The following is a 43,341-nucleotide window of genomic DNA, read 5'->3' as shown; positions in this document are numbered from 1 at the left end:
GCCATGTCCTGCTTTCCCATAACGCAACAGACCCTCCCCAGCCCTTGCCGCGATCTTGCGGCCGGTCCTGGTGGAGCCCGTGAAGGCGACCATGTCGACTTCCTCCACGACCGCCGCTCCGGTCTCGGGTCCACCTGTGATAGTCGCGAGGATCGGGGGGGCATGTACCTCCTCGAGCCAGCCGCGGGTTGCTTCCGCCCAGGTCAGAGGCGTGAACTCCGATGGCTTGAACAAGACTGCGCAACCGGCCATGAGCGCGGGTACGCCGTCGAGCATGGGGCCACCCAGTGGCCCGTTCCAAGGGGTGAGCATTCCGACGAGCTGGTACGGACGGGCGAAGAGCCTCAGCTTCTTCGTCATACCGGCAGCACCCCAGGACTTCACCTTGCGGTCGGCGAGGAATTCCTTGGCGTGCTTGCCGTAGTAGTTGATGAGGTCCACCGCCATGGCGACCTCGAGGCCCGCGTCACCCCAGGACTTGCCAGTCTCCTCCTGCATGAGGCCGACGAGGTGCTTCTCGTTGTCAAGGATCCAGTCGAGGAAGCGAAACATGTGCTTGGCGCGACCATCAGGACCCAGGTCCTCCCATGCCGGCTGCGCCTCCCGTAACCTTCTTGCGGCTGCGGCTACGCCTTCCGGACCCTCATCGGGGACCGACGCGATGAGCCGCCCGTCTGCGGGGCAGCGCACCTCGATCAGGGCAGGTCCCGTCGTGGCCTGCTCTTGTGCCTGCTCTTGTGCCTGCGCTGTCATGACAGTCCTTCTCCGTGAGGCCACTGACGTGACCCCAGCACGTTTCTCGGGCGAGAACCTAAGTTGCATTCAACGACTAGTGCAACGGTTGACCTGGTCATGCAGGTGGGTCCGGTCTCCAGGCGACCGCCAGCAGCACAGCGGCGCCGGCCAGCCCGAGCCCAGCCGACACGAGCAGGCCGAGCGCGCCGTCCAGCTCGTCAGCAAACCCCAGCAGCTGGTCCACCGACACCTCACCGGGCCCCAAGGCTCCCAGCGCCGCTGTGACGACGGCGAGCACCGCGACGTACTCCCAGCCCTGGCCTGGCCTGAAGATGAAGAACCCGTTGCGCCGGTGTGCGGTTACGAATGCCACCGTCATCACGCCGATCACCGCTGCGCACGAGAGCGTCGTCAACAGGCCCAGAAGGAGCGCTGCACCTGACGCCAACTCGATCGAGCCGCTGGCCAGCGCATGCACCCGTGGAGGGCGCAGGCCCATGCTGCCGAACCAGCGAGCAGTGCCGTCAACACCACCAGGCCCGAACAGGTGATTCCACCCGTGCGCGAGCATCACCCCTCCCAGAGTTGTCCGGAACAGCAGTGCCGCAAGGTCGACTCCGTCCACCAGACCTTCTTTCCGTCTCGTCCGCGAGACTCAGACGACGTCAGCCGAATGTGCCGCCACCAGCAGTTCCGCCCATGTGGCGATCTTCGCGCGCGGCCGCTCACGCTCGGCCCCCCGGGCGACCTCGGCCGCATCGATCGCACCCCATCCGGAGCAGTCGACGAACGCCACCTTGCGCCCGCGAAGCAGTGTCGTGACGTCGGAGAGCTGGGACGACCCGGCTGTCAGAAAGGCTGCGTCGCTGAGCAACCGCTGTACGACCACCTCGGCATCGGACTTGTTCGTGCCGAGGACACCGACGGGGCCGCGCCCGATCCAGCCGGCAACGTACTCACCGGGAGGCGACGCGCCGTCGCGCGACACCCGCCCGTCGACGGAAGGAACCGTGCCGCGCTCCTCGTCGAACGGGACACCCGCGACAGCCACACCGCGATAGCCAATCGAGCGGAGAAGCAGTTGGACCGGGATCTCGGTGCGCCGCCCGGTCGAGACGACGGCACCAGCGCCGGAGAGAGTCGTCTCCTCCAGCACGACCGCCTGCAAGGCGCCCTCGCCCCTGAGCTCGACAGGGCGCGTCCAGAACCGAATGTGCAGCGACCGGGCCGCTGCGGACCTCGGGCGGCCGGACCACTCCCGGAGGATCGTGAGGTTGCGCTGCACGTCGGGGTTGTCGGCGCAGCGTGCAGCGGTGACATCGTCGAGCTCGAGCTGTGCCGGGTCGACGACGACGTCGACACCCTCGAGGTTGCCGAGTTCCCTGAGCTCCTTGCTCGTGAAGCTCGCGTGGGCCGGACCGCGACGACCGAGCAGATGCACCTCGCGGACCTTGCTCGCTGCCAAAACGTCCAACACCGGGTCGGGGATGTCAGTACGGCGAAGGGCCCCGGCGTCCTTCAGGAGCATTCGCGTGACATCAATGGCCACGTTCCCGACGCCGACGACGGCCACAGCCTCCGCGTCGAGGCGGAAGGTGTCGGCGGGAACGTCAGGGTGCCCCGAGTACCAGTGCACGAAGTGCGTGGCGGAGGCCGAGCCTGGGAGGGCTTCACCTGGGACGCCGAGCCCGCGGTCCGTGGATGCTCCGAACGCATAGACCACGGCGTGGTAGCGGGCGCGGAGTTCCTCCACCGTGAGGTCCTTGCCGATAACGACACTGCCGAAGAAGCGGACCCGGTCGTCGTCGAGGGTGCGTTGTAGCACCTTCGTGAGCGACTTCATCTTGAGGTGATCAGGAGCCACGCCATAGCGCAGCAGGCCGAAGGGGGTGGGTAGGCGATCGAAGACGTCGACCTCGACCGGCACGTCCCGCTGGAACAGGAGGGCGTCCGCGGTGTAGAGGCCGGCAGGCCCTGCGCCGACGACGGCCACCCTGAGCACCTTGCCCATCACCTCAGCTCCTTTCCGCTGCCCAAAGACCCTTGCAGCATCGATTCAACTATGGTTTAGATTTGTCTCTAGAACAAGCCCCGCAGCCGAGGGGCCGTGCCGCAAGGAGCCGTATGCGAGACGCCGTCGTCGTCGAAGCCGTCCGTACGCCGCTGGGCAAGCGCGGAGGGGGGCTGGCCGATGTGCACCCGGCGGACCTCAGCGCCACGGTGCTGCGCGAGCTCGCCGGACGCGCCGATCTCGACCCCGCACTCGTCGACGACGTGGTCTGGGGATGCGTCGGGCAGGTCGGCGAGCAAACCGGAGACATCGCCCGCACAGCCGCGTTGTCGGCAGGTTGGCCCGAGCACGTGCCAGGTGTGACGGTCGACCGTGCCTGCGGGAGTTCGCAACAGGCGCTCAGCTTCGCCGCGGCCGGGGTGATCGCCGGGCACTACGACGTGGCCGTCGCCGGTGGCGTGGAGTCCATGTCGCGCATCCCCATGGGCCTGGCGTTCACCATCGGGGGAGATCCGTACGGCGGTACGGGTTGGCAGGAGCGCTTCGGCACCACGCCGCATCAGGGCCTCGGGGCGGAGCTCATCGCCGAGCGATGGGGGCTCAGCCGCAATGACCTCGACCGATACGCGCTCGAGTCCCACGCCCGGGCCGCCGCCGCCTTGGACGCCGGGGCGTTCGACGGGGAGATCGTGGCGGTAGGTGGCTTGGAGCGGGATGAGGGCGTCCGGCGCGGTGGAACGCTCGATGCTCTGGCAGCACTCAGGACGGCGTTCAAGGAGGAGGGCGTGGTCACAGCAGGCAACTCGTCCCAGATCACCGACGGTGCGGCCGCCCTGCTCGTGACCACCAGCGAGATCGCTCGCCACCACGGCTGGGAGCCACTGGCGCGCGTTCACACGTCGGTCGTGATCGGTGACGACCCGGTCGTCATGCTGACGGGGCCGATCCCTGCCACCCGCAAGGCGCTGAAGCGTGCGCACCTCAAGGTGGATGACATCGGTGCTTTCGAGGTCAACGAAGCCTTCGCTTCGGTGCCGTTGGCCTGGCTGGCCGAGATCGGAACGGACGCCGCGATCGTGAACCCCCGCGGAGGCGCGATCGCGCTCGGGCACCCGGTCGGCGGGTCCGGCGCCCGGATCGCGACCACACTGCTGCACCACATGCGCGACAACCGCATCCGCTACGGCTTGCAGACCATGTGCGAGGGCGGCGGTCAAGCCAATGCGACCATCTTCGAACTGCTGTGAGGAGCGCGATGCCCGAGGTGAGCGACCCCGGCAAAGTGCTGGTCTCCAGCCACGACCATGTCGTCGTGATCACGCTCAACCGCCCCGACGCCCGCAACGCGGTCGACCACGATGTCTGCCTGCTGGTGGGGAACGCGGTGGCGGCTGCAGACAGTGATCCGGACGTCCGCGTGATCGTGCTCACCGGAGCGGGCGACCAGGCCTTCAGCGCGGGCGCCGACCTCAAGGCGATCATGCGTGGCGAGCGCATCCTGCCGGTCGGTAGGGAGCACTGGAGCATCGCCGGTTTCGCCAACCACTTCACGTCCAAACCCACCATCGCCGCGGTCAACGGCGCCGCACTCGGTGGCGGGACCGAACTCGCGCTGTCATGCGACCTCGTCGTCGCTGTCGAGACGGCGACGATCGGGCTCCCCGAAGTGAAGCGGGGGTTGGTCGCCGGAGCGGGAGGTGCGTTCCGCCTGACACGACAGCTCCCTCACCGCGTCGCCCTCGAGCTGCTCCTCACAGGTGAACCGATGAGTGCCACAGACGCGTTGCGCTGGGGTCTGATCAACCGCGTAGTGCCGGCCGGAGGGGCCCTTGGCGCCGCGATGGGCCTAGCGGCGCAGATCGCCGCCAACGCCCCGCTCGCTGTCCAGGCCAGCAAGAGGATCGCCTACGGCGCCGAGGACGGCACCCGGCACGACGAGGACAGCCTCTGGGCGCTCACCGAGCGGGAGTTCGCGGTACTGGCGCTGTCGGAAGACGCCAAGGAAGGTCCACGAGCCTTCGCAGAGAAGCGCTCGCCGATCTGGCTGGCCCGCTAGACCACCATCGACGAGAGGACATCAGTGGAGATCCGTGGCAAGGCAGCGCTCGTTTCCGGGGGGGCCGGCGGCCTCGGCGAGGCGACGGTACGCCGGCTGGTAGCCGACGGCGCGCGGGTGGTGATCGCCGACCTTGCGGAAGAGCGAGGGAAGGCACTCGCTCAGGACCTTGGCGAGGCCGCTGTCTTCGTGCGAACCGACGTCACGGACGAAGAGTCCGTGACGTCGGCCATCGCGGCTGCGTCGGAGCTTGGGGAACTGCGCGTCTCCGTTTGCGCACACGCCGGACCCGTTGCTCAGCAGCGCATCCTGGACCGGAGTGGCGCACCCATACCACAGGAGCTTTTCGATCGGACGATCCGTATCTACCTGTCAGGGACGTTCAACCTTCTCCGGCAGGTCGCAGCGGCCATGGCGGCACTCGAGCCGCTCGACTCCGGTGCGCGGGGTCTCGTCGTCAACACGGCCAGCATCGCAGCATTCGAAGGCCAGATCGGGCAGAGCGACTACAGCGCGGCCAAGGGCGGCGTTGTCGGGCTGGGGCTGGTCGCGGCACGTGACCTCGCTGCCGTGGGGATCCGAGTGGTGACCATCGCTCCCGGCACCTTCTTCACGCCCGCCTTTCAGCTGGACGAGGGGACCGCCCACGAGACCTGGGGAAAGTCCGTTCCCTTCCCCAAACGCATGGGACGCGCCGACGAGTACGCGGATTTGGTGTCGTTCCTCGTCGGCAACGATTACATCAACGGCGAGACCATCCGCATTGATGGGGCCCAGCGCTTCGGGCCGAAGTGACCGGGTAACCTCACCGACCGGCTGCCTCGCCTGCCTGCCTCCGCTGTTGTCCCAGTGGGGTCAGCACCCCTGTTCGGGGCGCGCAGCCGGTCGCTGACTGATCGGCGCTCATGGCGCGCAGCCCTGTCCCCGGTCGGCATGCCCCAGGCCGTCGGGCTCGCAACATCATGGCGATGTACCGACGGCGCCGTGTACCACGGAAGACTGTCGCCAGCACGACCGCTCGACCAGCATCATCAAGCAGTGCGGGTCAAGAGCGGCCAAGCAGGAAATCTGCCCCGCGCTCACCGATCATCATGGACGGTGCGTTGGTGTTGCCCGTGGTCACCTTCGGCATGACCGAGGCGTCGATCACGCGCAGCCCACCGATGCCGTGCACTCGTAGCTCGGGGTCGACCACCGCGTCGCCATCGGCACCCATCTTGCAGCTGCCTACCGGGTGGTAGGACGGGACGACATTGCCACGCGCGTACGCCTCCCAGTCCGCATCCGTTCGACACTCCGACTCGGGGGCGAAGCGCCCGGCGGTGATCTCCCTCATGGCAGGCTGCTCCATCACCTCCTCAACCAGTCGTAGACCCCGCAGCGTGTCGCGAAGGTCATCGGGATGCCCGAGGAGCTGCATCTCGATCCGAGGCGGCTCCATCGGGTCCGCGCTGCGCAGGCTGATTCGGCCGCGGTAGCGGGTGTGAGTAAAGGTCGAAGAGGCGAGGAAACCCTCCTGCTTGGCCGGCTGAACGTTGAACATGCCGTTGTCGTCGACGTCACGCGTGATGGCGATGGGGGTGAACTGCAGCTGCACGTCCGGCGCCGACAGCGAGGGGTCTGTCTTGGCCATGACCTGCACCTGGACCATCGTGAGCGCGAGCACGCCGGTGCCGTGCAGGACGTAATCCTTGAGGCCTCCGAGTATGTCGCCGACCCTCGGCTTGTTGAAAGTATGGATCTTCGCGTGATAACGCTGCATGAGATAGGCATGCTCGTGCAGGTTCGAGCCGACGCCGGGGAGGTTGTGCACGAGGTTGATGCCGTGCTCATGCAGGTGCGCAGAGGGTCCGATGCCTGAGAGCATGAGTAACTTCGGCGTTGCCATGGTGCCAGCGCTGAGTACGACCTCCTGCCGGGCTCGGGCCCGCCTCACGTCACCCTTGTGCTTGTACTCCACGCCGACGGCGACCTTGCCCTCGAGCAGAACGCGCGCCACCGTGGCCTGCGTGCGCACAGTCAGCCGATCCTTCGGAGCGATGCGCTTGACGTACTCACGCGAGGACGAGGATCGGGTGCCGCGGCGGTGGTTGACCTGCGCCAGAGCTACGCCGTCCTGCGTTTCACCGTTGTAGTCCGCGGTCTCGGGGTACCCGGCCTGCTTGGCCGCCTCGACAAAGGCCATGTTGGCCTGGCCTCGGTTGCATTGCGTGGTTACGGAGACGGGACCGCTGCCGCCGCGGAAGGAATTCTCGCCCCCTTCCCAGGTCTCGATGCGCTTGAAGGCCGGCAGCACGGACTCGTAGTCCCACCCCTTGCAGCCCAGCTCAGCCCAGCCGTCGTAGTCGGCTCGGTTGCCGCGGACGTAGACGCAGGAGTTGATCGACCCGCCTCCGCCCATCACCTTGCCCGCCATCCATGCCTCTGGGCGGTTGCCGCGGGAAGGGTCTGGCTCGGCAGGGTATTTCCAGTTGTGCTTCTCGTAGGCGACCGCGACGCCGGCGGGGACCAGGATCTCCAAACGACGACGATCGTTCTTGCCGGCTTCGAGGAGCAGGACGTGGGCGCCCACTTCCGCGAGGCGACTGGCGACGACGGCGCCAGCAGAACCGCCACCGACAACGACGTAGTCGTAGGTCTCGTCCGTCATGCCTGCTCCCAGCCCCTGATGCCTCGGCCGCGAGCGGCCAACAACGTCTCGGTGACGCTCGCATACATAATCTGTCTCAGATTCGAATGCGTCAACGCGTCTGGCCGTGGCTCTCACCAGTGGGCGCCGCCAGCATGAGTGCCACGCGACGGGCACGACAGACGAGCTCGCCTCTGTGGTTGAGACCCCGGTGTTCGAACTCGACGACACCCTGCCCCTGGCGAGAGGACGACTCCCGGACGGAGACGACCTCGGTCTCCGCGAACAGCGTGTCCCCGACGAATACCGGGGCCGGAAAGACGATCTCGCTGAAGCCGAGGTTGGCCACTGTCGTGCCCTCCGTGAGGTCGCCGACGCTCAGACCGACGACGGTGGACATCGTGAAGAGGCTGTTCACGAGAACCTTGCCGAATTCGGTGCGCGAAGCATAGTCGGCATCCAGGTGGAGGCTCTGAGTATTCATGGTGAGGGTCGTGAAGAGTACGTTGTCGGTGTCGGTGACGGTGCGTCCCGGACGATGCGCATAGACGTCGCCGACCACAAGCTCATCGAGGTAGCGCCCTCGCCGCGTGTGGGTGGTCACCAGAGGGCCGCCTCTCGGAGTGCATCGCGGTGGTCAGGGTGTGCGATTGCGATGAGGGCCTCTCCCCGCTCGCGCGTGGTCCGGCCGTCCAGTCGAGCCACCCCGTGCTCGGTCACGATCACGTCGACCATCGTGCGTGGGATGGTGACCGTCCGAACCGACGCTGCGATCCGGGACACCTTTCCTCCGGAGGAGGCAGACGGGAGAGCAATGATACGCATGCCGCCAGGCGACCGCGTGGCAGTGTCCACATAGTCCAGACTTCCTCCGGTACCGGAGATCTGACGGCCATTAACGGTCTCGCTGTTGACGTTCCCGGCCAGGTCCACTTCGACCGCCGTGTTGATGGACACGAAGCGCTCGATCTCTCCCAGCCGGGTGGCGTCATGCGAGACCGACGACGGATACATTCCGATGGCAGGGTTGTCGTCACTGAACCGGAGCAGCTTCTGCGTGCCCATCATGTCGGGGCTCAGCACAGCAGGGGTGGGCAGCACGTCGCCGGCACTGAGCACCCCCGCCGCAAAGAGGTCCACCATCTCGTCTGTCGCCATGCCGACGAAACGCACGCCGCCCAGGTCAGCCGACGCCAGGGAGCGCACGAGCGTCTCGGGGATGGCGCCGATACCTATCTGGAGCGTGGGGTTTCCGGGAAGCAGCCGCAGGACGTTCCTCGCGATCGCCGTGGAGATCTCGTCCGGCTTCGCGGATGTGTAGGTCGGCAGCGGCGTCACGGACTCGACAAGCGAGTCGAAGATCGACACGTGCACACATGACTCACCACGGGTCCGGGGCACGCTGGCATCGACCTCAGCGATCAAGGTCTGTGCTGTACGCAGCGCCGCCAGCCCGTAGCTGACAGATGGCCCGAGTGAGCAATGACCTCGAGCGTCCGGCGGGCTTACCCGCACGAGGGCAGCCCCGACGCGCCAGCGCTCGAACAGGGCTGCAAGACGCGAGGCCCGAGCGGGGACGTAGCCGATGACCCCTTCGGCGACCAGGTCGCGGATCGGAGGCATGACGTGCCAGGTGCGGTAGATCATCTCCCCCGCTGTCACGGCGGCGACGAACGGGTAGCCGCTGAGGAGCAGTCCCGATGACAGCGTCCAGTCGCGTCCAGGCGCTACCTCACCCAAGGCGTCGAGCAGCGTCGTCGGGGCGCCCATGCCAGGAGCCGACACCAGGTGGCTCCCGTTGGGTACCCGCGCGAGGGCCTCGCGGGGGGTGCGGTGCGGAAGGGTCTTCACGTGGGACCGCTCCCCGCAGTCAGGCCGACGGCGAAGGTGGCGTCGAAGGCCGCCTGGTCGTATTGGAACTCGTCCACCTCGACGATCAAGTCCGCTTCGAAACGGTAGATGAGGCACTCCTTCATGCGCAGGACGCGATCGCCGATCGTGATGACGCCGTACTGGAAGACGATCGCCCGGTCGTCGCTCGTCGCAATGTCAATCACTTCGAAGGCGGCCGGCTGGGCCAGGATCCGCCGCACCATGCCGAACAGGCCCATGACTTCCGCACGTCCGACGTACTCGCCGGCGAGCGCGTTGTTCCCGGGGACCCGCCACACGCAGCCAGGCGCCAAGAGTGCCTCGATCGTGAGACGGTCGCGTTCGGTGAAGGCCCGCATGAGGTTACGAACTGCTGCGGCGTGCGGATGTTCCCAGGGTGCGGCCACCTCTTTTTTCTACTTTAGTTTTGAATTAGAGTCAACCGTCACAACGGCGTCGCCGTGCAGCACCGGCAGGCCATCGTCATTGGTCGTCTTCAGGGTGATCCGTACCCGAACGCAGGAACCGTGAGTGTCGACCGCGGCAATGGTGGCCGTGGTGGTCAGCCGGTCCCCCGGCCACACGGGCGCCGTGAATCGGACGCCGAATGTGCGCAGCGAGTCGGCGCCAAACCATGAGGTGACAATTTGGCTACTCAAAGCCATCGTCATCATCCCGTGCGCCATGATCGACGCGTTACCCGCGGCCCTGGCCGCCGGTTCGTCGGTGTGCAACGGGCTGAAGTCGCCGGACGCCCCGGCGTACTGCACGATCTGCGTTCTGGTCACTTCGGCGCACACGACCATGCTGCGGACCTGGCCGACCTCAGGCAGGACGTTCATCGACGCTCGCTGACGTCGGCGGAGTTTCGACCAGCACCATCCGCGACCGCACGACAACCGCGCCGTGCTGGTTGCGCAGCTCCTTCACGAGCTCGGTGAACAGCAGCTTGCCTCCGCGCTTGCTGTTCTTGGTCCAGCGCCTGCCGTACTCCTCCGTCACATCGAGAACGTCACCGAGATGAACGGGCAGCAAGTACTCAAAGTGCTGCTCGGCGTGGAGCAGCTCACCACCGCCCACAGGAGCGACAGCCAGCGCACCCGTGGGGCGCATGCCCCGCATGTGCTCGGGATCATGCTGGATCGAGGTCGCCGTGAAAGTGGGAGGCACGACCCGCTCAGGCGAGGGCATGGGCTCCCCAACCGCGCGGGCGAAGGCCATGACATGACCCTCCTCCACCGGGAAGCGCTGTCCCACCGTCAAACCGCCGGACGAAAGCGTGGCAACGCCGAACCAGCTCCCGTGTCGTGAAACACCACCTGCACGGGCTGTCCGATGGCGAGCATCTCGGGGTCACACTCCACGATGTTGGTGAGCATCTTCGGGCCCTCCTCGAGCTCGACGAGGGCGAGCACGTAGGGACCGCAATCCTTGTACTCGAGGATCCCTCGGGCCGTCAGCGTGAAGCTGTACACCGTTCCGCGCCCGGAAGCCTCGACCTGCTCCAACTCGCCACTGTGACAGTTCGAACACAGGAAACGCGGGTACCACACGGACGTGCTACAGGCCGTACAGCGCTGGACGAGCAGCACGCCGCGAGAGGTCGCCTCCCAGAACGCTGCTGTCTCCGGCTGCACTTCCGGTATCGGGGCCGGCAGCCCCGCGCCCGTTGTCATACGTCCTCCCTGCTGAGGATGACGGTGGCATTGCCCATCCGCGTGGACAGCCAGCCACCCGTACCGTGTGCCAGGGCGATCTCGCAGTCAGGCACCTGCACGGCAGCGTGTGCCTCCCCGCGCAGCTGGCGGACCGCCTCGATCATCTTCGTCATGCCGCCTCGGTTGGCGGGGTGGTTATTGCAGAGCGAACCACCGTCGGTGTTGAACGGCAGCTTGCCGAACGGCGCCTGCAGGGTTCCGCCGAGCACGAACTTGCCGCCCTCGCCCTTGTCGCAGAAACCGAGGTCCTCGAGCGCCAGCAGAACCGTGATCGTGAACGAGTCGTACAGCCCGACGTAGTCGATGTCGCTGCGGCTGACGCCCGCCTCTTCGAAGGCATCGCGGCCGGACCGGACTCCTCCGGTAACCGTCACGTCCTGCCAGCCGCCCTTCGTGTGCTCGATGGCCTCCCCGTGCCCCAGGACCGCGATGCAGTGACGGTCCAGGCTCTTCGCGATGTCCTCGTTGACGAGAACGAGGGCGCCGCCCCCGTCGGTGACGACGCAGCAGTCGAGCCGGTGCAGCGGGCTGCTCACCATCGGGCTGTTCACGACGTCCTCGACGGTGACGACCTTGCGTAGCAGTGCACGCTCGTTGTGCTGCGCATGAAACGAGGCGGCCACCTTGATCTCGGCCAGCTGCTCGCTGGTCGTGCCGTACTCGTGGATGTGGCGCGCCGCAGCGAGCGCGTAGACCGCGCTGACGTTCATGCCGAAGACGGGCTCGAAGGCCGCCTCGGGCGGAGCGCCCATCAGCTGACCGGGTGCGCGCAACGCCGTGGTGCGCGGTCGGCCGCCGAGGGTGATGAGGGCGACGCTGCACTTCCCGGTGGCGATCGCGGCAGCAGCATGCCCGACGTGGCTGAGGTAAACCGAGCCCCCCATGTCGGAGGAGTCCATGTAGCGCACCGAGAGGCCGAGATAGTCCGCCATGGCGAGGCCACCCAGTCCCGGCGCGTCCCCTCCGGTGAAGTAGCCGTCGACATCGGCCAACGTCAGACCGGCGTCAGAGAGTGCCCCGAGAGCCACCTCCGCATGGATCTGCGCGATGGACCTGTCGGGCAGCTCTCGTCCAGGATGCTCGTAGGCCCCAGCGATGAAGGCCTTGCGTCGGATGGTCACAACCGGTCAGACGAAGGGATTCGCCGGCGCGGCGTCCGTGATTGGTCGGAACGCCTGTTCCACCTGCTTGCCGATCGTGGACAGATCCCAGGCCTCGCCCTCTGCGCTTACGGTGACCAGTGGCTGTGGGTCGCTGTACAGGGACACCTCAAGACCTCGCGCGTGAATGACGTGACCGTTGCACCACGCCGACTGCTCCGAAGCCAGCCAAGCAGCAATGGGAGCGATGTTGTCCGGGGACAGCTTGTCGGCTCCCGGTCCGTCGACCCCCGACTTCTTGGCCGTGTCCGTCATGCGCGTCGCAGCCGCCGGCGAGATGGCGTTCGTCGTGACGCCGTACTTCTTCAGGGCCACTGCGCACGAGTAGGTGAGTCCCACGATGCCCATCTTCGCGGCTGAGTAGTTGGGCTGGCCCGGAGCGCCGTGCAGGCCCGCCCGAGAGGTGTAGTTGATGATTCGGTGGTTGGCCGCCGCGTCACCGAGCCCTCGCCAGTAGGAAGCGGCCGGGCGGATCGTGTTGAAGTGTCCCTTAAGGTGGACCCGGATGACGGCGTCCCACTCTTCCTCGGCCATGTTAAAGATCATCCGGTCGCGCAGGATGCCCGCCACGTTCACGAGCACGTCGAGCTTGCCGAACTCCTCGATGGTCGACTCGACGAGGTCACGGGCGGCCTCGTGGTCCGAGATGTTCGCGCCATTCACCTTGGCGGTGCCTCCGCTGTCCTGGATCTCCCTGACGAGGTCCTCACCCGGACTCCCGTCCTTCTCCAAGCCGTTCAGAGAAGCACCGATGTCATTCACCACGACAGCCGCGCCCTCCCGCGCGAACAGTCGTGCGACGGAGCCGCCGATCCCGCCGCCGGCACCCGTCACAATCGCCACCCGCCCGTCGAGTGTTCCCATCAGCTGTCCCTCCGAAGGTCGTCCCAGCAATCCGAATCTAACATTGGTTAGACATCAGGACAAGACACATCAAGATTCATTTATGGTCTGCCAGGCATCGAGGCGTTTGAGAACCTTCACGCGCCCCGACGCGCCGTCCACCCGCACGAGGTCGCCTGTCCGCAGGACCTGGGACCCGATCCTGGTGTTGACCACGCACGGAATACCCAGCTCTCGCGCGACGATCGCGGCGTGGCTGAGGGCTCCGCCGATGTCCACGACCAAGGCCCCGGACACGAACATGATCGAGGCCCAGCTGGGATCGGTCGTCGGAGAGACCAGGATCTCCCCCAGCTCGACGTCAGCGTCATCGGGGTCGCTCACGACGCGCACCGTCCCCTCGACGGTGCCGGGGCTGGCGCCGACGCCCTCAAGTACGTCGACGATCGGCGCGGTGTCCCCCGCTTCGGGTTCGTCGAGGGCGGTCGGCTGCCCCAGCCACGCGGGCGGGATTTGCAGGGTCTCGTAGTAGGCCCGGCGCTCACGCCGTCGGACGACCAGCTCACGGGCATCGCGCGGAAGCGTGACGATCTCGTCTGTCGTCAGGTAGAAGACGTCCTCGACATCGTCGAGCAGGCTCTCGTCGACGAGGTGCTCCCCGATGCGTCGCGCAGCTGCACGTGCCATGTCGAGGGACTGCAGGAACGCGGCCTTGCCGACTCCCCGCAGCGGGATGACATTGGCCGCCAGGCGGAGGATGAGACGCGCGCCCGGGCGGCGGTGTCGTGGCAACGATGCCAGGAGCTTGCGCTCGAGCGCCTCGCGAGCCTGTCGCTTCCGCCCTTCGATGCGCGCAGGGTCGGCGGTCTCGTCCAGCGCGCGGTAGCCCTCCAGGAGCTTGCGCAATGCGGTGTCGTCCTCCCGCCACACACGGCCCGAGATCTCACCTTCGCGGGGCCCATGGAAGCCGTGTCGCCGCACGACCTCCTCGATGGTCAGGCGGTCCCGGGATGCGGCCCACATGTCGGTCACAATCGCGCTCTCCGCGTGTGCGCCGTACCCGCTCATAAACGACGTCACCTCCCCGACAGCAGCGCCTTCGACAAGTCGTCGGAGCTGCTCGTAGACCGGCTGTGTAGCGCACAGGACGTGGATGCCCTGCACGGTCACGTTGTGCTCGAAACGCCGCGCGGCCTCGTGAAACTGCCGGGTGGCCTCGGCACGGGAGAGGTCCTTCGTCTTGCCGACGTTCTCCAGCCACCACTGCTGCGTCTCAGCGTTCGCCCTGCGCACCTTGCGCCCGATGGTCGCGAAGCTGTAGGGAAAGCGTAGGGCGATGACCGGCCACCGACGACGGCTCGGGCTGCTCGTCAGCTCCGGCGGCATAGCACCCACCACCTGCTCGGCCACTGCCGCGCCTGAAGTGCCGGGGAGGCGATCTCCGATCCCGACCAGGAAGTCCACCCGGCCCGCCACCCGGCCGTAGAAGACGCTGCAAACACGGTCCTGCTCGTCGGCGGGGAAACCGCTCTCCTTCCGTGTCAGCGCACCCATGCTTCCGAACGCCGCCCGGGTGGCGCGCTCCGCCGTCGGACCCCAGAACGTCCATCCCAGAGGCGTCATCACACCCGGCATCGCCTCACCGAAGTTTGAGGTACTCCAGAAAGCCTGGGGCGCGCTGCGGCTGTGGAGCGGATCCCACTGCTCGACAGCCAGCTCCATGATCATGGCCGTATTCCTCTCGTCGCCGCTCTCCCGGTGCTGTCCTGGCACCAGTCACGCGAACAGCTAGCGCACGGCCGCAGGCTGCTGACCGGACGCCGGAGTCACGCCTCCAACATCCATTTCCGCACTTCCCGTTCCCTTGCTCCGTTGGGAGGCTGCCGCGTCCCGCCTCGGGCGCGCCTTCCTCTGGCGCCACACCGCAAAGGCGACAGCCGTGATGACGGCCACACCGTTGAAGAGGTCTGCCAGCCACTGCACGCCGGTGACGAGCTGGAGACCCTTGATGCCCGTGGCCAGGACGTAGAGGGCGATGAGCGTCCCCCACACGTTGAAGCGACCCGGATGCAGCTGCGTCGACCCCAGGAAGACTGCGGCGAACGCTGGCAGCAGCAGCGCTCCGCCGAACGTCAGCGACGGTCCTGACAGGGATGCGTACAGAACACCCGCAACCCCGCACAGCATCGCGCTCGTCGTGAGGGAGATCCATGTCCAGGTCCCCGTCCGCACGCCGGCCAGACGAGCCGCCTCAGCGTTCCCGCCGACGGCGTAGATGTAGCGTCCCACCGGGGTTTGCGACAGCACCCACCATAGGAGGACGGCCACCACGAGCATGTACAGGACGACGATCTGGAAGCCGAACACCTCGCGTTGGGTGAGGTCACTCCAGGCTCGGCTCGTGGGCGGGAGCGGTTGTGTCTGACCAGAGACGATCGACTGAAGTGCCGTGATGATTGAAGCTGCCCCCAGGGTGGCGATGAAGGAGTTGACGCGCAGCACCACGACCACGAAGCCGTTGACGGCGCCGATGACGAAGCAGGTGGCGACCGTGACAGCGATGGCCGGCCACATGGACCAGCCCTTGTCCGACTGCAGGACGGTCACGATGATGGCCGCGAGGTTGACGGTCGCACCGACGGAGAGGTCGTAGGCCCCTGTGGCGAGCGGCACCAGGACGGCGAGAGCCACGATGGCCGCGATCGCCTGCTGCGCAGCCACCGAGTGCAGAGTGCCCGTTGTGAGAAACAGGTCCGGCACCCAGATTCCGAAGACGATGACGATGAGCGCCCACAGGTACAGGCCGGAGAAGCGGTCGAAGCCCAGGCTCGGCCGAGGACGCGCGGTCGGCGAGGTGCTCATGCTGCCCGGTCCTCGGAGCCCAACGCCTCGCGGGCCACTTCGGCCACGGTCAGCGCGCCATTCGACAACTCGGCCACAAGCCGTCCGTCGCGGAGCACCAGGACGCGATGGCACAGGGCAACCAGCTCGTCGTAGTCCGAGGAGCTCACAACAGCCGCCGCCCCCGCCTCCACGGCCGAGAGGATCTGACGGTGGATCTCGGCCTTCGCGCCGATGTCGACACCCTGTGTGGGCTCGTCGAGTAAGAGAACCCGAGGGGCGCATCTGAGCCACTTGCCGAACAGCACCTTCTGCTGGTTGCCACCGCTGAACGACCCGAGAGGAGCGTCCACTGCGCCGGGCGGCCGGACGTCGAGCCGCTCGAACCACGTTCGGGTTTGAGCGACCTCGAGTCGCCGTCTCAAGCGCGGGGCGCGCCAGAGGGCCCGGAGGGCTGGCAGGGTCAGGTTTTCGCGCGCCGACATCGACATGACACCGCCTAGCCGAACACGATCAGCCGGTAGCAGCGTGAGCCCCGCAGCGATCGCACGGTCTGGTCGTCCGGGAGCCAAGCTCTCGTCGCCGACCTGGACCCGACCGCTGCTTCGCGGGACGGCACCGAAGATTGCCGGGAGCAGCGTCTCCCGTCCAGAGCCTGTGAGACCGGCGACACCGACCACCTCTCCCGGACGGACGGTGAAGTTCGCGGTCACCAGCGGGCCTGCCGACAGCCCCTGAACGTGCAGCACGGGAGCTCCGTGCACCGCGGACAACGAGTCCGACGCCGCGCTCACCTCCTGGAGCTCGCCGCCCACCAGGTGTTCCACCAGCTCGCGCCTGGTGAGGGCCCCTGCTTTGGTGGTCACGACCTTGCGGCCGTCGCGCAGGACGCTGACGTCTTCGGCGACCTCGAACACCTCGTCCAAGTGGTGAGTGACGTACAGGACACCGACGCCGCTCGCAGCCACTGCCCGCACCACCGCCAGCAGCTGTTTGACCTCGGTGTCCGGCAAGGTGGCCGTTGGTTCGTCGAGGACCAGCAGGCGCACGCCGGTCACGTCGGCGTCTGCGAGGGCCCTCGCGACAGCCACACCGGTGCGCTCGGCGGCAGCCAGGCCGCCCACGAGTGCATCGGGGTCCAGCGCCAGGCCCAGACGCTGAAGCGCCTCGTCCGTGCGCCGCCGCAGGGTCTTGCGATGCACTGCACCGCAGCGCGTAGGGAACCCCGCGGTCAGTGCGACGTTGTCCGCCACGCTGCAGGTGTCCACGAGGCCGAGGTCCTGGTGCACGAAGCGGCAGCCGAGGTTGTAGGCAGAGGAGGCTACGCCAACCTGCAGCGGCTGACCGCCGACTTCCACGCTGCCGCCCGGATCGGGATGGTGGTAGCCGGAGAGCGTCTTGATGAGCGTGGACTTCCCCGAGCCGTTCTCCCCCAGCAAGGCGTGCACGGTGCCGGCGTCGACCCGTAGGTCGACGTCAGCGAGCGCGCGTGTCGGGCCGAAGCTCTTGCTGAGGCCGCGTACGAGGAGGCTGGGTGGGAGCGGGCCAGCTCCGTTGGCCCGCTCCACCACCTCGCGAGGGGTCACCCTACCTTCCACAGCTTCTTGAACTGCTGCTCGTAGTCCTCGGGCCGGTCGATCGAGTCCTGCGGGCTCCCGACCGTCTCCTTGGTGAGCAGCTGCAGCGGAAGTGCACCGTCACCCGGTTCCACGGACATGCCCTGCGCATAGCGCAATGCAACGTCCACGGCCTTCCACGCCATGATGTTGAAGGGCAGGAGTGTGAACGCCTTCGCCTCGCCGGTCTGCACCTGCTGCTGGTTGAACTTGGCCGGGTTGATGCCGAGCAGCTGGACGTCGGGAAGACCCGCCGCCTTCACCGCCGCTTGCAGGCCCTGCGTGAATTCGCCCTGCACCGTGACCACATACTTCACGTCCCGGTTGCGCTGCAGCGCAGACACGACCGCCGGCACCACCTGTCCGCCGCCCACCTGGGCCAGCGTTACGTCTACCGTCCCCACCGAGCAGTCCGGGCACCCCGACTTGACCGTGGACACATACTGGTCTGTCACGATCTTGAGCGAGCCCACGTCCGGGACGTTCACGATCAGCGACTTGCCCCGTCCCTGCGAGTCCGCGATGAAGAAGTTCGCGATCGCGCTCGCCTGGGCCCGAGCATCGGCGGGCCCGTCAAGCGATCCTGCGGGGACGACCGGGCTCGCGGTCGTCTCACCGACGGCGATCGGAATGAGCGGCACGCCGGCCTTCTGGAACGCGGGGGCCTGGCTCCCCCAGACGGCCTCCGGTATGCCGGCGAAGGCCACGCCCACCGGCTTCGGGTTCATCTCAAGAGCCTGCTGCATGCCAGCGATAAGCGTCGCCGGGTCTGCAAGCTTGATCGGCTGGTTCTTGTATTCGAGGCCTGCGGCCTTCGCCGCCGTACCCATACCCTTGGCGAGCACCTGGCACAGGCCGTTCTCGCAGGAGAGGAAGACGAGCGTGCCTCCCTTGGCCGGAGCGCTCTTCAACGGCTCGGTCACCCCGATGGACGTCGGGGCCTGCAGCAGCTTCGTCACCTCTGCCTGGGCTGCCGCCACCGCGGCGGAGGCGCTTCCCGTCGCGGTCGGGGTGACGGCATCCTTGCCGGCGTCGTCGGAGCTGGAGCACCCGGCTAAGGCGAGAACTAAAAAGGTCCCGACAGCAACAGCTGCTGCTGCAGGACGCAGGACGCCGCGCCGCGAGAACGGTGCGGGCGTGGACACGTGGGACATTGAGCTCCTCTTACCTGGACCGGCGGCGCCGGTCGCCTGTTCACAGCGCTGGGCCGGCCGCAGGTGAGGGATGTGACGGCCGTCACAGATTTTCTGTCTAAACCTATATTGGTTTCGAACGTTGTCAAGCAACGCAAGGACGTCCCCGAGGCAGAATCAGTCCGCCAGACAGCCGAGAGCAGCCGGCAGCATGGCGGGCGACTCGACCCCGAGCCACTGCGTCAGCAGGCTCAGGTCGGGGTCGTCGCCGGAGGCCGGAGGGACGACCGCAAGGCGGCCCTCGTATACGATCCCGGCACCTCCGTCGACGGTCACCTCACGCCCGACGAGATCCGCAAGGAATCCTGCCCCGCAGCCCACGACGCATGGCCGATCCAGCTCCCGGCTGACCACCGCGGCGTGCGAGGTGGAGCCACCCAGCTCTGTGACGATCGCTCGGGCGACGACCATGCCGTGCACGTCGTCGGGGTCGGTCGTAGGCGTAGCCAGCACGACGTCCTCGCCGGCGTCCGCATGGTCCTCGGCTTCGTTCGCGCTACCGACGACCAGGCCGACCCCCACGCCCGGGCACGCCGGCTCGCCCTTCGCCACGACGGTGGCGACCGCGGCCGCTGCGGGATCGACCCTGGGCCGAAGCATGGCAGCGACGTCGCCAGGCGTAAGCCGAGCGACCGCCTCCGAAGTGGTCAGGATCCCCTCCCGTTGCATCGAGACAGCGATGCGCACAGCTGCCTCGGCAGAGCGCTTCGCGGACCGCGTCTGCAGCAGCCAGAGCCGACCCGACTCCACGGTGAACTCCACGTCCTGGACGTCACGGGCGTCGGCTTCCAACCGCTGCGCCGCCTCAAGCAGCTCCGCGTGAATCTCGGGCATGCTGCGCGCGAGCGCATCCAGAGGGAGTGGCGTGACCCGCCCGGAGACGACGTCCTCGCCTTGCGCCAGCGGCAACCACTCACCCAGCGGAACGCAGGTGCCACTCAGCGGATTGCGCGTGAACAGCACCCCCGTGCCGGAGCACTGGTCGAAGTTGCCGAACACCATCGCCTGGACGGTCACTGCCGTCCCACCGCCGTCGGGAAGGCCGTGGTGACGGCGGTAGGCCGTCGCACGCGGAGACATCCACGACCTGAACACAGCCTCGGCCGCCGCGAGTAACTGCTCGAAGGGGTCCTCCGGCGGCGCGGCGCCGACGACCTTCTCAAACAGGTGGAGGAACCTGACACCCACGTCGTCCGCCACCTCGGCGCCATGCTCCTTCGCCAAGGCGGCCAGGGTGGTGGCCGTCGTGCCGACGTTGAGGACCGTGTCCATCATGCCGGGCATGCTGCGGGCTGCACCCGAGCGCACCGACACGAACAGCGGGCTCTCCGCGCCGCCGAACGAGCGGCCCAGGACGGATTGCAGGTGTCGCACCCCGACGTCGAGCGCCTTGGTCGCCTCTGCGGAGAGTGCCCCGTCCTGCAGTGTCGTACGACAGACATCCGTCCCCAGGGTGAAGGCGGGCGGCACCGGCAACCCCAGCCGGCGCAGGTGGTTCACAGCCCACGCCTTACCACCGACGAGGTCGCGGTCGAGCTCAACAGAACCGTCGAGCAGGATTGGTTCCACTAGGCCCGGCCCGCCTTGGCCTCGTCCTCGCGATCCAGGCCGAGCAGCCCGAGGAGGTCTTCATGCAGCTCGAACCAAACTTGGTGGTAGCTGTCCACGAGCGGGTTGGCCAAGAAGCGGTGGTCCGCATCCAGCCGCGCAAGGGCTGCAGCCAGTCGGCGGGAGTATGTCGCCAGGCGGGGCACTTCCGCAGCGATCCGCTCGACCAGCGGCGCAGCCACAGCGTGCACCGCTTCGACACGACCCAAGACCTCCCGGTCGTAGTCAGCGTCGGAGTGGTCGTTCACTGTCCCGCCGGGACGCAACTGCCAGGCGGTGACTACCTCCTTGAGCGCGTGATTGGGCTCGTCGAACTCGGCGTAGAGCCCGGTCAGTGCGCCCGCCCCGGCTGCCTCACGCTCCTCGCCGAGCAGGGACGCCAGTCGCTCCCTGCCCTCTGGCGTGAGGCGTGCTCCAGCGGCACCCGCCTTAAGGAGTCCACGAGCCTCGAGCTCCTGCAGGAGCGCCTGCCCTTCGTCCCCCACGAACACGGCCGCAGTCTCGGGCGTGAGCCGTCCCTTGAGCCGCGCTCCTTGGAGCAGCGCCAGCTCGGTCGAGGTGGTGTCGGTCATGGTCACGTGCATCTCCGGATAGGGGGTCGCGTCGTGAGCAGCGCGACCGGGGACGGCTGCGGCGTGGCGCCAGACGCACGGACCCACGGACCCACGGACCCAGGGACCCACGGACCCACGGACCCACGGAAAGATCTAGCGAACCAGGCGGACGGGCAGACTAATGGGTCCGCGCGCGAAGGCCGGGCGGTACGAGGGCGTGAAGCCGGCCTGGGAGACCTCGAAGGTCGTCAGCTGACAGATCGCCTTGATACTGGCCTTGATCTCTCGGCGCGCAAGGTGGTTGCCGAGGCAGCGGTGAATGCCGGCGCCGAAGGCCACGTGCGAAGAAACGTTCTGGCGCTCGAAATCGAGGGTGTCCGGGTCCTTGAACTGCGCGGGGTCGCGGTTGGCTGCAGCCCAGTTGAGGAGGACGCGGTCACCGCCGCGCATGGGGCAGCCGCTCATCTCGACGTCCTCGGTAAGCGTTCGGCCCGCTGTCGGAACGGGCGATTCGAAACGGAGGAACTCGTCGACAACGCGGCCGAGGCGCTTGTCGTCAGCGGTCGCGAGCTCGGCGCGCAGAGCCTGGTCGGTCGCGAGACGCACCGCGATGCTGCCCAGAGCGCCCATCGTCGTCTCCATGCCAGCCATGATCATGAGATTCAGCGTCTCGATGCGCTGCTTCTCGTTCAGCTCCAGACCGTCGTCGCTCCCCTCCAACCCCATGTGCGCGATGACACCAGCGAGGTCGTCACGCCGACCCTGCTCACGGCGCTCGACGAGCAACTCGGCGCCCCACGTGAGCAGGCGAGGAGCAACCTCCAGCGCCTTCTCAGGCTGAGTCAGGAGGGTGTTGAGCACCTCGAGCACCCAGCCGATCTCCGATTCCTGCTGCTCGAGGTAGGTCTCGAAGAACACGATAGGAGGCAGCACCTGCGTGAACTCCGAGATGAAGTCGACCTCGCCCCTGGCGACGCAGCGGCCGAGCAGCGTGTCGACCTTCTCCTGGATGCCTGCCTCGCCGGCCTGCTGGGCCTCCGCCGTGAAGAACGGGTTGAGCAGACGTCGGATGCCGCGGTGCAGTGGAGGGTCGGTCTCCAACGGGATCATGCGCAGGATGTCGAGGTCGAACTGCACGGGGGCCGCACCCTGAGCGTTGCTGAAGGACTTCCAGTCCGTGCTGGCCGCCATGACGTCGGCGTAGTCGCTGACCACCCAGAATCCGGCGGCCTTATCGCTCCAGGGCTGGTCGCTCCACACGACCGGGCAGCGGTTACGCAGGTCGTTCATCCTCGGCCAGAAGTCGTCCGCCAGGGTCGGATCCAACGGCGTGAAGTGGACGACTTCCTGAGGCTCGTTCTGCGTGGCCCCGGTGGAGCTCGTCATGGTCATCCTCCTGTGAGTGGCCGGCATGGCAGGGTCCGTTTGCGGTCGCCGAGCCGCTTGCGACCCGCTCTGACCTCTGCCTGAGCATGTGTATCGTACATCACATTCTAATTTCGTCAAGATTCTGTGCCAGGTTCGCCAACTTGTTCAACGCCATGGACAAGGCATCAAATCATATTTAGAATCTATCGAGCGACGCTACGTCGCCACGTCCACGCGATGAGGAGACGATCCAGTGCCAAAGGTGACCTTCCTACGTCCCAGCGGTGACGACATCGCCGCCGATGTAGGTGACGGCACCAGCGTCATGCAGGCGGCTGTCGCACACGGCGTCACGGAGATCGTCGCCGAATGCGGGGGGACGCTCGCCTGCGCGACCTGCCACGTCTACGTGGCCGAGGAGCACCTCGACCGCCTGCCGCCCATCAGCAACGACGAGCAGGAGATGCTCGACTTCACCGCCGCCCCGCGTGAAACGGGCAGCCGGCTCTCGTGCCAGCTGCCTCTGGGTCCCGAGCTGGACGGCATCGTGGTCCGATGCCCGGAGACCCAGTACTGATGGGCTCTTCGACGGTCATAGTGGTCGGTGCCGGCCAGGCCGGCTGTCAGGTTGCGTCGTCACTGCGCGAGGAGGGCTTCACAGGCCGCATCGTCCTCGTTGGTGCAGAGGCTCACCTGCCCTACCAGCGACCTCCGCTGTCCAAGGGTCACCTGACCGGCAAGGCCTCGCGTGACGCCCTGTGGCTGCGGCCGGAGTCGTGGTTCGGGGAGCAGGGCATCGAGGTGCGTACCAGCACACGCGCCAAGCATCTGGATACCGACGGTCGCAGGGTCCTGCTTCAGGACGGCGAAGCCTTGGAGTACGACGATCTTGTGCTTGCGACCGGCGCGAGGAACCGGCTGCTCCGGCTGGAGGGTGCCGACCTCGAGGGTGTGTTGTCCCTGCGCACCCTGGATGAAGCCGACGAGGTGAGAGTTCGCCTGGAACAGGCTGCGCGCGTGGTGGTCGTCGGAGGCGGCTTCATCGGCATGGAGGTCGCAGCGACCGCAGTGCAGCTGGGGAAGAACGCGACGGTCGTCGAGGTCGCCGACCAGCTCATGGGCCGTGTCCTGTCGAGCCACACTGCCGCGTTCCTTCTGCAGGCTCACCGGGCACGCGGTCTCAAGGTCGAGCTGACGACCACGGTCAGCCAGATCGTCGGTGTGGCCGGCCGCGTCGCCGCTGTCGACACGACGGACGGCCGCCGTCTCCCTGCTGACCTCGTGCTGGTGGGCGTGGGTGCAAGCCCCAACGTGGAGCTCGCCGAGCAGGCTGGTCTCGAGGTGGACAACGGCATCGTGGTCGACGAGTTGTTGCGCACCTCGGCGCCGCATGTCTACGCGGTCGGGGACTGCGTCTGTGCCCCGAATCCGTTCGCAGGTGGGACGCGTGTGCGGCTCGAGTCCGTCCAGAACGCGACTGCGCAGGGACGGCGCCTGGCAGCCACATTGACCGGCTGCCCTGAGCCCTTCAGCTCCGTCCCGTGGTTCTGGAGCGACCAGGCCGACCTCAAGCTGCAGATCGCCGGGCTCACCACGGGCCATACGGAAGTAGCCGTAAGGGGAGACGTCAGCAGCGAGCGCTTCTCGGTGTACTGCTTCTCGCAGGGGCGCCTGCTGGGCGTCGAGTCGGTGAACTGCCCAGCTGACCACATGGCGGCTCGGCGGCTGCTCAGCGGGTCGACGTCGCTCTCCCCACAGGACGTGCGACGGGACGACTTCGACATCAAGCGCGCGTCCACCGCCGGCTCAACGCCGGCCGCCCCCTGACCTGCAGGTCAGGGGGCGGCCGGCGGAGTCAGGATGGACTCACGTAGCCCGACGCTCGCTCCTCGCGATGACCAGACCCAGCGCCTCGAAGTCGATCGTCTCCGCCGTGATGCCGCGCTCGCGAAGCTTGAACTTCTGCACGCGGCCGTTGACATTTGCCGGCAGAGCGTCGAGGAACTCCACATAACGGGGGACCGCGTAGTACGGCAGCGTGGTCCTGAAGAAGTCGAAGAGCTCCTCGGGCCCGACCGACTCATCCGGCTTGAGAACGATGCACACCTTGATGTCGTCCTCGGACAGCTCTGACGGCACCGCGTGGACTGCGACCGCTGAGAAGGCAGGGTGCTTCATCAACGCTGCTTCGAGCTCGAGCGAGGACACGTTCTCCCCGCGGCGCCGCAGCGAATCCTTCTTGCGGTCGACGAACCAGAAGTACCCGTCCTCGTCAACGCGGCCGCTGTCTCCGGTGTGGTGCCAGAGGTTACGGAAAGTCTCGACGGTGGCCGCGTCATTGCGCCAGTAGCCGGAGAACAGGCGATAAGGCTCCTCCGCGCGGACCACGATCTCACCGGGCTCTCCCGAGGGCACCTCGACGTCATCCTCATCGACGATCTTGACCTGCAGGCCGGGCGTCAGCTTGCCCATGCTGCCAGGCTTGCGCATGCCACGAGGGTCGCCCAGCAGCGCTGGCCAGCACTCGGACTGCCCGAAGACCTCAGCGAAGGGCTCGATGCCGAAGCGCTCCGCGAACTGTTCGACGAGTGCAGGGGTCGACGGCATGAAGGTGATGTGGCGCAGCTTGTGCTGCTTGTCCTCCGGACGCGGCGGTGTAGTCATGATCGCCATACCCATGGCGCCCATGCCCATCGCCGTCGTCGCACCCGTCTCGCGGATACGGGACATGTAGCCGGACGCGCTGAAGGACGGCTCGACGATGACGGATCCTCTGACGGCCAAGGCGGCGGCCACGAGCCAGGTCTGGCCACTGAAGTGGAACAGGGGGTTCGCACCGAAGACAACGTCGCCCTCGGCGTACCAGCCAAAATCGATAAAGACGTTTACGAGGTTGCAGTAGTACCCGTGCGTAATCGTGCAGCCCTTCGACGGACCCGTGGTCCCCGACGTGTAGATGACGGTGCACACATCCGCGGGCGAGAGGGCCACCGGGTCGAGGGGCCGAGCCGAGCCCTCAAGCGACGCGAACGGCGTGAGGTCGGGCAGCGACGTCGTCTCAGGGGGTTCCCCGACGACCACCAAGTGTTCGATGCCGTCGAGCTCAGGCAGCACGGGCTGGAGCATCTGCAGAGCGGCGGCATCACCGATGTAGACGCGCGGTGTGGTCTGTACGAGCTGGTGCCGCAGGAAGCCGCCACGCAGGTAGGTATTCAGCGGGACCTGAATCGCCCCCGTCTTGGCGATCGCGTAGATGAGCACGATGTACTCGATGCGGTTGGGAAGGTTGATCGCCACACGGTCACCTTTACCGACGCCAAGGCCCTGAAGGGCAGCCGCCACAGTGTCCGAAAGCCGGTCGAGTTCCCCGAGCGTCATCCAGGGGCTCGCGCACTGCACGAAGTCCCGATCGGGGTCGCGCACAGCTTCGTCCCGCAGCCAGTCGCCTAAAACCTTGTAGCCGGAGCCCTGCTCCGCCGCCAGCGGCGCGGGCTGCTCAGGCAGCGCTTCGGTCATGGTGGTCACGTCTGCTCCTCGGCTCTCAGTGTCCGACGGGACGCCACTCTCGGCACGGTCGGCGACCCCCGGTTGAATCTACGTTGATTTCGAATCAGGTCAAAGGGTGCACACTTGTGCGTCAGTAGCTCTTGGGCAGGCCGAGGACGTGCTGCGAAATGTAGGCGAGCACGAGCTCCTGGGGAAGCGGTGCGATCTTCATCAGTCTGGCCTCGCGCCAGTAGCGGGCCACGTGGTACTCCTCGGCGTATCCGAAGCCGCCGTGCACCTGCATGGCGACGTCGGCGGCCTGGAAGCCGGCATCCGTGGCGAGGAACTTCGCCATGTTGGCCTCAGCGCCTGCCGGCAGGCGCTGATCGAGCAGCCAACCGGCCCGACGGGTGACCAACTCTGCGGCCTGCAGCCGCGAGTGCGCTTCGGCGAGCGGGAACGCGATGCCCTGGTTCTGCCCGATGGGTCGTCCGTAGACGACACGATCGCGCGCATAGCCGACCGCCCGGCGCAGCGCAGCACGCCCGATGCCGAGCGCTTCGCTGGCGATCAGGATGCGCTCGGCGTTGAGGCCGTCGAGCAGGTACCGGAAGCCCGCTCCCTCTTCTCCGACCCTGTCAGACACGTGGACGAGCAGGTCGTCGTAGACCGTCTCGCACGAGGCGACGGCGTTACGACCCGCCTTCGGGATGGGCCGGATCGTCACGGCCGGGTTCTGGAGGTCGGCCATGAGCAGGGTCAGTCCCTCTGTGCGGGTGCGCACCTGCTCGACCGGGGTCGTGCGGACCAGCAGCAGCACCTTCTCCGACTCGAGCGCCTTGGAGGTCCAGACCTTCTGCCCGCGTACGCGGTAATGGTCCCCCTCGAGCCTGGCCGACGTCCGGATGGCGAGCGTCTCGGTACCGGCGTCCGGCTCGGTCACGCCGAAGGCGACGTGCAGGTCGCCGCTCGCCACCCGCGGAAGGTACTTCCGCTTGAGCTCCTCACTGCCATGCAGGGCGATCGGGTGCATCCCGAAGATGGACAGATGGATCGCGCTGCAGCCGTTCATCGCGGCCCCGGATGCAGCTACCTCCTCGAGGATCACCGACGCCTCCAGCAGCCCCCGCCCACCTCCGCCGTACTCCTCCGGGATGGCGATGCCGATCCAGCCGCCCTCGGCGAGGGCGGTGTAGAAGTCCCAGGGGAACTCGTGCTTCGCGTCACGCCCGGCCCAGTACTCGTCGTCGAACTTGCTGCAGATGCTGCGAATCGCATCGCGGATCAGCCGGAGGTCCTCAGCCTCGGTGAAGTCCACTGTGGTCCTGCTCCTCTTCCTCGGCGGTCACGCGTACTGGAGTGACTTGAGCTCGTAGAACTCGAGCAGCCCGTGTATTCCCAGCTCCCGACCGATACCCGACTGTTTGAAACCCCCGAACGGGGCCTGGGCGTTGAAGAACGAGCCGTTGATGTCGACCTGTCCGGCACGGATGCGGCGCGCCACCCGCGCCGCACGAGCGGTGTCCTGCGACCACACACCGCCCGCGAGCCCGTAGATGGTGGAGTTGGCGATCCGGATGGCGTCGTCGTCATCATCGAATGGCATGATCGCCAGGACGGGACCGAAAATCTCTTCCTGGGCAATGGTCATCCCTGGCGTGACGTCAGAGAAGACCGTGGGCTTGACGAAGTAGCCGACGGAGGTTTCCTCGGGCTGCTCCGGCCCCCCGGCGACCAGTCGGGCGCCTTCATCGAGGGCGCCGCGGATGAAGCCACGGACCGACTCCTGCTGCCTCTGAGAGACCAGCGGCCCCATGTTCGTCGCCGGGTCGAGAGGGTCGCCCAGCCGGTAGCCGGCCACCCGCGCCTTCACCAGCTCCTCCACCTCGGCAAGCCGCCCGTGCGGCACAAGCATGCGCGTCCACGCGGTGCAGGTCTGCCCGCTGTTGGTGAAGCAGTTCGCGACACCGACCTTCACGGCCTGGGCAAGGTCGGCGTCGTCGAGGATCACATTGGCGGACTTGCCGCCGAGCTCCAGGGCCAGCCGCTTTATCGTCCCTGCCGCGAGCGCTCCGATCCGACGGCCGGCCCGGGTGCTGCCGGTGACGTGGACCATGTCGACGTCCGGGTGGACGACCAGCGGTTCCCCCACCGACTCCGCAGTACCGGTGACCAGGTTGAAGACGCCCGCGGGGAAGCCCGCCTCGTCGACGGCCTCCGCCACGACGAAGGCGCTGAGCGGAGCCACCTCCGACGGCTTCACGACCGTCGTGCATCCCGTCGCCAGCGCAGCTCCCACCTTGCCGAGCACCTGCTGCAAGGGGTAATTCCACGCGGTGATGCACCCGACGACGCCGAGCGGCTCACGGATGACGACCGACGAGCCGATCTTCTCCTCGAGCGAGAGCTCCGGAAGCAAGGCTCTGTAGTGCGCGAGAGATCGGCATGGCGCCTCTGCCTGCAGGAGCCGGGACACCCGCACCGGAGTACCGACCTCGGTGGTGATGGTTTCGGCGAGTTCGTCCGTGCGGGCTGTCAGCGCCTCCTCGAGGCGTCTGATCAGGTCCAGGCGCTCATGCAATGGTGTCGCGGACCAGGCCGGGAACGCCTGCTTCGCCGCCTCGACAGCGCCGTCGACGTCGACAGCATCCGCGTCGGGGACGAGCCCGACCACGGCCCCGTTCGCCGCTCCGTGGACCAGGAGCTCACCCTGCCCGTGCGGCCGCCGCCATTCACCTGCGACATACAGCTCGTCACGTACGACGACCATGGGCCCTCCTCCGTGTCAGCACCACGTCAGCGTGGGGTCTTGGCGTGCAGACGCCGCATCTTCACGAGCCAGGCGTCGTGGTCGGCAGCCTTGCCCTGGAAGTACCTCGGGACGTTCGGATGGGTGAGGATCAGGAACTCCTCCTTGCGCATCCCGTCGACGATCGACTGCGCAGCGTCCTCTGGCGTCACGGCACCCGCGACGGCGAACCACTCGCCCTGGGCACCGCGCAGCATGTCGGTCTGGACGCCCTCCGCCACGATGCAGGACACCTTGATGCCGGCGTCCCCGTAGTGGATGGCGAGCCACTCCGTGAGACCCACCGCCGCGTGCTTTACGGCCGTGTACGGCGCGTTGCCAAGTGCGGTCAGGAGGCCGCCCGCGGACGCGTTCTGGACGAGGTAGCCCTCACCCCGCTCGAGCATCTGGGGTAGCACCGCGCGCGCAGCGTAGACCTGCTGCATCACGTTGACCTCCCAGACCTCCTGCCAGGCGGCGTTGGACGCCCATGGGTTGCCACGCTCCTGCAGCGGGGTGGTGCCGTCCCAGGGCTCTCCCCACAGGACACCTGCGTTGGACACGAAGACGTCGACACGCCCGTGCTCGCGGGTCGTGGCGTCGACTAGGTCGATGACCTGGTCCTCCACACGCACGTCGCAGGGGTGACCGAGGCAGCCGAGCTCATCGGCGACCCTCATGGTCCCCGGCGGGTCGATGTCGGAGACCACAACGGTCGCCCCTTCTGTGGCGAACCGGCGGCTCATGGCCGCGCCCATCCCCCGCGCGCCGCCCGTGACGACGACGACCTTGTCCCTCAGGTCCACGATCGGGTGCGCTCTGCTCAGGCGACGCCGACAGGCAGGCCTGTCAGCTTCGCGGTGTTGTCCCACAGGATCTTGCGCTCGGCGACCGGGTCGTTCAGCTCAGCGGTGATCTTTTCGTACTGTCGCGGCTCGGCGAGACCCTCGGGGTGCGGGTAGTCGGACCCGAAGAGCACGTGGTCGGGTCCGAGGTGCCTGACGACCTCGAGCAGGTCGTCCTCCCAGAAGGGCGCGACCCAGACGTGCTGCTTGAACTGCTCGACCGGGTCCGAGGAGAAATACCCAGGCTGTTGGAAGCCCGCGCGGTTGAGCCCCGCCAGCAGGAGAGGGAGAAACTCTGCGCCGTTTTCCACGGACGCCACATGGAGGCTGGGGAAACGCTCGAACAACTTGTCACAGACGAGGGCACCCAGGTAGTTGCCGATCGCCCGGTCGTGACCGACCGCGACCTCGAGCGGTGGGGCCACCCCGCCGATGATGTTGCCGTGGTGGTCCACGTACTTCTCGAGGCCGATGCCTCCGACCTCGCCGACGTGCGGGATGAGCGTGGCGCCCGCTTCGGCGAGGCGAGCGAAGATGGGGTCGAACCGCTTGTTACCGGGGCTGACCCACCCGTCTTCGGTGTACACGGCCTGCGGCCGGACGACGAAGATGCGCGCTCCGTTGTCGAGACCGTGCTCGACCTCCCCCACTGCGGCGCCGACGTCCCCGAAGGCCAGGTAGGGCGCGGTGAAGATGCGGTCTTGGTAGTTGTAGCCCCAGTCGTCGAGGAGGAAGCGGTTGAATGCCTTGAACGCGACGGCCGCCGCTGGCACGTCCTCCTGCAGACCCTCCTCGATTCCCATGCCGAGGGACGGCAGTATCCAGACGCACTGGATCGCCTGCTCGTCCATCTTGCGGATCCGGGCGTCCCGGTCGCGATAGTAGGCCGGGATCGGCTCGCGCTGCGCGAGGTACTCCGACAGCAGCTTGCCGGCCTTGTTGCCCCGGAAGTAGTCGGCCATGACACCGGGCTTGACGATGGGGTCGAACGTCGGGTTCGTCACCGTCCTGTCGACCTTGCCGCCGACGATCAGTCGTTTGCGCCCCTCGATCTCGGCCAGCTGCACTGTTCGCTCGGCCCATTCCTTGGGCCGGTGCCTCGTGAAGGCGTCGAGCGGCTCGTAGTAGTGCTGGTCGCAGTCGAAGACAGGCGCCTTGGCGTCATCGCTCATGTAACTCTCCGAGGAATCATGACCGCACATTGCGCGCGCTCATCGCATCGATTTCTAATTCTATGCTGAATTTGAGTGGCGTCAACCAGGGATGCCGGGCACGAAGAGAGCGTCCACAACAACCCCGCCGTCGCCGCCGACGAGGGCCGGGTTGACCTCGATCTCCCGCAGCCGCGCCGTGTTGAGGAGGTCGGCCATCCGGTGCAGCGTGCGATGCACCCATCCCAGGTCCACAGGGTCGGACCCTCTGAAGCCGAAGAGCAGGTCCGCCGTGCGCAGGCGGCTCAGCGCCCGGCGGAGGGTCTCCTCGTCGCAAGGCAGCGGGACGGACTCGACGTCCCGCAGGACTTCGACGGCTGCCCCACCAAGGCCGATACTTCCGAAGACGCCGAGACGGCCGGCGTTTCGGACGGTGAGGACGAGCTCGACACCGCCCGTGGCCATGGCCTGCAGCAGCCACTGCCGAGCGCCCCGAACCCCTTCCTTGCCGGCTCGCTCCTGCATCACGCCGAGCGCCGACACCACGGCGTCTTCGCTCCTGAGCCCGACGGCAACGAGCCCGAGCTCGGTGCGGTGCTCCACGTCCTCGTCGCCGATCTTCAGCACGACCGGGTACCCGAGCTCGGCTGCGGCCTTGGCTACTGCCGCGGGGTCGTCGCCGAGCACGCGCATGGCGACGACGTCGACGCCTTGCTCGGCCAACCGTTGCAATGCGGCGGCTCCGCCTTTCGCCGATGGGGATCCGGCGGTATGATGATTGACAACTACTGCCTCTCCTATGGTCGTACGCTCGGGTCCCAGCAGGGCGCGGACGAGCCTTCCGAGGTCGGACGGCTTCTCGGCGACCAGGACGCCTCGCGCGCGCAATTGCTCGATGTATGGACGCAGCGCATAGCCGCCATACCACAGCACGACGAAGGGCTTGCCGCTCTCGTCCATCACCCTGAGCACGTCGTCGACGCTCTGCTGGTTCCAGCCCCGTGCGCCCATCGGGAAGGGGACGCATAATGCCTCGACGGCAGGATCCGCGGCCACGGCAGACAAGTAGCTGCGGAAGTCTTGCGGCATCGACCCGGGACCCACATCGAGGGGGTTGTGCGCCGCGACGAACTGCGGAGATCGCTCCTTGACCTTCTCGAACGTCTGCTGGGAGAGCGCCGGGAACACGACACCCGCCGACGCCAGCTGCTCGGTAGCAAGCACGGCCATCCCCCCGGAGTAGGCGACCATGCCCCAACGCCTGGGAAAAGATGTCGTCGTGGTACGGACAGCACCGAGAACCCACAGGTCGTCCGGGTCGTCGACGACGGTGACACCGAGAGCGCGCAGGAGCCCGAGCTCGAGAGCGCCCCTGCCCACGATCTTGCCGGTATGGCTCGCCGCGGCCTGCTCACCAGCGTCCGTGCGGCCGCCGAGATAGGCCACGAGGCGCTTGCCGGCGGCGTGGAGCCTCTCGACGGCCTGGGAGAACAGCGCGCCATCACGGATGGACTCGACATAGAGGGCCACGGTGTCAACGTCGGGATGCTCGGCGAAGAACGCCACGAAGTCGGGGATGTCCATGTCCCGCTGGTTGCCCGTACTCACGATGTGCGAGATGCCGACGCCTGCCAGACGGGCCCGCTCGACGACGGTGCTGCCGATCGCACCGCTCTGCGCGATCATCGCGAGGCCGCCAGGTACGATCGGCTCCCCCTCCGTCAGCACCGACGTCATACTCATCGCCAGCCCACTGCGCACAGTGACCAGACCAGTGCTGTTCGGCCCGACCATGGCAATGCCGTGCTCGCTCGCGAAGTCGAGGAGAGACTGCTCCAAGGCCAGGCCGTCGGGTCCCATGTCCGCGAAGCCGGCCGTCAACACGAGAGTCTGCGTTACCCCGATGTCGGCGCACTCCTGCAGGACACCCAGGACGTGCCGGGCCGGCACCGCGACCACGACCACATCGGGTACATGGCCGATGTCGCGCAGCGATGGGACAGCGCGCCGGCCGTCGACTTCGGTCGCACTGGGATGGACCACAGTGACGTCACCCTGGTAGCCGTAGACCCCGAGGTGGTCGAGCACCGCGCGGCCTCCTGCCTTGTAGGCTTGGGCCGAGCTGGTCGACACGCCGACGATGGCAACGGAGCGGGGTTCAAGGAACGTCCTGGCCACGTCCGGACGCAGCGTGTTCCGCCGTGCTGTTGTGGGAACTGCTTGGTCAACCGACATGGTCGCTGTCATGCCTTTTCTCGAGGGGCGGTCAGGCCGTGGGGTCGCCGTCGCGCCAGGTCCGGAACGGCAAGTTCACGAGGCTGCGTGTCTGACCGCCGTAGGCGACCAGCTCGGCCTCCGGCGGCAAGGAGAACCGCGGGATACGCGAGAAGATCTCCTCAAAGGCGATGCCCATCTCGAGCCGGGCCAGGTGACTGCCCAGACAACGGTGGCTGCCGGCACCGAAGATCATGCTGCGCTCGGGCTTGCGGTCGAGCACAATCTCGTCGGCGTCGACGAAGACATCCTCGTCACGGTGCGCCGAAGCCAGTGGCACGACCACGCGGTCGCCGGGCTTCAGCTCGGTTCCCCCGATCGTGTGCGGCTTCACCACGGTTCGGCTCATGTGGACGATCGACTCGTAGCGCAGCAGCTCCTCTACGGCGCTCGGGATGAGGTTCGGATCTGCGGCGATCCTGTCCTGCAGGTCCGGGCGCCGTGCCAGGTGCATAAAGCTGAAGCCGAGCGCCGTCGTCACCGTGTCGAGGCCCGCCAGCACGAGCACGTAGGCGAAGTTGAGGATCTCTCGGTACTCCAGGGTTCGGCCGCCGGACATCTGGGCCTTGATGAGGACCGAGATGATGTCGTCGCCCGGCTTCTCGAGACGCTCGTCCAGCAGCCCCTTCAGGAAGTTGTGCAGGGCCTTCCCGGCGTCGATGCGCGCCTTGGTCTGCGCGTCCGTGTCCCCGTGCTGCACCCCTGCCGTCGTGGTGTGCAGGATAGTTCCTGCCCAGTCGCAGAGCTGGTCACGCTGCTCGACGGAGAAGTCGAGGCCCACCTGCCGCAGGAACACCGCGCTGGGCAACGGCTTGGCGAACTCCTCCATGAAGTCGAACTCGCGCTTGGCAACCATGCCATCGACGAGCTCACGGGCGAACTGCCTGACCGCAGGCGCGACGTCGGCGACGGCATTGGGGCGGAACAGGGGATCCACCACGGTCCGATAACGTCGGTGGTCCGGCGCGTCCACCTCCAGCGGGATGAGCGCGCGGCTGTGCCCGGGCGTCGGCGGTGTGTCCGCTGGCCACGACGAGAAGGTGGCCCCGTCGTGGAGGACCTCTGAGATGTCCTCGAACTTCGAGAGAATGTAGAAGCCGCCGTAGTTCTCCGTGTGTGCGACCGGGCACTTCTCGCGCAGCGCCGCATAGCTGGGATGTGGGTCAAGCGCAAAGACGGGGTCGTAGTGGTCGTAGTCGTGGCCGAGCACCGCCTGGGCGGTGCACCGGCTCGTCTCCTGCACCTGCTCGCTCATGCCGGTACCCCCCCCGTCATCAACTCTGTCTTCGCGGCCGCTGGCCTGTCGAGCAGTCCCGCGACCGCAGCCGTGTCCTTGTAGAAGACGTCCACCCTGCGAATCAGCCCGTCCCTCACGTCGTACAGGTCCACGACATCGAGAGGGATCATGCGCCCCGTGCTCCGCGCAGCGATGGTCCCGCTGACCCGGACGAGCACACGGTCGCCGGCAGCACTCACTTGCGGAGCGTCGAGGCGTACCCGGTAGTCGCGCCCGACTGCGCGCAGCACCCCCACGAGCCCATCCTTACCCTCCCAGTCACCGCCAAAGGCCAGACTCGACGCCTCGGAGAAGAGCAAGTCGTCGGCCACGAGCGACAGGCAGGTCTCGATATCCCCTACCGCGAGGCAGCTTGTGAAACGAGTGACGATCTCAACGTCGTCCGCGCCGGCTTCCATCGTCACGCTCCTCCAGACAGCGCTCCTCGGAGCGCCTTCGCTGGCCGTTGCGGGGTATACGGCAAGGCCGTATGTTTCAGGAACACTTTCTACTATGAATTCGATTCGACGTCAACGCGTCGCCGGAGGTCATCATGGAGGCCCGCACCCATGCCTCACGCGTTCGACTAACCGCCCTTGCGCTCCCGCCTGCCGCTGGCACAAGCTCCGATGACGGTGACAGGCACCTGGCTCCGGCGTCCTGGTGCGGGACCAGGAGCGGCTATAGCACAGCAGAGCCCCATTGGATCCCCGCACGCAGCAAGGCCTGGTTCACCGGTCAGGACCGCAGCTTCTACGTCGTCCGGCTCGTAGGAGCCGCTCTCAGCGCCATCAGGGAGACGCTATGATCAATTTTACCGCCGAGCAGGAGGAGCTTGCTCAGCTCGTGCGGCGCTTCGTCGCCGAACGCGCGCCGCTGTCGCACCTCCGGCCGTTCCTCGACGACGGCGGCCACGACACGACGGTCTGGCAGCAGATGTCCAAGGAGCTCGGACTCCCTGCGCTCGCCGTCCCCGAGGAGCACGGCGGTATGGGGTATGGGCCCGTCGAGCTCGCGGTGGTGCTGGAGCAGCTGGGCGCCGGTCTCTACAACGGCCCGTTCTTCTCGAGCGCCTGCCTCGCCACCGGCGCCCTACTGCTGGCCAGGACGCGGGACGAGCTGGACGATGTCCTGCCCCAGCTGGCTAGTGGTGAGCAGACGGCAGCCCTTGCTCACGCTGAGCCGGGTGGGAGCTGGAACGGCGCCACAGCGACGACCACGTGGCGTCCCGACGGCGAGCGCGCCCGTGTGAGCGGCACCAAGGCGCTGGTCGTCGACGGCGCGACGGCAGATCTGATCGTGGTGACCGCAGCGCGGCCCGATGACCCGTCTGCCCTGTCGCTGTTCGTCGTCAGCGCTGACGTCGACGAGGTCCGGCGCCGTCGGCTGCCCACCCTCGACGCGACGCGCGCTCTGGCCAGCATCGAACTGCGGGACGCCCCTGGGCGCCTGGTCGGTGAGGAGGGCGAGGCTGGGCCGGTGCTGCGCCGTGCGCTGCAACAGGCTGCCGTCCTGCTCGCCGCGGAACAGCTCGGCGGTGCGCAGCGATGCCTCGACATGGCCGTCGCGTACGCCGGGGTGCGAGAGCAGTTCGGGCGGGCCATAGGGAGCTTCCAGGCGGTGAAGCACCGGCTCGCAGACACTCTCCTCGAGGTCGAGACCGCCCGCTCCGCGGTGCTCTTGGCGCTCACCTCGTGGGTGGCCGGCGAGGACCTTGGCGAAGTCGCGAGCCTGGCCCGAGCGCACTGCTCTGAGGTCTTCGCCCGTGCCGCGTCGACCAACGTGCAGGTACACGGAGGCATCGGCTTCACCTGGGAGCACGACGCGCACCTGTTCCTCAAGCGCGCCAAGGGGTCCGAAGCCCTTCTCGGGAGCCCGTCCGCACACCGCGAGCTGCTCGCGGCGGCCCTCGGGCTGGGCGCCTAGAGCACCGGTCAAGTAGTGCGGAGCCCACCCACAATTACCCGCACGGACCATGATCCAAACGATTTTGTCGGTGTGCACGCCTTGTCGGCCAAATTAGCGTACACATCGACAAAGTCGCGCCGATCTTCTCGATGGCCGGCACTCATCGACGCATGTCACCGTTCGCCAAGCCACGCATGGTTACATGACCGGCGCTCTAGTTATTCTGTCCCGTGAGGTTGGGGACACGGCTGGCGGACGGATGACCTCCGAGCGCGGTGTGGCAGCGCTGGTGATTGTAGGTGTGCAGCCAGCCGGGCAGCGCAGCACGGCGTTCGGTCTCGCTGGTGTGGACGCGTGCGTAGGCCCATTCCTCGAGCATGATCCGGTTGAACCGTTCCACGGTGGGATCAGCGGGGCAGGGCGACGCCCGCCGCCTCGCGATCCCACGTCGCTTCCGTGTTCGGCCTGTCACGCAGCTCGAACTTCCGCACCCGCAGTGTCTGGGTCTTCGGCAGCTCGGCAACCACTTCGACGAACCTCGGGATCATGAACCGCGGCAGCCGCGGAACGAGGAAGCCAATCAAGTCAGCTGGATCGACAGCGCGACCTTCGACAGGGACGACGAAGACCTTGACCTCGTGCTCGCCGAACTCCGCCAGCACGCCGACGCACGCGACCTCAAGGACATCCGGGTGCGCCATCACCTCGGCCTCCACCTGGAAGCTGGAGATGTTCTCGCCCCGCCGCCGCAGGGTGTCGCGCATGCGGTCGACGTAGAAGTAGTTGCCTTCCTGATCGCGTCGGAACGCATCGCCGGTGTGGAACCAGCCGTTGCGCCAAGCCGCCACCGTGGCCTCGGGCCGCCGGAAGTAACCGACGTTCATCTCCCATGGCCGGTCCGTGCGGACCACCAGTTCGCCTATCTCACCGATGGCCACCGGAAGATCGTGTTCATCGACGATACGCAGCTCAACGCCGGGCCGTGGCCGCCCGACGCTGCCCGACACGATCTCGGCCCCGGGCAGCACCAGCAGCGGTGAGCTGATCTCTGTCTGACCGTAGACGGAGCACAGCTGTGCCACCCCGAACCGTGCGCGGAACGCGACGGGGTCGGCGACCATCGGGGCCAGCACGGCTACCCGCAGCCGATGCGCTCGCTCGGCCGCGCTCGGTTCCCGAGACAGCAGGAACGCCGCCATGGTGCCGACAAGCAACGAATGGGTGGCCCCGGTCTCCGCGACGACATCCCAGTAGCGGGAACCGGCGAACTGCTCCCGCACGGCCATACTCGCCCCTGCGGAAAGGCAGACCAGTGCGGTCATCTGTCCGCTGACGTGGAACAGCGGAGTGTCGACCAGCCAGCGATCGGCGGCGTTCAGACCACCGGCCTCGCCCATAGCGTTGACCCCGCCCATGTACGTGGCGAGATACGGGGTCAGGACGCCTTTGGCCGGACCGGTCGTGCCGGAGGTGAAGTTCACGGCGTGCACGTCCCAGGGCTCGAGGGGCGGGTCGAGCACGGGTTCCGTGACGGTCCCGGCGCGCAGCTCAGCAGGGGACACCGGGATGAGGTCAAGCCCGAGCCCGACCAGCCGCTCACCGAGGACACCGTCGGTGACGATCACCGAAGCGCCCGACTCGGCGCAGACATGCCGGAGGCTCTCCCCACGGTAGGCGACGTTCACGGTCACCATCACCGCGCCCAAGGCGCTGATCCCCCACCAGGCGCGCAGCCAGTCGAGCCCGTTCGGAAGAAAGAGCAGAACGTGCTCACCACGGCCGACTCCACGTGCTGCCAGTGCCGTCGCCGACCGGTAGGCTTCATCAAGCGCCTGCTCCCAAGTCCATCGCTCGTCATCGGGGCCGAGCACGCAGAGCGCATCTGGCTGCTCGGCAGCGTGTCGTTCCAGGATGGCTGGGGTCACCACGTGGTCGCGGGCAGGAAACGCCTGTTCTGCTGGGTGCAGCGACGTCGTCATGTCGTCTGACCTCGCTGTCTGTTCATCGGCGCCACCTCTCACGCCGGCCGGCGCCAGCCTCCACCGCGGCGGACAGCCGTGCCTGCAGCTCCGGCTCGCGGAACCCGATCAGCTGGAACCAGCCCGCGGTCCCCTCGATCGTCCGGCCATGCTTGGCTCCGTGCGCGATCATTGTCGTGCCGAGTGCCGCACGCAGGATCGAGCTCGTCATCCCTGCACCCACCGGCGCACCTCCTTCGGAGGTCGGACGCCCGTTCACTGGATCGGGAACGGCCTGTGCATGTTGATGACTTCGGTGGAGCCTGGATTCCACGGGATTTCGTAACGAACGTGATCGGCCTCCGTCAGGGACTCGCGAATGGCCTGCTGCGCCTTCAGCGGCAGGGTGTGCAGCATCTTCATGACCCGGTCCTTGCGCCGCTGGACGGCGCGCCGCTCGGGTAGGCCTGCACTTGGCTCGTACTGCGGATCGACGAACGAGATGTCGTCCCGTGCCTCAGCTCCCTGCTTGCGCAGCTGCGCCATCTCAGCTTGCATCTGTGCAGAGTCCTTCTCCTCCGACATCCCGATGGGCCCGACCCGGCGGCCCTGCAGGAACTGCTGGACCACGGGTTCCTCCGAGGTCAGCAACACCTCGCGGGGCCCGAACATCACGAGGTTGCGGCGGAACAGCATCCCGATGTTGTCCGGCAGCTGCCGCGCCGTACCCAGGTGATGCGTGACGATCAGGAACGTCGAATCCATCTGAGTGTTCAGGTCGACGATGAGCTGGTTAAGATAGGCTGTACGAACCGGGTCGAGCCCCGAGTCCGGTTCGTCGACGAGCACGATCTCCGGATCGAGCACGAGCGCTCTGGCCAGACCGGCGCGCTTGCGCATACCGCCGGAGATTTCTCCCGGGAGCTTGTTCTCCGCACCCGTGAGCCCGACCAACTCGAGCTTCTCCATAACAATCCTGCGGATCTCGGACTCGGACTTACGGGTGTGCTCTCGTAACGGAAACGCGGTGTTGTCGTAGACGTCCATGGAACCGAACAGCGCACCGTCCTGGAACAGCACGCCGAAAAGCTTGCGCAGCTCATAAAGCCGATTCTCGGAGCACCGGATCAGATCGGTGCCGTGGATGACGATGCTGCCTTGTTCGGGCTTCAGCAGACCGATGATAGACTTGAGCAACACCGATTTGCCGGTGCCCGACGGCCCGAGCAGCACACTGATCTCGCCAGGGGGCAGGGTCAGCGTGACATCACTCCAGATGTTCGCCTTGCCGAATGACTTGCTCAGGTTCTTGATTTCGACCTCAACACCGGCCATCGATCCTCCTGTACGTGGTCCTGCACGATGAACGTCGGCGTTCACACCGGGGTGAGCTCGGCGACCAGCCACTGCCCACCGACCCGTTGGAGGATCATCCGGACCCGGCTGCCGTTGAGCACAGGATCCTTACTGGCCGCCGATTGCGTAGTCTGGTTGAGGAAGAGCAGCAGGGTCACCTTGTCGGGACCGTCAGCGGAGACGACCGAGGACGTCGCGATGCTCGTCTGGGTCGTCACCTGCTGCTTGACCGCAGCCGGTATAACGGTGTCCCGCATGAGCGCGGCGTATTCGTCCTTGAAGTGCCCAGTCAGCAGATTGTCACGTTTTCCGAGGTCGGAAGCCGAAGAACGGTAGTCGTAGGACAGCAGGGTCACAACCATCTTCTCACCGGTCGTCTTGCCATCCGCCCTGGCCTGCTCAATCGTGGTGTGCCGACCGGTCACCAGCACCAGGATGACCAGCCCAGCGGCGAGTACGACCGTGAGCGACCCGAGCCCGATGAGAGCCGTTCGCGGATACCGATGCGCGGTTCGCCAGATCGCCCGGGGGACTCCAATCATGCCGCGTCCCAGCGTCTCGACCATCCGGGCGATTACCGACGCCACCTTCCGTAGGGCCCTCACGGCACGAAATCCACTCGTGAGACCAGCCAGGATCCGTTGCCGTGATGTTCCATCTGCAGCGCCATTCGGTAGGTCCTGACCTCGCCGTTCGGCACCGCCGTGTTCCGCACGGTGGACTGCACGGCCAGAATGATGTGTGCGGTGTTCCCATTGATGTCCTGCACGCCGGCCTCGGTGACCTGGCCGGTCGTGACGACCTGGTTCTGCTTGACCACATCAACATAGGAATCGAGGTTCTGGGTGAACAGATTACGGAAGTCGCCGGTCGCGCCCGAGATGAGCCTGTTGACGTCCGCGTCCGCGGTGTTGAAGTTGATCGACGTCAGGTTCAGCGCCACCTGACGGGCGGCGTCCACAGCATCGTTGCGGCGGGCATCAGCGGCGCGGTCGTTCTGCCAGCGCAGGCCGAACACGACCGTGGCCGCCACAAGCGCGACAACGAGCACCGACAATGCCACCAACGCTATCCGGAACACGCCCCCCCGCTTGGGCGGATGCAATCCTTTGGCCGCGGATGCCGGCGTCACCGAGTCCGGATCGTCCTGGTCTGAGAACTCGCCGCCACCCTCGTCGCCCGCGAATGCCTCCTCCGGCTGCTCTTCGGTGAGTGTCCGGGCCTCATCCTCGGTCTCCACGTCCTTGGTCTTGGACCTGGGCTTGCTCTCCGCCGTATCTTCGGCGGGCGCCTCGGCATCGTGCTCCGCCGGGGCCGCCGGCTCGTCGTGGGTCAACAACGTCACTGCTCGGCCGGAGCGATCAGTAGTCCTTGCCATGTCAACTCCCTCTGCTGGGGCGGTGGTGATCCGACGGCCCCGAGCACCGTGAGGGGACCCTCGAGAATGGTGATCCCGCCGAGACCGGTCTCACCGGGAACGAACACGCCCTTCCCCGTAACCGGCTTTTCGCCGTCGCCCCGGCACTCCTGGATCGTCCCTGCCCGCCGTCCAGGCGGAGAACCCGGCTCGAAGCACTGCAGGTTGCGCGCTCCCCGCGCCACTCGCGGGTCATTCTGGGGCAGCTTGCAGTACGAGTTCGCAGGCAGCTCTTCATCGCTGATGACGCTCGACGGACGCGGACCGCCCGGCTGGCCCTCCGGTATCCACCCGTCCATACACACCGGCGGGTTGACGTCGGTCTCAAGGTTGAACTTGAAGACCCCGGGCGAGAGGTACTCGGGGGCCGTCGTGAGGTTCTCGACTGTCAGCAGCGGAAACACGACGAGGATCTGCTCGATGGGAGCGTGGTAGGCCTTCGCCAGCTTGGCCAGCACGTCGCTGCTGCTGAGTAGGGTCGGCGTGGTCAGGCTCAGCTCCTGGAGAAGGTCGCCTGCCCGCCCGGCCGCTGAGGGCACGCTCGCCAGCATCGCCCGGATCTGCGGGTCGTCCTTTGCAAGCGTCCCGGTGAACGACGACAGGTCCCCTGCCCATTGCCGGATGGACGGGTCGCTTTGCCGGATGGCGTCCAGCAGAGCCGGGACGTTCTGGATCAACTGACGGGTCGGCTCGTAGTTGGCGTTCGCGGCATCCAGCAGTTTCTTGGTGTTGTCGGACAGCCGCCCGAGATCCGGACCAAGCCCGTCGAATGCCGCGGCGGCCTCGTCGAGCACGGTGGTGAGGCTGTGCGGGTTCAGCGACGTGACGAGGTCGTCCACGCCGTCGAGCACGGACGCGATCGGGGACGGGATGCTGGTCTGCCGCATGTCGATCCGATCTCCGTACCGGATCGGAGGGCCGGGGTGCGCGGTCGGGACGAAGTCGACGTACTGCTCGCCGATCGCCGAGACGCTGTGCACCTCGACCCGGCTGTCGCGCGGCGGTGCCTTGTCCTCATCGATGGACAGCGTCGCCCGGACTCCCGTCGGGACGAGGTCGATCTTCTTGACCTTGCCGACGGTATAGCCGCGGTAAGTGACGTTCGCGTTGGGATAGAGGCCTCCGGTCGACGGGAAGTCGGCCGTCACCTGGATCTGGCCAACGCCCAGGAGCGTCGGAACCCGAACGTATACCAAGGTGATCATTAGCATCGCAACCAGGGTGAGAATCGTGAACACCACAAGCTGGACACGCACGAATCTAGTGATCATCAGCCTGCTCCCCCACCCAAGAGCCCACCGAGGAGACCTCCGAGGCCGCTGTTCGGTTGCTGTGTTGGGGGCGGTGTCGCCGAAGACGGGGCCGGCGGCCTGGCCGGTTCCGCCCCACGTTGATCCGGCGGTACCGGATTGGTGCCGCCTTCGAGCGCCGGTCCGGTGACGCCGGGGACGCCGTTCGGCAGGACCGGCGCCGTCAGCGGGTTCACCGCCTGGCCGGCCACCCCCATCCCAGCCGCAAGCAACTTCTCTATGTTGCCCAGCTGGCCCGCGAACGGCGTGCCGGTCAGGAAGTTGCGGTCGAGTGTGCCGAGGCTGAGGTCGAGGGTCATGTAGAAGTTGATGAAGTCGCCCTTGATGACGTCGCCGAACGTCTTGAGCGGGAACAAGGCGGTCCCGATCATGTCCAGGGAATTGGTCAGGGACTGGCCCGCGTCGGCGAGCCCCTTCAGCGGCGGCCCTATGTTGTCGATGTTCTGGGCCAGCGCGTCGCCGCCCCGGCTGATCACGTCGTGCGCGGCGCCGCCGAAGTTCGACAGCGACTGCAGGGTGTTGACCAGGTTGACCCGCTCCCGGTTCAGCACGTCGAGCGCGGGGGGCAGGTTATCGAGCGCGGACTGGATCTGCCCGTTGTAGGACGCCAGGTTGCCGGCCATCCGGTCGAGCCCGTCGATCGCGTGGACGATGTCGTCCTTTTGCTTGTCGAGCCCGGTGACGAACGTGTTCAGCTGGGTGAGCAGATCACGGAACTGCGGTTCTCGTCCGCCGAGCGCCCGGTTCAACTCCGTGGTGATCGTCTTGAGGTGCGCGAGCCCGCCGCCGTTGAGCAGCATCGCGACCGAGGCCAAGAGGTCCTCGGTGCCGGTGTACTTCCCGGTCTGGGCGAGCCCGAGGGTCGAACCCGGCGCGAGCCTGCCGGTCTCACCGTCCGCGGGACGGTCGAGCTCGATGTACTTCGCGCCCAGCAGGCTGGCCTGACCCACCCGAGCCGTCGCGTTCGCCGGCAGCACCACGTCCGGGTTGAGGCTGATCGTGACGAGGGCGTGCCACCCGTCGAGCTGGATGGACTTGATCGTCCCCACGCTGATGTCGTTCAGCCGGACCGGGTTGTTGGGCACCAGATCGCCGACATCGGCCATCTCGAGCTTCACCTCGTAGGAGCCCGGCCGCGAGCCTTCCGAACCAGGCAGGGTGAAGTCGTTGAGCCCCTGATAATTACAACCGGTAAGCACGAGGCCCACGGTCACGGCAAGGACGGGCCAGCACAGCAGCCGCCTCATCATTTACCTCCAGACGGCGGGACGAGCAGACCACCCAGGCCTGGCAGGCCCAAGTCGGGCAACAGCCCCTGGTTGTTCGCGGTGCCGTTCGGCGGTGGGTCGACGCCCGGCCGTTCGGTGG

Annotated in this window: 40 protein-coding genes and 1 pseudogene; 6 read left to right on the top strand and 35 right to left on the bottom strand. The window is 67.0% G+C overall.

Going from position 1 to position 43,341, the window contains the following annotated elements; translation table 11 throughout:
• The 3 genes from DD1DGNOD_RS11830 to DD1DGNOD_RS11820 all read right to left on the bottom strand — a co-directional run.
• Nucleotides 1-753: aldehyde dehydrogenase family protein (locus DD1DGNOD_RS11830; protein ID WP_131770113.1), on the bottom strand; the 753-nt coding region annotated here is incomplete at its 3' end.
• 97 nt (nucleotides 754-850) lie between these two features.
• Entirely contained in the window at nucleotides 851-1,360 is a 510-nt protein-coding gene (locus DD1DGNOD_RS11825; protein ID WP_131767420.1) for a DoxX family protein, read from the bottom strand.
• Nucleotides 1,361-1,390: 30 nt separating this feature from the next.
• Complete coding sequence (locus tag DD1DGNOD_RS11820) at nucleotides 1,391-2,746, bottom strand: FAD-dependent oxidoreductase (RefSeq protein WP_131767419.1); 1,356 nt, start codon at nucleotides 2,744-2,746, stop codon at nucleotides 1,391-1,393.
• Nucleotides 2,747-2,859: 113 nt separating this feature from the next.
• Here DD1DGNOD_RS11820 and DD1DGNOD_RS11815 point away from each other — a divergent pair, with 113 nt between their 5' ends.
• The 3 genes from DD1DGNOD_RS11815 to DD1DGNOD_RS11805 are packed head-to-tail and all read left to right on the top strand — an operon-like array spanning nucleotide 2,860 to nucleotide 5,597.
• Nucleotides 2,860-3,993, top strand: coding sequence for a thiolase family protein (locus tag DD1DGNOD_RS11815; protein WP_131767418.1), 1,134 nt, complete (start codon nucleotides 2,860-2,862; stop codon nucleotides 3,991-3,993).
• Nucleotides 3,994-4,001: 8 nt separating this feature from the next.
• Complete coding sequence (locus DD1DGNOD_RS11810) at nucleotides 4,002-4,802, top strand: crotonase/enoyl-CoA hydratase family protein (protein ID WP_131767417.1); 801 nt, start codon at nucleotides 4,002-4,004, stop codon at nucleotides 4,800-4,802.
• Between the two features lie 24 nt (nucleotides 4,803-4,826).
• Nucleotides 4,827-5,597: an SDR family NAD(P)-dependent oxidoreductase gene (locus tag DD1DGNOD_RS11805; protein ID WP_131767416.1), complete on the top strand. Its 771-nt coding sequence runs from the start codon at nucleotides 4,827-4,829 to the stop codon at nucleotides 5,595-5,597.
• Nucleotides 5,598-5,847: 250 nt separating this feature from the next.
• Here the strand turns inward: DD1DGNOD_RS11805 and DD1DGNOD_RS11800 are convergent, their stop codons facing one another.
• The 16 genes from DD1DGNOD_RS11800 to DD1DGNOD_RS11725 form a co-directional block, all read right to left on the bottom strand.
• A complete protein-coding gene (locus tag DD1DGNOD_RS11800; RefSeq protein ID WP_131767415.1) occupies nucleotides 5,848-7,452 on the bottom strand; it encodes a GMC family oxidoreductase in 1,605 nt (534 codons plus the stop codon).
• 91 nt (nucleotides 7,453-7,543) lie between these two features.
• Nucleotides 7,544-8,035 carry a MaoC family dehydratase gene (locus tag DD1DGNOD_RS11795; RefSeq protein ID WP_131767414.1) on the bottom strand — a complete coding sequence of 164 codons (492 nt, stop codon included), beginning with the start codon at nucleotides 8,033-8,035 and terminating at the stop codon, nucleotides 7,544-7,546.
• Nucleotides 8,032-9,282, bottom strand: coding sequence for an acetyl-CoA hydrolase/transferase family protein (locus DD1DGNOD_RS11790; protein ID WP_131767413.1), 1,251 nt, complete (start codon nucleotides 9,280-9,282; stop codon nucleotides 8,032-8,034). Before DD1DGNOD_RS11790 ends, DD1DGNOD_RS11795 begins: the two co-directional genes overlap by 4 nt.
• Entirely contained in the window at nucleotides 9,279-9,662 is a 384-nt protein-coding gene (locus DD1DGNOD_RS11785) for a nuclear transport factor 2 family protein (protein WP_131767412.1), read from the bottom strand. The genes DD1DGNOD_RS11790 and DD1DGNOD_RS11785 overlap by 4 nt, the downstream gene beginning before the upstream one ends.
• A gap of 57 nt (nucleotides 9,663-9,719) precedes the next feature.
• Nucleotides 9,720-10,145, bottom strand: a complete 426-nt coding sequence (locus tag DD1DGNOD_RS11780) for a MaoC family dehydratase (protein ID WP_131767411.1) — start codon at nucleotides 10,143-10,145, stop codon at nucleotides 9,720-9,722.
• Nucleotides 10,129-10,560 carry an FAS1-like dehydratase domain-containing protein gene (locus DD1DGNOD_RS11775; RefSeq protein WP_206443112.1) on the bottom strand — a complete coding sequence of 144 codons (432 nt, stop codon included), beginning with the start codon at nucleotides 10,558-10,560 and terminating at the stop codon, nucleotides 10,129-10,131. The genes DD1DGNOD_RS11780 and DD1DGNOD_RS11775 overlap by 17 nt, the downstream gene beginning before the upstream one ends.
• 2 nt (nucleotides 10,561-10,562) lie before the next feature.
• Entirely contained in the window at nucleotides 10,563-10,979 is a 417-nt protein-coding gene (locus tag DD1DGNOD_RS11770; protein ID WP_131767409.1) for a Zn-ribbon domain-containing OB-fold protein, read from the bottom strand.
• Nucleotides 10,976-12,142, bottom strand: coding sequence for a thiolase domain-containing protein (locus DD1DGNOD_RS11765; protein WP_131767408.1), 1,167 nt, complete (start codon nucleotides 12,140-12,142; stop codon nucleotides 10,976-10,978). The genes DD1DGNOD_RS11770 and DD1DGNOD_RS11765 overlap by 4 nt, the downstream gene beginning before the upstream one ends.
• 6 nt (nucleotides 12,143-12,148) lie before the next feature.
• The gene (locus tag DD1DGNOD_RS11760; protein ID WP_131767407.1) at nucleotides 12,149-13,045 is read right to left on the bottom strand and encodes an SDR family NAD(P)-dependent oxidoreductase; all 897 of its coding nucleotides are present in this window, start codon (nucleotides 13,043-13,045) and stop codon (nucleotides 12,149-12,151) included.
• Nucleotides 13,046-13,114: 69 nt separating this feature from the next.
• On the bottom strand, nucleotides 13,115-14,752 hold the full coding sequence (locus tag DD1DGNOD_RS11755; protein ID WP_206443111.1) for a PEP-utilizing enzyme: 1,638 nt from the start codon (nucleotides 14,750-14,752) through the stop codon (nucleotides 13,115-13,117).
• Nucleotides 14,753-14,812: 60 nt separating this feature from the next.
• On the bottom strand, nucleotides 14,813-15,886 hold the full coding sequence (locus DD1DGNOD_RS11750) for an ABC transporter permease (protein ID WP_131767406.1): 1,074 nt from the start codon (nucleotides 15,884-15,886) through the stop codon (nucleotides 14,813-14,815).
• Nucleotides 15,883-17,451 carry a sugar ABC transporter ATP-binding protein gene (locus DD1DGNOD_RS11745; RefSeq protein ID WP_131767405.1) on the bottom strand — a complete coding sequence of 523 codons (1,569 nt, stop codon included), beginning with the start codon at nucleotides 17,449-17,451 and terminating at the stop codon, nucleotides 15,883-15,885. The genes DD1DGNOD_RS11750 and DD1DGNOD_RS11745 overlap by 4 nt, the downstream gene beginning before the upstream one ends.
• On the bottom strand, nucleotides 17,448-18,635 hold the full coding sequence (locus DD1DGNOD_RS11740; protein ID WP_241255665.1) for a sugar ABC transporter substrate-binding protein: 1,188 nt from the start codon (nucleotides 18,633-18,635) through the stop codon (nucleotides 17,448-17,450). Before DD1DGNOD_RS11740 ends, DD1DGNOD_RS11745 begins: the two co-directional genes overlap by 4 nt.
• 156 nt (nucleotides 18,636-18,791) lie before the next feature.
• Entirely contained in the window at nucleotides 18,792-20,243 is a 1,452-nt protein-coding gene (locus DD1DGNOD_RS11735) for a pyruvate, phosphate dikinase (RefSeq protein ID WP_131767404.1), read from the bottom strand.
• The gene (locus DD1DGNOD_RS11730) at nucleotides 20,243-20,854 is read right to left on the bottom strand and encodes a MarR family transcriptional regulator (protein ID WP_131767439.1); all 612 of its coding nucleotides are present in this window, start codon (nucleotides 20,852-20,854) and stop codon (nucleotides 20,243-20,245) included. The genes DD1DGNOD_RS11735 and DD1DGNOD_RS11730 overlap by 1 nt, the downstream gene beginning before the upstream one ends.
• 135 nt (nucleotides 20,855-20,989) lie before the next feature.
• The gene (locus tag DD1DGNOD_RS11725) at nucleotides 20,990-22,222 is read right to left on the bottom strand and encodes a cytochrome P450 (protein WP_241251600.1); all 1,233 of its coding nucleotides are present in this window, start codon (nucleotides 22,220-22,222) and stop codon (nucleotides 20,990-20,992) included.
• Nucleotides 22,223-22,457: 235 nt separating this feature from the next.
• Here DD1DGNOD_RS11725 and DD1DGNOD_RS11720 point away from each other — a divergent pair, with 235 nt between their 5' ends.
• On the top strand, nucleotides 22,458-22,781 hold the full coding sequence (locus tag DD1DGNOD_RS11720; RefSeq protein ID WP_131767402.1) for a 2Fe-2S iron-sulfur cluster-binding protein: 324 nt from the start codon (nucleotides 22,458-22,460) through the stop codon (nucleotides 22,779-22,781).
• Complete coding sequence (locus DD1DGNOD_RS11715; RefSeq protein WP_131767401.1) at nucleotides 22,781-24,031, top strand: NAD(P)/FAD-dependent oxidoreductase; 1,251 nt, start codon at nucleotides 22,781-22,783, stop codon at nucleotides 24,029-24,031. Before DD1DGNOD_RS11720 ends, DD1DGNOD_RS11715 begins: the two co-directional genes overlap by 1 nt.
• Before the next feature lie 39 nt (nucleotides 24,032-24,070).
• On the opposite strand, the gene DD1DGNOD_RS11710 is transcribed toward DD1DGNOD_RS11715, so the two are convergent.
• The 8 genes from DD1DGNOD_RS11710 to DD1DGNOD_RS11675 form a co-directional block, all read right to left on the bottom strand.
• Complete coding sequence (locus tag DD1DGNOD_RS11710) at nucleotides 24,071-25,720, bottom strand: AMP-binding protein (RefSeq protein ID WP_131767438.1); 1,650 nt, start codon at nucleotides 25,718-25,720, stop codon at nucleotides 24,071-24,073.
• Nucleotides 25,721-25,841: 121 nt separating this feature from the next.
• Nucleotides 25,842-27,008: an acyl-CoA dehydrogenase family protein gene (locus DD1DGNOD_RS11705; RefSeq protein ID WP_131767400.1), complete on the bottom strand. Its 1,167-nt coding sequence runs from the start codon at nucleotides 27,006-27,008 to the stop codon at nucleotides 25,842-25,844.
• 27 nt (nucleotides 27,009-27,035) lie between these two features.
• Nucleotides 27,036-28,460, bottom strand: coding sequence for an aldehyde dehydrogenase family protein (locus DD1DGNOD_RS11700; protein WP_131767399.1), 1,425 nt, complete (start codon nucleotides 28,458-28,460; stop codon nucleotides 27,036-27,038).
• Nucleotides 28,461-28,486: 26 nt separating this feature from the next.
• Nucleotides 28,487-29,284, bottom strand: a complete 798-nt coding sequence (locus DD1DGNOD_RS11695; RefSeq protein WP_131767398.1) for an SDR family oxidoreductase — start codon at nucleotides 29,282-29,284, stop codon at nucleotides 28,487-28,489.
• Nucleotides 29,285-29,301: 17 nt separating this feature from the next.
• Entirely contained in the window at nucleotides 29,302-30,495 is a 1,194-nt protein-coding gene (locus DD1DGNOD_RS11690) for an amidohydrolase family protein (protein ID WP_131770111.1), read from the bottom strand.
• Between the two features lie 81 nt (nucleotides 30,496-30,576).
• Complete coding sequence (locus tag DD1DGNOD_RS11685) at nucleotides 30,577-32,721, bottom strand: acetate--CoA ligase family protein (RefSeq protein WP_241255664.1); 2,145 nt, start codon at nucleotides 32,719-32,721, stop codon at nucleotides 30,577-30,579.
• A gap of 19 nt (nucleotides 32,722-32,740) precedes the next feature.
• Nucleotides 32,741-34,003, bottom strand: coding sequence for a cytochrome P450 (locus tag DD1DGNOD_RS11680; RefSeq protein WP_131767397.1), 1,263 nt, complete (start codon nucleotides 34,001-34,003; stop codon nucleotides 32,741-32,743).
• Nucleotides 34,000-34,443, bottom strand: coding sequence for a nuclear transport factor 2 family protein (locus DD1DGNOD_RS11675; protein ID WP_131767396.1), 444 nt, complete (start codon nucleotides 34,441-34,443; stop codon nucleotides 34,000-34,002). The genes DD1DGNOD_RS11680 and DD1DGNOD_RS11675 overlap by 4 nt, the downstream gene beginning before the upstream one ends.
• Nucleotides 34,444-34,828: 385 nt before the next feature.
• Between DD1DGNOD_RS11675 and DD1DGNOD_RS11670 the strand changes: the two genes are divergently transcribed.
• The gene (locus DD1DGNOD_RS11670; RefSeq protein WP_131770110.1) at nucleotides 34,829-35,950 is read left to right on the top strand and encodes an acyl-CoA dehydrogenase family protein; all 1,122 of its coding nucleotides are present in this window, start codon (nucleotides 34,829-34,831) and stop codon (nucleotides 35,948-35,950) included.
• A 196-nt stretch (nucleotides 35,951-36,146) separates the two neighbouring features.
• On the opposite strand, the pseudogene DD1DGNOD_RS11665 reads toward DD1DGNOD_RS11670, so the two are convergent.
• The 8 genes and pseudogenes from DD1DGNOD_RS11665 to DD1DGNOD_RS11630 all read right to left on the bottom strand — a co-directional run.
• Nucleotides 36,147-36,332: pseudogene (locus DD1DGNOD_RS11665) on the bottom strand (integrase core domain-containing protein); the annotation flags it as partial.
• A gap of 7 nt (nucleotides 36,333-36,339) precedes the next feature.
• Nucleotides 36,340-37,911, bottom strand: a complete 1,572-nt coding sequence (locus tag DD1DGNOD_RS11660) for an AMP-binding protein (RefSeq protein ID WP_131767395.1) — start codon at nucleotides 37,909-37,911, stop codon at nucleotides 36,340-36,342.
• A 22-nt stretch (nucleotides 37,912-37,933) separates the two neighbouring features.
• Nucleotides 37,934-38,122 carry a DoxX family protein gene (locus DD1DGNOD_RS11655; RefSeq protein ID WP_131767394.1) on the bottom strand — a complete coding sequence of 63 codons (189 nt, stop codon included), beginning with the start codon at nucleotides 38,120-38,122 and terminating at the stop codon, nucleotides 37,934-37,936.
• Nucleotides 38,123-38,166: 44 nt separating this feature from the next.
• Complete coding sequence (locus tag DD1DGNOD_RS11650; protein WP_131767393.1) at nucleotides 38,167-39,225, bottom strand: ABC transporter ATP-binding protein; 1,059 nt, start codon at nucleotides 39,223-39,225, stop codon at nucleotides 38,167-38,169.
• 41 nt (nucleotides 39,226-39,266) lie between these two features.
• A complete protein-coding gene (locus DD1DGNOD_RS11645) occupies nucleotides 39,267-39,851 on the bottom strand; it encodes a hypothetical protein (RefSeq protein WP_131767392.1) in 585 nt (194 codons plus the stop codon).
• Nucleotides 39,848-40,624, bottom strand: a complete 777-nt coding sequence (locus DD1DGNOD_RS11640) for a hypothetical protein (protein WP_131767391.1) — start codon at nucleotides 40,622-40,624, stop codon at nucleotides 39,848-39,850. Before DD1DGNOD_RS11640 ends, DD1DGNOD_RS11645 begins: the two co-directional genes overlap by 4 nt.
• On the bottom strand, nucleotides 40,588-41,934 hold the full coding sequence (locus DD1DGNOD_RS11635; RefSeq protein ID WP_131767390.1) for an MCE family protein: 1,347 nt from the start codon (nucleotides 41,932-41,934) through the stop codon (nucleotides 40,588-40,590). Before DD1DGNOD_RS11635 ends, DD1DGNOD_RS11640 begins: the two co-directional genes overlap by 37 nt.
• The gene (locus DD1DGNOD_RS11630; protein ID WP_131767389.1) at nucleotides 41,934-43,223 is read right to left on the bottom strand and encodes an MCE family protein; all 1,290 of its coding nucleotides are present in this window, start codon (nucleotides 43,221-43,223) and stop codon (nucleotides 41,934-41,936) included. The genes DD1DGNOD_RS11635 and DD1DGNOD_RS11630 overlap by 1 nt, the downstream gene beginning before the upstream one ends.
• Nucleotides 43,224-43,341 lie beyond the last annotated feature (118 nt).

Origin of the sequence: Candidatus Protofrankia californiensis (genome assembly GCF_900634765.1) — a bacterium.
Lineage (GTDB): Bacteria > Actinomycetota > Actinomycetes > Frankiales > Frankiaceae > Protofrankia > Protofrankia californiensis.
Note: the sequence above shows the minus strand (reverse complement) of the source record. Positions and strands in the feature narration are given on the sequence as shown.

Excerpts from the sequence above, each read along its gene's own strand:
- DD1DGNOD_RS11755 (WP_206443111.1), bottom strand. The coding sequence starts at position 14,752 with ATGATCATGGAGCTGGCTGTCGAGCAGTGGGATCCGCTCCACAGCCGC.
- DD1DGNOD_RS11675 (WP_131767396.1), bottom strand. The coding sequence starts at position 34,443 with ATGGAAGCCGGCGCGGACGACGTTGAGATCGTCACTCGTTTCACAAGC.
- DD1DGNOD_RS11680 (WP_131767397.1), bottom strand. The coding sequence starts at position 34,003 with ATGAGCGAGCAGGTGCAGGAGACGAGCCGGTGCACCGCCCAGGCGGTG.
- DD1DGNOD_RS11630 (WP_131767389.1), bottom strand. The coding sequence starts at position 43,223 with ATGATGAGGCGGCTGCTGTGCTGGCCCGTCCTTGCCGTGACCGTGGGC.
- DD1DGNOD_RS11780 (WP_131767411.1), bottom strand. The coding sequence starts at position 10,145 with ATGAACGTCCTGCCTGAGGTCGGCCAGGTCCGCAGCATGGTCGTGTGC.
- DD1DGNOD_RS11670 (WP_131770110.1), top strand. The coding sequence starts at position 34,829 with ATGATCAATTTTACCGCCGAGCAGGAGGAGCTTGCTCAGCTCGTGCGG.
- DD1DGNOD_RS11800 (WP_131767415.1), bottom strand. The coding sequence starts at position 7,452 with ATGACGGACGAGACCTACGACTACGTCGTTGTCGGTGGCGGTTCTGCT.
- DD1DGNOD_RS11640 (WP_131767391.1), bottom strand. The coding sequence starts at position 40,624 with ATGGCAAGGACTACTGATCGCTCCGGCCGAGCAGTGACGTTGTTGACC.
- DD1DGNOD_RS11750 (WP_131767406.1), bottom strand. The coding sequence starts at position 15,886 with ATGAGCACCTCGCCGACCGCGCGTCCTCGGCCGAGCCTGGGCTTCGAC.
- DD1DGNOD_RS11710 (WP_131767438.1), bottom strand. The coding sequence starts at position 25,720 with ATGACCGAAGCGCTGCCTGAGCAGCCCGCGCCGCTGGCGGCGGAGCAG.
- DD1DGNOD_RS11635 (WP_131767390.1), bottom strand. The coding sequence starts at position 41,934 with ATGATCACTAGATTCGTGCGTGTCCAGCTTGTGGTGTTCACGATTCTC.
- DD1DGNOD_RS11770 (WP_131767409.1), bottom strand. The coding sequence starts at position 10,979 with ATGACAACGGGCGCGGGGCTGCCGGCCCCGATACCGGAAGTGCAGCCG.
- DD1DGNOD_RS11740 (WP_241255665.1), bottom strand. The coding sequence starts at position 18,635 with ATGTCCCACGTGTCCACGCCCGCACCGTTCTCGCGGCGCGGCGTCCTG.
- DD1DGNOD_RS11785 (WP_131767412.1), bottom strand. The coding sequence starts at position 9,662 with ATGCGGGCCTTCACCGAACGCGACCGTCTCACGATCGAGGCACTCTTG.
- DD1DGNOD_RS11700 (WP_131767399.1), bottom strand. The coding sequence starts at position 28,460 with ATGGTCGTCGTACGTGACGAGCTGTATGTCGCAGGTGAATGGCGGCGG.
- DD1DGNOD_RS11810 (WP_131767417.1), top strand. The coding sequence starts at position 4,002 with ATGCCCGAGGTGAGCGACCCCGGCAAAGTGCTGGTCTCCAGCCACGAC.
- DD1DGNOD_RS11715 (WP_131767401.1), top strand. The coding sequence starts at position 22,781 with ATGGGCTCTTCGACGGTCATAGTGGTCGGTGCCGGCCAGGCCGGCTGT.
- DD1DGNOD_RS11655 (WP_131767394.1), bottom strand. The coding sequence starts at position 38,122 with ATGACGAGCTCGATCCTGCGTGCGGCACTCGGCACGACAATGATCGCG.
- DD1DGNOD_RS11820 (WP_131767419.1), bottom strand. The coding sequence starts at position 2,746 with ATGGGCAAGGTGCTCAGGGTGGCCGTCGTCGGCGCAGGGCCTGCCGGC.
- DD1DGNOD_RS11650 (WP_131767393.1), bottom strand. The coding sequence starts at position 39,225 with ATGGCCGGTGTTGAGGTCGAAATCAAGAACCTGAGCAAGTCATTCGGC.
- DD1DGNOD_RS11725 (WP_241251600.1), bottom strand. The coding sequence starts at position 22,222 with ATGACGAGCTCCACCGGGGCCACGCAGAACGAGCCTCAGGAAGTCGTC.
- DD1DGNOD_RS11730 (WP_131767439.1), bottom strand. The coding sequence starts at position 20,854 with ATGACCGACACCACCTCGACCGAGCTGGCGCTGCTCCAAGGAGCGCGG.
- DD1DGNOD_RS11760 (WP_131767407.1), bottom strand. The coding sequence starts at position 13,045 with ATGGGAACACTCGACGGGCGGGTGGCGATTGTGACGGGTGCCGGCGGC.
- DD1DGNOD_RS11815 (WP_131767418.1), top strand. The coding sequence starts at position 2,860 with ATGCGAGACGCCGTCGTCGTCGAAGCCGTCCGTACGCCGCTGGGCAAG.
- DD1DGNOD_RS11660 (WP_131767395.1), bottom strand. The coding sequence starts at position 37,911 with ATGACGACGTCGCTGCACCCAGCAGAACAGGCGTTTCCTGCCCGCGAC.
- DD1DGNOD_RS11685 (WP_241255664.1), bottom strand. The coding sequence starts at position 32,721 with ATGACAGCGACCATGTCGGTTGACCAAGCAGTTCCCACAACAGCACGG.
- DD1DGNOD_RS11690 (WP_131770111.1), bottom strand. The coding sequence starts at position 30,495 with ATGAGCGATGACGCCAAGGCGCCTGTCTTCGACTGCGACCAGCACTAC.